The organism is Thermocrispum sp., assembly GCF_002919275.1.
GTDB lineage: Bacteria > Actinomycetota > Actinomycetes > Mycobacteriales > Pseudonocardiaceae > Thermocrispum > Thermocrispum agreste.
Window position 1 is genome coordinate 1 of record NZ_PKFA01000052.1, and the last position, 56,958, is coordinate 56,958.

The following is a 56,958-nucleotide window of genomic DNA, read 5'->3' on the forward strand; positions in this document are numbered from 1 at the left end:
ACGCCCGCGCCGAGCAGTGCGCACAGGACGCCGACGGCAACCGTGTCGGCGAACCCGCCAGCCCACTTGTTCAGTGAGTTGAACGTGAGCGGTGCCGAGTGCTGACGTGCTGCACGCCTACGGGCAGTATGTCGTCCGACTTGGCGCGGCAGTCGTCAGTTACGCCGAGGAGTGCATGGGCGCCCCAGCTGATCAACAGACGAGGACCTTTCCGGCTGCAGGGAACCTCGGTACGTGGCCGACATGATCTGCTGTGGGAACAACGCCACCCGTCGCGACGTCGATCGCGCTTCACACGAGTGTGTCTGTGGTCTTGCTCGTCGTGTGGTCACGCTGCACCCGGCGCTGGTGTGAGATCAGGCCCGGAACAAGGACTGTGGTGCTGGGCAGGCCCCCCAACCCTGCCCAGCACCACAGGCCGACACGCGGCCACTGCCGCTCGGTCGCGCTCCCCATACGACCGGTCGGCGGCCCCCGTCTCGGCCGCAGCACGCAGCCTCGCGCGCGGGCGGTTTCAGCTGAAGTGCACCAACCGCCCGAACGCGTAAAATGCCTGCTTGCAAGCTTGGAAACGTTTTCCGGTCCGGAACGGTAGGGGCAGGTGACAGGTTCGGAACTGGCCACCACGCCCCGCGCACGCTTCGCCGAGCGGTTCGCTCTGCTGTACGCCGAAGCCGGGAACCCGCCGTTGAAACGGGTGACCGAATCGGTGCACCGAGCACGGCGGCTGGACGAACGCGGGCGTCCGGTACGAGTGACCGCGCAGCGCATCAGCGATTGGCGTCGTGGCCGCAACGTGCCCGCGCGCTTCGCCGGCCTGGCGGCGGTGCTGCAGGTGCTCATCGGTGAAGCACGCAAGCGCCGCGCCAAGCCGGTCCTCGACGGTCTCTACGACCTCGCCGCCTGGCAGCAACTGTGGCGGGACGCGCTGGCCACCCCGACCGGCGCCGCTGCGGCGGCCGAGCGCAAGGACGACGGGACCGGGCAAGCGGTTGCGGACGAAGGAGTATGCCCCTATCGAGGCTTGGCGCCGTTCCGGCAGTCCGACAGCGAGTGGTTCTTCGGTCGCGAGCGCAGTACCAAGCAACTGATCGGCAGGCTCCGGCGAGCCGCGGACGACGGCGGGTTCGTCGTCGTGGTCGGTGCGTCCGGCGCGGGCAAGTCGTCGCTGCTGCGTGCCGGACTCGGTCTCGAGCTCGCGCCGGGCACCCTCTCCGACGGGCAAACCGTGGCGTGGCCGGTGGTGACCGTGACGCCGGGACGCGCCCCGCTGAAGGAACTGGCGAACGTCGTCGACGAGCTGGCCGATCCGCTGAAGAAGGCCGACTCGGCCCTGGCTGACGGCGACGACCCGGCCACCGAGCAGTTCGCCGCCGAGGTGCGCTGCGCGGTGCGGGCGTTCGCCGAGCGCAAGGGCGGCCAGGGCGCGGGCGTCGTGCTCGTGGTCGACCAGCTCGAAGAGCTGTTCACGCTGACCGACGACGAGGACGAGCGGGTGCTGTTCCTGCGGGTGCTGCAGGCGATGTGCACGCCGAGCCCGGGATTCCGCGCCGAGCCCGCGCCCGGCTTGGTGGTGCTCGGGGTGCGCGCCGACTTCTACGACCGCTGCCTGCGTTACCCGGCGATCGTCGAAGCCACCCACGACAGGCAGCTGGCGCTCGGCGCGATGACCGTGCAGGAGCTGCGGGACGCGGTGATACGGCCGGCCAAAGCGGTCGGCCTGCAGCTGGAACGGGGCCTGGTCGAGCTGCTGCTGGCCGATCTGGGCGCGCAGGTCGCCCCGGCCACCCCCGGGCGCCGCACCGCGGGCTACGACGCCGGGGCGCTGCCGCTGCTGTCCCACGCGCTGCTGGCGACCTGGCAGCGGCGCAGCGCGGGCAAGCTGACCATCGCGGGCTACCGGGCGGCGGGTGGCATCCACGGCGCGGTCGCCGCGACGGCGGAGCGGACCTGGGATTCCCTGGACGCCGCCGAGCAGGCCGCCGCGCGGCGCATCCTGTTGCGCCTGGTGCAGGTCGGGGAGACCACGCGTGACGTCCGCCGCCGGGCCACCCGCGCCGAGCTGCTGGCCGGAATCGACGACACCGGCACCGCCCGCGCGACCGAGCGTGCGCTGGAGTCGCTCGCGGCCGCCCGCCTGGTGACGCTGGACGCGAACGCGGTGGAGATCAGTCACGAGGCGTTGCTGGAGGCGTGGCCACGGCTGCGCACCTGGATCGACGACAACCGCGCCGAGAACGTGCTGCGGCAGCGGCTCGAGGCCGACGCGCAGGCCTGGGACGACCAGGGACGTGATTCGTCGCTGCTCTACCGCGGGGCCCGGCTGGAGTCGGCCATGCGGTTGTCCGAGGACGAGCATGCGGTCCAGCCCACTCCGGTCGCCAGGGCGTTCCTGGCCGCGTCGGCGCGCACCGCGCGGCGCAGCAGGTGGATCCGGCGCGGCGGTGTCGCCCTGGTCTGCGTGCTGGCGCTGATCGCGGCGACCGCCGCGGCGATCGCGATCGACCAGCGCAACGAAGCCGAGTACCAGCAGCTTGTGTCCGCGTCCGACAACCTGCTGACCACGGACCCGTCGCTGGCCGCTCAGCTGGCGCTGATCGCGCACCGCGAGCGGCCGGACGACCCCGTGGTTAACGGTCGCCTGCTGGCCATGCAGCATGCACCGCTGGCGACCCCGCTTCGTGGCCACAGCGCGGCGGTCTACCTCGGCAAGTTCCGGCCGGACGGGAAGGTGCTGGCCACCGCCAGCGAGGACCGGACGGTGCAACTGTGGCGGCTGCCCGACGACGGCGACCCGGTCCGCCTGGGCGAGCCGTTGACCGGCCATCGAGGCTGGGTGGGTGTCGCGCTGTTCACCCCGGACGGCCGCACGCTGGCCACCGCGGGCGAGGACGGCACGATCCGGCTGTGGGACGTCCGCGACCCGGAACACGCCAAGCAGCTCGGTGAGCCGCTCGACGGCCACCACGGCATCGTCTACATGATCCACTTCAGCCCGGACGGCAAGCTGATGGCGTCCGCGCACGGCGACGGCTCGGTGCGCATCTGGGACGTGTCCGACCCGGCGCACCCGCGCTGGCGGCAGGACCTCACCGGGCACACCAGGGCGGTGCGATCGGTGGCGTTCTCGGCCGACGGAAGCCTGCTGGCCAGCGGGAGCGACGACCACGACGCACGGTTGTGGCGGGTGCGCGACGGCAGGCTGTCGGCGCTGGGCGGGCCGTTGCGCGGCGCGTCGGACAAGGTGCACGCCACGGTGTTCAGCCCGGACGGCGAGACGCTTGCGGTGGGCGTCGAGGACGGCACGGTGCAGCTGTGGGACGTGCGCGACCCGAGCAAGCCCGAACCGATCGGCGGCCCGCTGTCCGGTCACGAAGGCCTGGTGTGGGAGCTGTCGTTCAGCCCGGACGGCCGTATCCTCGCCTCGGCCAGCTCGGACGGGACCGCGCGGTTGTGGAACGTCGCCCGCCCGGAGCGCGCCGGGCCGCTCGGGCGCCCGCTGGCGGCGGCCAGCGGCATCGTCTACGCCGTGGAGTTCAGTCCCGACGGCGAGCACCTGCTGACCGCCAGCGAGGACGGGATCACCAGGCTGTGGGCGCTGCCGCCACGGCTGCTTCCGGCGCATGCCGACGGGGTGGCCTCGGTCGCGGTCAGCCCGGACGGCGGGCTGCTGGCCACCGGGGGCGCGGATCAAGCGGCCCAGCTGTGGCGGGTGGGGCCGGACCGCCGCCCGCGGCCGGTGGGGCCGTCGTTGGCCGGACCGCGCGGCGTGGTCGGCCACCTCCAGTTCGACCCGAGCGGCACGTTGCTGGCGGTCGGCAGCGACGACGAGCAGTTGCAGCTGTGGCGGGTCGCCGACCCGGGCTCGCCGGAGCCGGTCGGCAGGCCGCTGGAGGGCAGCAGCGGATACTTCAGCCGCGACGGCAAGGTGCTCGTCGTGGTGCGGGGCAGCGTCCTGCGTTTCTACGACATCACCGACCCGGCGGACCCGCAGCCGGTGAGCATGCTCGACACGGGGCAGGCGACGTACGTGACGTCGGCGGCGTTCAGCCCGCGCAAGCCGATCCTGGCGACCGCCGCGTTCGACAAGACGGTGATGTTGTGGGACGTCAGCGATCCGGCGAACCCGCGCCGGATCGGCAAGCCGTTGCGGGCGCACAGCGGACCGGTGTGGGCGGTGGCGTTCCGTCCCGACGGTGCGGTGCTGGCGACGGCGAGCGGTGACCGCACCGTGCGGCTGTGGGACGTCCGGAACCCGGACAGTCCGACGGCGATGGGCGCGCCGCTGCGCGGTCATGCCGACGGGGTCACGGCGCTGGCGTTCGGGCCGGACGGGCAGCGGCTGGTCACCGGAAGCTACGACCGGACGGTGCGGATCTGGACGTTGCCGAACCGGGGCGCGATGTCGTTGCCCGGGCACAGCGGCATCATCGAGGACGTCGCGATGACCGGCAGCGGGGAAGCGGTTTCCGTGAGCAGCGACGGGACCGCGCGCCTGTGGGACCTGCGGGTTTCGCGCAGCGTCGCGCGCATTTGTGCGAAGACGGCCTCGGTGCTGACGGAAGCGGCCTGGGCACGGTACGTGCCGTACCAGGACTACGACCCGCCGTGCTGAGGTCGCCCGGGTGAGGGCACGGGACCGCCGGCGATGTCGTGATCACGTCGCCTCGCGACGGATGTGGCGTGGGCACAGCGGCACCAGGCAGGACTGTGCAGACCTCTCGTGAGATGGAGGTCGTTCGGGAGGGCTCGGTTCCCGTTCGGCCATGACTGATCGGTAACGCGCCTTCGACTCAGTACGTTGAGTAGCCGCAAAGCTACTTCATGTCAGTATTCGATGCTGCTGTGTGGATGGAGTGTGGGTGAAAAACTTCTTTCGGCGTTGTGGAGCGTTGGTGGCTGCGGCGGTGACGGCGGCTGTGGTGAATCCGGGTACGGCCGCCGCGATCGACCAAGTGCCGTGCAACAACAACGAGTTCGTGCGTATCGAGATACATCACAGTCTGGAGCCCCCCCGGGAAACCTACTGGTGTTTTGCCAATGGTGGCGAGGTGACGTGGTCATCGTCCCAATGGTGGGTGACGCAGATCTGGACCGGGAACAATCGTGTTCAATGGTTCGGCGACGGGCGGTGGCAGCCCGCGCAGCCGATCAACAAGTGGACGGTGTTCGGGTGGTCGAATCATCCCGGCGGAGTGCGCATCAACGGCATCAGAATCGTGTGACGATGTGACTTGCTGACGGCACCCAGGGGCGGCGATGCTGCGCCGGACTCGTGTCCGCGAGTGTGGCGAAGCGCGGGCTGCAGAGCTGGTGCAGCGCCGGCCCTGAGTGGACGCACCTTGCCGCCGGTCGTCGCTCCCGCGCCGGACTCGTCAGGGCACGCCGACGCTCCGCACCGGGTGGGACAGCCGGTGAACGGATGCGGTTGGCGTTCCGGGTCGATGGTTCGATCGTGGCCGGCTGGTTCTCGCCGGCAAGGCTGACCGGCGCGGGGACCTTTCTCAGTATTGCGTGAATTTGGCTGACGGATGGACCTGTTCGGTCCATGGTACTGTGTGATGGAGTTCGGGGTGAAAATTTTCCTTCGGCGTTGTGGTGCGTTGGTGGCTGCGGCGGTGACGGCTACGGTGGTGAATCCGGGGACGGCTGCCGCAATCGACCAAGTGCCGTGCAACAGCGATGAGTTCGTTCGTGTCAGGATGCACTATGAGAACCAAAAGGACAGGGACTACTGCTACGCGAATGGCGGCGAAGAAATTTGGAATGGCCGTTGGTGGGTGACGCGGATCTGGACCGGGAACAACCGCGTTCAGTGGTTCGGTGACAGTCGCTGGCAGCCCTCGCAACCGATCAACAAGTGGACCACGATGCGGTGGCCGAATCACCCCGGCGGAGTGCGCATCAACGGCATCAGGATCGTGTGACCCGCTGATAGGCGGCCGAGGCGGGCGGACCGGGTGAGCCCGCGGCATTGGCTGGGGACTTCACCCGGTTCCTTCCCCTTGGATCCGGTCGGTGATCCGGTGGGCTGACGGTGCTCGATGCGGGAGGCGAGATCCGGAGCCGGACGGCGCGGTGCCGGCCGACGGCCGGCGGTGGCCGCACGCCACCGTCAGGATGCGGAGTGCGATCCGGAGCACTTCTCCGTGCTGATCGTCGGCCGGGGCGCAGCGACGGCATGGTGCCCCGGTGTTCGGTCCGGGTCCGTCGACTGGACACCGGGACGACGACTCGGTGCGCACTCGTTTGCTGTCGACGCGGTGCGCGATGTTCTGCGCGTCATGCCGGGGCCATCCCAGGGCATGGCGGCTTCCCGCAGCCGGTGAGCAGCGACGGCACGGCCAGGCGGTGGGGTCCGGTGTCATGTCGCTTGACTGGCACGATGTCTGCTTTGGCTATTATGTTGTCGATCGAGTGGCATTTGTCGAATCGCGATTGCGGATAGCGAGAATTGACGACTGTTCGCGTTTGCTGTCGCCGGTCGATGGGATTCGACGTTCGTAGGATGCCGGGTCATTCAGTGGTCGTGCTACGCTTTGCCGTGTCGCTCACCATCCGATTCCTGTGTGGGTGGGCGTTACTTCTTTGGTCTGTGACACGGAGATTTCATGAACTTTCTTCGTAAATTGGCAGGTGTGGTTGCCGCCGTGGTGGCTGCCACGTTGCTGAATGCCGGCTCTGCTGCCGCCATCAACACGGTTCCGTGCCCGCCGGGACAGCAGGGAGAGTTCACTCGGGTGTGGATGCACCCGACGGGCCGTCCGGACAGCCAGTGGTGCTTCGCCAACGGCGGGACGTACTGGATCCCGCCCGACGAAGTCGCCGACAGGTATTGGGTGACCAAGATCTGGACGGGCAACAACCGCGTCCAGTGGTACGGCGACGGCAGGTGGCAGCCCGCGCAGCCGATCAACAAGTGGACCACGATGCGGTGGCCGAACCACCCGGGCGGCGTGCGCATCGAAGCGATCCGTATCGTGTGACGTCGGCCTTGTGGTCGTCCGCGGATGATGCCGCGGGTGAGCAGGCGGGGTACCCGGCGATGCCGGAATTGCCCCGCCTGCTCTTCGTTGCTGGTGCGTTCGTTGGTATGGTCTCCGGGCTTTCCTGAATACCGGCTGACGATCCGGAAACACCTGGTCCAAGTGCCGGGAAGTTCGGGCAAACATGGTGCCCTTTCGGACCTGACTCACCGGTAACCGAGCGACAGTGATATCGGGTGGCGGCTGAGTGCGCCGGTCGGCGTGATGAATTTTGTTTCCTGGGCCCGGTCTGCCCGCAGAATGACGATGTCGGAGTTCGAAGCCGGCGACGGTTTCCGGTAATGGATGTGATCGCCGCCTGATCGCTCACGGTGTGCAGGCGGTACCGCTGCCGCAATCAGCCGGGTGCCGTGCAACTACCGAGGCAGCAGTCAGTCGGGTGCCGTAGAACGACCCGATGGTTCGGGGGCGTCGAATCGTGCAGGTCCACCGGCCTTGCGCACCTGTGCTGCTGCCGTGCGAACGGGAGCGATCGCGTGGGGCGGCAATCGGTTGGGTCACCAAACCCAGGCTGCTACCGCGTCATGCGACTCGGTAACGCGGGTAGCGGCCCGGTCGGCCGAGCACCACGGGACGTCCATCTGGCCCGGTCATCCCGGCGCGCACGCAGTGAAACGGGATCGCGATGGCCTGACGTGGACCGGCCGTCGGCCATGCCGCAGACGGATGAGGCCGTCACGAGCCCGGATTCGCGGCTGCACCGGCCGGTCCGCGTTGCTGTCGGCTGCTGCCGCGGAGCGCCTGATCGGTGTGCCGGCTCAGGAGGTGAATGGCGAGGTGAGCGGCGGTCGCGTGCCGTCGACCGGACGTGCTGAGTTCGCCTGGTCGTCATGTGCTGTTGATAGCCTGAAACCCATGTCGGTGTCCGCGCTTTCGGCGAGCAGTCAGAACTACCTGAAAGCGGTGTGGAGCCTCGGGGAATGGTCTGACGAACCCGTCACCGCATCGACCCTGGCTGCGCGTGTCGGTGTCAAGCTGTCGACGGCCTCGGACGCCATTCGCAAGCTCACCGAGCAGGGCCTGCTCGAGCACGCCCGCTACGGCGCGGTGGCCCTGACCCCGGAGGGGCGGGCGCACGCGGTGGCCATGGTGCGCAGGCACCGGCTGATCGAAGCCTTCCTGGTCGAAGTGCTCGGCTACCGGTGGGACCAGGTGCACGACGAGGCCGAGACGCTGGAACACGCGGTGTCCGACTTCCTGATCGAGCGCATCGACGAGCACTTGGGGCACCCGGCCCGCGATCCGCACGGCGACCCGATCCCGCGTGCCGACGGGACGGTGGAGAAAGTGGACGCGGTGTCCCTGAGCGACTTCGGGCCCAACAAGCGGGCCCGGGTGGAACGCATCGCCGACGACGACCCCAAGCTGCTGCAGTACCTGGCCGACAACGGCATCGGCTATCGGACGATCCTGCGCACCCGGCCTGCCGCCCCGTTCTCCGACACCGTCGAGGTCGAGGTGGAAGCCAGCGGCGCCGTCCTGCCGCTGGGCCGCTCGGCCACCGACGCCGTGTGGGTTTCCCAGCTCAGCTGACCGGCGCCGGGGTGCGCCCGGCGCGGCGGCGATGCCGCAGGTGCCGCGCCAAGCGCGACGCGACGTGCACGGCGACGAAGATCAGCCCGAAGAAGACGGCCATCCCGGCGCTGGTTGCGGCGTCGAGCAAGTACGCCAGCCAGAATCCGGCCAGTGCTCCGGTCACGGCGATCACCGCGGTCGACATGATCATCGTCGGCAGCCGCCTGCTGAGCAGATACGCGGTGGCCGGCGGGACGATCATCAGCGCGATGACCAGGATCGCGCCCGCAGCGTGGAAGGCCGCGGTCACGGTCAGCGAGACGACGAACATGAAGGCCGTGTTCACCACCCCGGTGCGGACACCCACGCTGGCGGCGAACTGCGGGTCGAACGTGGTGACCTTCAGCCGCGAGTAGCTCACGGCCAGGAACGCGCAGTCGAACCCCAGCACGGCGAGCATCACGTAGAGGTACGTGGGCCCGATCGAGACTCCGCCGACGGTGAGCTGGTCCCACGCGGCCAGGTTGAGATCGCCGACCAGCACTGCGTGGGTGTCCAGGTGGATGTTGGCGAAGTTGGTCGTCACCAGGATGACGCCTGCGCTGAACAGGGCAGGGAAGACCAGGCCTTGCGGGGCGTCGCCGGTGAGCAGGCCGGTACGGCAGAGCCATTCGCTGCCGACGGCCACCAGCAGCCCGGCGAGTGCGGCACCGACGATCAGCAAGGGGGACTCCAGGTCACGGGTGAGGAAGTACCCGACCACGATGCCGGGGAGCACCGCGTGGCTGATCGCGTCGACGAGCATCGAGTCCTTGCGCAGCACGACGAACACGCCGGGCAGCGCACAGGCGAGCGCGGTGACCACGGCGAGCAGGGCGGTGCCTGCGACGAAGGTCATGTGTTCGCTCCTTCGCCGGTCAGCTCCCGCTTCAGTGCGGCCCGTGCCCGCCGCCTGGACAGCACGGTGACGACGATGCTGCGGCGCGGCGAGGCCAGCAGCGAGACAAGGAAGATCGCGAACAGGGTGAGCACGATCAACGGGCCGGTCGGCACGGTGCCGAGCAGGATGGACAGCCAGGCGCCGACCCCGCTGCCCACCGCGCCGAAGGCCGCCGACAACCACACCATGCCGCGCAGGGTGCGAGTCCACTGGCGAGCGGCGGCAGGCGGGGTGACCACGAAGGCGACCATCAGCACCAGCCCCACGGCCTTCACCCCGATCACGGTGGCGATCACGATCGTGGTGAACATCAGCGTGTCGATCACGCCTGCCCGGAATCCCAGCGCGGTGCTCTGGTCGGGGTCGAAGGTGCGAAGGGCGAACTCCTTCCAGAACAGCACCATCAGCCCGAGCGCGAGCATGCCGACCACGAGGCTGGTGACGAAGTCGGCGGTGGTGATGACCGAGGCGTTGCCGAACAGGTAGTCCTGAATGCCGCCCTTGCCGGGGAACTCGCCGTTGGCGATGATCCGCAACAGCAGCATGCCCGCCCCGAAGAAGACGGTCAGGGCCACGGCCATCGCAGTGTCGATGCCGACCTTGGACGTGCGCGCGACGTGGTTGGCGAACGCCACGGCGATCGTTCCGGCCAGCACCGCGCCCGTGATCAGCACGAGCATGCTGCGCCCTCCGGTGCCGGCCACGGCCACCGCGGCCAGGAAAGCCACGAGCGTGCCGGGCAGCGCGGCGTGTGCGATGACGTCGCTGATCAGCGATTGCTTGCGGAGATAGGCGAAGCTGCCGAGCGCACCGGCGACGAACCCGATGGTCACCGTTCCGGCCAGGACCATCCGGTAGGTGTGGTCGGCGAAGAACTCGAGCACGGTCATGACACGAACGCCAGGGAGTCCAGGAAGCCGTCGTCGTCGGTCACGTCGTAGGTGGTGCGGATGGCCTCCTTGGTGAAGGCGTCCGCAGCCGGCCCGGAGGCGACGACGCGCCGGTTGAGCAGCGTGACGTGGTCGCAGTAGTCGCGCACCGTCATAAGGTCGTGGTGCACGATGACGACCGTCTTGCCCTGTTCGCGGAGCGTGTGCAGGACGCCGACGATGGCTTGCTGGCTTTTGGCGTCGACGCCCTGGAACGGTTCGTCCATGAAGAACAAGTCGGGGGACTGCACCAGCGCGCGGGCGAGGCACACCCGCTGGCGCTGCCCGCCGGACAGCTCGCCGATCTGCCGGGACGCGAGGTCGGCGATGCCGGTCTGGGCCATGGCCGCCATGGCCCTGGCCCGTTCGGCCTTGCCCGGCCTGCGCAGCCAGCCGAGCGAGCCGTACGTGCCCATCAGCACCACGTCCTGGACCGTGGTGGGGAAGTCCCAGTCCACGGTGGCCGACTGCGGCATGTAGCCGACGCGCTGCCGGACCTTGGCCAACGGGCGGCCGAAGAATTCCGTGGTTCCGGTCAGCGGCTTCACCAGGCCCAGCATGGCCTTGATCAACGTCGACTTGCCCGCTCCGTTCGGGCCGACGACGCCCATCACCACGCCGCGCGGAACCCGGAGGTCGACGTTGCGCAGGATCAGCTCGTCTCGGTAGGCCACAGACAGGTTCCTGGTCACGCAGGCGTACTCCGCCTGGCCCTGCGCGAGCACGTCTTCGTGCGACGTCGACGCGATGGTCATGCCTCCCCCTTCGCCAGGGCGTCCGCGATCGCGCGGGCGTTGTGGCGGAACACGCCCAGGTAGGTGTCGACGCCGGGCTCGACGCCGAGCGAGTCGGCATAGAGCTCTTCGCCGGAGATGGTGGTGTGCCAGCCCAGTGCCCGGACGGCCTCCTGCAGGCTGGTGATGGCCTGCGGGTTGGCCTGGTTGTCCTGGAAGATCACCGGAACCCGGTGCGTGGCGATCAGTTCGGCCAGCTGCGACAAGTCCTCGGCGCTGAGCACGGCGGCGGTGGACACGAAGTCGGTGGCGTGGACGCGCAGGCGGTAGGTCCTGCCGAAATAGTTGAACGCGTCATGCGCGGTCACCAGTATCCGTGGTTCGGGCACGCCGGCGAGCAGCTTCTCGGCTTCGGCGGCCGCGTCGGCGATCTCGGCCTGGTATCCGGCGGCGTTCCGCCGGTACTCGCCCGCCCTCGCCGGGTCGATCTCGGCGAGCTTGTCCGCGATGTAGCCGACGACCAGCGACCATGCCTCCGGGCTGTTCCAGACGTGCGGATCGTGCAGCGGATTGCCGTGCGCGTCGGTTTCCGGCAGCCGCAGCAGCAGCCGCTCGGGCAGCAGCTCGGCCACGGCCAGCTGCTTGTCGCCGAGGCTGCGGAGCTGGTCGGCCATGTGTGCTTCCAGGCCGAGCCCGTTCCACAGCACCAGATCGGCGTCCTGGAGCTGCTGGATGTCCCTGGTGGACGGCTGGTAGGTGTGCGGATCGCCGCCCGGGCCGACCATGGTCACCACCTGCGCGCGGGGGGCGACGTTCGCCACCGCGTCGGCGAGGTAGCCCGTTGTCGCGTAGACCGTGAGCCCGCCGTGCCCGGTGCGCCCGTACGCACTCTCCGCGAAAGCCGCGCACCCGGTCAGCGTCAGCACGGCGCAGGCCACCGCGACAAGTGCCGCGATGACTCGGGAACGCCCTGACATGCGACGCCTCTCGGTCCGTAGAACTCGTTTGTTTGACGAGACGTAGTTTTAGAGTTTAGCAAGTGCAACTGAAGCTTCGTGTCGTCGAAATCTCGGTGTGAGCTACAGCGAATTTCCGCGTGCACGGGCGCTGGTCGCGAGCCTGCCGGGAACGAGCGGCATGTGGCCCGTGGCAGCAACCCGCTGGAGACCGTCACGGCAGCCAGGGCAACGCGATGTCCGGTTGCGGCAGCCAGGGCAACGCATGCCCGGTTGCTGTCTCCTCGGCCTCCGCGCGCGGTTGCCCGTCCGGCGAGCTGCACCGTGAGGCGGCCGGCTCACCCAACCCGGCCGCATCCACCAGCGCCGTGACCGGGCGGGCAAACCGCATGCCGCGAGCACGGAGCTGCCACGGCCGCGAACATCCGCGCGGATCGGCCACGATGTGCCGGGAAAGGGAAGGGGCCGGGACAGCGCGCCGGTTGCGGCGCACTCGCTGACCGAGTGCGGGAGGTGGGATTCGAACCCACACGTCCGAAGGACACGGCGACCTAAACGCCGCGCGGCTGCCAATTACGCCACTCCCGCGTACCCTCCTCATGCTAGATCACCGGTCGTGCGGTGGACGCGCCGCCGACACGTGCGTCCCTGCCGAGGCAATGGGGTGCCGGTGATCTAGCCTGTCGGTGACCGGCGACGGCCGGAGGCCGGCACGAGCTGAGGAGGTTACGTGGTCCGCGATCAGGAAGCGATCGAGCGAGACATCGAGAGGGCGCGGGAAGCGCTCGCGGAGACCCTGGACCAGCTCGGCACGAAGGCGAGCCCGAAGCGGCTCGCCGAGAACGCCAAGTCCTCCGTGCGGGCCACGCTGGACCGGCCCGCGGTGAAGTACTCGCTGATCGCGGCCGGCGCCCTGATGGTGCTGCTCGTCATGCGCAAGCTGTTCCGCCGCGGCTGACATCGGCGCGGTGAGCGGCGCCGTGCCGGCATGCTGCCCGCGCACGGTGTGACAGCCGGCCGACGCCGGGTGCTCGGCGGGCCTGGCTGTCGGGGGTCCTGTCGGACCCTGGTGCTCTGTCGTCGCCTCAGGCGTGGTTGACGGCGGCGGACACCGGCGCAGCGCCTTCCGGTTCGCCGGAGTCGGGCTTCGCCTGCGCCTCCTCCTCATGCGTCCGGGCGCCTGGCCGCCCCGCGGATGCCCGCTGGCCCGCCTGCGCGGCAGGCGGCTTGCGCTCGGTGGCCTTCGCAGGCTGCTGGGGGACCGATGCCTCGTCGCGCTCGTCGGCCGCCGGCGCCTGGCCCGGCGAGGCGCTCTGCTCGGTGGCGCCACTCGCCTGATCGTCGGCCTGCGCAGCGGTGCCGTTGGCCCGGCCCATGCGCGCCTCGAGATAGGCGGCGGTGAAATGCAGGGCGCTGCCGTTGAGCAAGTGCACGACGGTGCGCTTCTCGGCATCGGGGGCGAGCTGCTCGGCGAGTTGATCGGCCATGTCGCGGGCCGCGATGATGCCTGGTGCGTGTGCGGTGAGCGTCTTCCCCCGCCCGCTCACGGTGATCGTCCAGTCGGCGTCGTCCTGGACGTATGTCGCTGTGATGGCCTCCATGTCCCCACCCCCTTCTCGTGCAGTGTGGGTCACTGACGAGAGAGCTGCCGTCCGAACTCATGACGCGGAACGAGAAACAACCCGGATGGCCGATACCCGGTTACGCCAAGTAGCGGCCCCTGAGCGCTACGCACGGTCACCATCACTGTCCGTGTCCCCAGCGCCCAGGGCGGATAGTCCTCCCCAGATCACGTTCCATGCATATTGTGTCGCGCGTTCGGGTGAGACGCCATGGTGGCGATCACACCATGCAGCCAGGCGTTCGCATCCGCCCACGATGATCTCGGCCGCGACCTCGATCTCGTCCTCCGTTGTGTACGGAGCGTAGTGACGGAGGTAACGCATGTGCAGCTGAGTTTGCTGGCGGCGGATCGTTTCGACCTCCTCTGCCGCCGCCGGACCGAGGGCGCCAAGCTCCTGGCGGAGCAGCGACCAGGCCTGTCGTCGCTGCGCCATGAACGTGAAGTAGGCCAGCAGCCCCTGCCGCAGTGCATCCTCGGCCGAGGACGCGTCGGCCAGCGCCTGTTCGACGGTCCGGTGCAGCTCGGTCCTGGCGTGGCGCAACGCCGCCACCAGCAAGCCTTCTTTCGAGTCGAAGTACTCGTACAGCATCGGCTTGGAGACGCCGACCCGTGCGGCGATGTCGTCCATCGACGCGGCGAGGAAGCCGTGTTCGGCGAACACTTCCACGGCGACGGCGATCATCTGCTGCTCGCGCTCCGCGCGCGGCATGCGCTTGCGTTTGCCCTCCTGCGAGGACATGCCGTGCTGGGACGAGGAAACCATTCCCGCACTCTATCCGGTACAACTTACTTCCGGTAAGGTGAACCGTCGGTAACACCTTTGGCATGGGATCGAGGACGGAGGCCGGGAATGACCGCACCAGGCGCGATCGAGGAGGCAGGCGCGACCGAACGCGCCACCGTGGTGATCGTCGGCACCGGGTTCTCCGGCCTGGGAATGGCCATCCAGCTGCGCAAGGCGGGCCGGGACGACTTCGTCATCCTCGAGAAGGCAGACGACATCGGCGGCACGTGGCGCGACAACACTTACCCGGGGTGCGCGTGCGACGTGCAGTCGCACATGTACTCGTTCTCGTTCGAGCAGAACCCCGACTGGTCCCGGTGGTTCTCCGGCCAGCAGGAGATCTGGGCCTACCTGAAGCGCCTGGCCGACAAGTACGACCTGTGGCGGTTCATCCGCTTCGGCCGGGAGATGGTGAGCGCGCGCTGGGACGCCGACGAGGGTCTCTGGTCGGTCCAGGACACCGCGGGCCGCACCTACCGGGGTCGCTTCCTGGTCAGCGGGGTCGGGGCGCTGCACATCCCGAACATCCCGCGGCTGCCGGGGATCGAGCACTTCCAGGGCACGGCGTTCCACTCGGCGAACTGGGACCACGACTACGACCTCCGCGGCAAGCGCGTCGCGGTGATCGGCACCGGTGCCAGCGCGGTGCAGTTCGTCCCCGAGATCGCGCCACTGGTGGGCAAGTTGACGGTCTTCCAGCGCACGCCGCCATGGGTGCTGCCGAAGCCGGACCGCCCCGTCCCGCAGTGGATGCGGACGATGTTCCGCACCGTGCCGGGCGTGCAGCGGCTGGTGCGGGCCGGCCTGTACTGGATGCTGGAGGCCAGGGCGGTGGGGTTCAACGGGCACCCGTGGCTGCTCAAGCTCGCGTCCAAGATCGGCGAGCGGCACATCGCGAAGGCCGTCAAGGACCCGCAGCTGCGGGCGAAGCTCACACCGGACTACGTGATGGGCTGCAAGCGGGTGCTGATGTCCAACGACTACTACCCGGCGCTGGCACGGGACAACGTCGAGGTGGTCGACAGCGGCATCGCCGAGGTACGTGCGCACAGCATCGTCGACGGGGCGGGCGTCGAGCACGATGCCGACGCCATCGTCTACGGCACCGGCTTCCACGTGACCGACGCCTTCGACCACCTGTCCATCGTCGGCGAGGACGGCCGCGACCTGGCCAAGCAGTGGGCCACCCACGGCATGCAGACCCATCGCGGCATCTGTGTCGAGGGGTTCCCCAACCTGTTCTTCCTGCTCGGTCCGAACACCGGCCTCGGGCACAACTCCGTGGTGTTCATGATCGAGGCACAGATCCGCTACGTGCTGGACGCCATCCGGCTGGTCGAGTCGAACGGTGCGCTGGCGCTGCGGGTGCGCCCGGAGGCCCAGGAGGCGTTCCAGCGCGACATCCAGCGGAGACTGGCCAAGGGCGTGTGGAGCACCGGCGGCTGCACCAGCTATTACCTGGACGCGCAGGGGGTGAACCGCACCATCTGGCCGGGTTTCACCTGGCGCTACTACCTGCAGACCCGATCGGTCGACCCGAGCGAGTTCGAGCTCGTCCAGCCAGCGGCCGCGGCGGTCCGCTGAGTCGCAGGCGCTTGCGGGCCGCATGCGCCTGCGCCCGTGCCTACCGGCTGTCGCCTACCGTGAACAGCTTCAGGCGGTCCAGCAGTGCGTCCGGGGACAAGCCGCACAACGCGGCCATGTGCTCGATCGCCGCCCGGTTGAGGCGCACCTGGGCGTTCGCATGCGGCTGGGCCAGCCTGTCGGCCGCCCAGCGGCGCAACGGGAGCAGCTCCGGCTCGTCGGTGACGGCCACCTTGGCGAGGTCGACTTGCACGTCGCCGGGCGCGAACACCGCCCGGTCCACCCGCGCCAGCAGTTCGTGCGGCTGCTCGCCGAGCGCCACGCAGATCTCCGTCAAGCGGACGACCGAGCACTGCCTGGTGCCGAGTTCGTACGTCGCCAGCGTCTGGAGCGAGATGTCGCTCTGCAGGCGCTCGTTGAGCTGCTTGCGGGTCCAGCCACGGCGTTTCCGTAGCAGGCGCAGTTCCTTGCCCAACGTCTGCTGATAAAGCTCGCCATTGACGTGCACGGCAGTGAGATGCAGGCGCTGGAAAGGCATGACGCGAAAACGGCGGGGGATCGTGTGCGTTCCGCCATACCGGTGAGGTGTCCTGCGCAGCGCGGGCAGAACAAGGCCTGACGGTAGAGCCAGCCGATCGCGCCGATCCACTGACGCGCGGACTCCGGCCCCGTTCCCGGCGGCACCGGTTACCGCCGGTCATCAGACGCTACGGAGCCCGTCCCTGAGATGTCGGTGCCTGGCTGGCGACGCGCTGGTTGGCGTGGTGTGTCCGGCTGGGTCGGGGGTGGTCGGCTGGTGGGGTCTGCCTGGCTGGCGACGCGCTGGTTGGTGTGGTGTGTCCGGTTGGGTCGTGGGTGTCGGGGGTGGTCGGCTGGTGGGGGCTGGCTGGCCGGGGACGCGGCTGGTTGATGCACTGCGCCTTGTTCGGAGCCGGGTGGTGGCACCGTCCGGCTGGCGGGGCGCGGTGGGGGCGATCGATTGGTGCCGGATCCGACCGGTGGGCCGCGGTGCGTTCAGGCGCCGGGTGTTGGGCTGGACTGTTCGTGGCGCGGCGGTGCCCGAGGCATGGCTGGCGGTCGGATGCGGCATCTTTCGTCTTTCGGTTAATGGGCGCCGCAGACCGGCCGACTCGCCCAGTGCGCCGCCGCCGGAACATCGGAAGCGAGCGGGCAGGGGGTGCGCCAGTCCCGCTGCCACCAGGGGCCGCGAGGTCGGCTGGCTCGTCAGGATCGCCGAGGCCTCGCCGATCGACGGCGAGCGGTGCCGACAGGCGCGCGGTTTCTGGTGGCCAAGCAGGCGAGCCCGATCAGTACACGCAGCGGATGCCGTCGGCCGTGATCGGCTTGTCGTCATCGTCCTGCTGCTGTTGTGCCGGCCGCAGCTGGGCTTGTTGCACGGCGCCCTGCGTCTGGCTGCCGCCGCCCACCGTGTGGCCGCCGCCATCGGTGGGGTAGTCCGCCCCGATCAGAACGTGCACCTGGCCGGGACCGAGCGCCTTGTCCTCCTGCAGCCGAGCGGACACCGGCAGCGCGTCCACCACCATCTGCCCGAACTTCTGCTCGCCCGGCGCGTGCTTGACCACGGTGACGTCCTGCGGCGGGATGTCCCCGGTGGTGCCGGTCTTGAAGCCGAGGCTGCTCAGCTTCTCCAACACGCCGGCGGCCAGGCCGGTGACGCCGACGCCGTTCATGGCGCTGACGGTCACCTGGGCGTGCGCCGGATCCGGCTTGTCCTTGACCTTCTTCTTTCCGACCCCGGACAGGCTGGCGATGAAGTCCTGCACCTCCTGCGGGTCGACCTCGAGCGCCATGCCGTCTTCCGGCGTGGTGATGTCGCCGCGCACCGGGATGGTGGTGAACTGCACCTGGCCGCCGCTGAGGCCGCTCATCTGCTTGGCGAAGTCCAGGATGTCCCAGCCCTCGTTGAGCACCACCGACTTCTTCAGCGCCTCGGCCAGCTTGGACAGCTTCTCCGGGTTGCTGAGCGTGCCTGCCGAGATGACCTTGCGGGCCAGGCCTGCCATGAACACTTGCTGGCGCACCACCCGGTCCAGGTCGCCCCGCGGCAGGCCGTGCCGTTGCCGCACGAAGGCCAGCGCCTTGACGTCGGAGATGATCTGCCTGCCCGCCGGGAAGTCGGCGCCCGACTTGTCGTCCTGCGTGGCCTGCTTCAAGCACACCTCGACGCCGCCGACGGCCTTGGTGATCTCGTAGAAACCCAGCAGGTTCACCGACGCGTAGTTGTCGATCTTCCGGCCGGTGAGCTCCTCCACCGTCTTGATCAGCAGCTTCGCGCCTGCCTGGTTGGACTTGCGGTAGATCACCTTCTCGTCGGTCTCGCCCGCTTCGCGCAGCTCTCTGGCCTTCACCACCTTGGCGCGGCCGTAGGCGGAGTTCAGCTTGTGCATGCCGTAGCCGTCGGCGATCTCCACGTAGGAGTCCCTGGGCAGCGAGATCGCCACCGCCTTGCTGCCGTCGTTGGGAATGTGCAGCAAGATCATCGTGTCGGTGTTGTTCTCGCCTTCGTCCTTGCCCGCCTTGAACTTCTTGAGCAGCTTCTTCGGCAGCGAGTTGCCCTGCGCGTCGGTACGGCTGTCCATGCCGACCAGCAGGATGTCGCGCGAGCCGTCGGCGGGCAGCGGGCCGGGATCCTCGCCGGCGATGACGTCGTAGGACTCCATGTCGGAGAAGTCCTGCAGCCCTTCGTATGCGTAGCCGGTGACGGCGATCAGCAGCACCGACACCAGCCCGACGAGGATCTTCGTGGCCAGTGCGAGTACGTTGGGTCGGCGCTTCTTCGTCGGGCGGCGGGGCGCCGGCCGGCTGGGCGGGCGAAGTGGCGGCTGCCCGGCCGGGCGACCGCTCGTCGGCCTGCTCGACGGGCGCGGTCGTGGTGGCACGGCACGCGGGACAGGGCGCGTCGCGTCGCTGTCCCACGACGGTGACGGTCGGCGCCCGCCGTCCGAACGCGGCCGATACGCCACAACAGCTCCCTTCGCCTTCCCGTTGCCGGGTCCCGTGCGTTAGACGCGCCGGGCCGTACGTGGGTTGCCCGCTCTCGCAGCGTCGCATACGCCCATGCCCCCAGGGCGCAGGGACGCGCGGATGCGGTCACGGTAACGGGTGGGTGGTTGCTGACCGGTGACCCGGGGGTGTGTTTCGGGGTTCGTCCCGGTGGCAAACACAATGCGCCGCAGGCCCGCCGGAAATGTCGGTGATGTCGCTACCGTTCTTGATCGACTGATATGCCCGGACGGTGTGCGACGTCACTATCAGTGCCGGGCCCGAAATGGCGTTTCTCCCGCCAGCCGGACTTGATCGCGTCCTTGTTCCTTGGCCAGATAAACCGCGGCGTCGGCGGCGTGCAGCAACTCGTCGATACTCCGGCCGTGCTGAGGATAGACGGCGACACCTATCGACGTCGTACGGTCGGTGATGGTGACCGGTTCACCGCGTTTCCCGCGGGTGCTGATGGCCGCAGTGGAGACGCGGTGCCGAATCCGTTCCGCGGTGTGATAGGCCTGCAGTGCGTCGACGTCGCTGACCAGCACCAGGAACTCCTCGCCGCCGAACCGGCCGACCACGTCCCCGGGGCGCGTGACCTCGGTGAGCAGCTCGGCGACCCGGCGCAGCACGTCGTCGCCCGCCGGGTGGCCGTAGGTGTCGTTGATCTCCTTGAAGTGGTCGAAGTCGATCATCAGCACGGCCAGCCCGGCCTCCGAGCGCACCGCACGCCGGAACGTCCGCTGTGCCGACTCGGTCCACCCGCGCATGTTCAGCAGCCCGGTCTTGGGGTCGGTCCGGACGTCCGACTGGAGTTGGTCGAGCTCGGCCAGCCGGTTGAACACCACGGTGACCACGGCCATGATCGCCACGGTCGGCGGCATGATCACCAGCAGGATGGCGGTGACCGCGCCTAGCCCGATGGTGACTGCCTCCAGCACGTTGTCGGCCTTGGTGCCCAGCGAGCTCTGCATGGTGGGCCGCGCGCTGTTCAGCGCGATGATGCTGCCGACGTAGACGATCTGCACCGCCTCGTACACCAGTGCCGCGACCACGATGAGGCCGAACTCGACGACGAACTGCCAGCCGTCGAGCAACCCCCAGTCCCGCGGGCCCAGCGCCGTGTACGCCAGGTGAGCGGTGGACGCGGCCAGCGCGTGGGAAATCGAGGAAAACAGGAAGTTGTGCGCAGGGCGCCGGGCGGAAAACCATCTTTGCGCGCGCACCAAAGCGACCAGCGCGATGATCAACGGGATCGGCAGAACGAGTGCGGCGGGAAAGATCCACACCGCGGTCAGATCGATCAGCACGCCGCGCAGTCCGCGGTTTCTCCGGCGGGCTTCCTGGCGGCGGGTCAGCTGAATATGAATTGTTGCGCCCGCGGCCAGAATCAGAAAACGCACGACGTCGGTCAGGTCGGGCCGTGGAGAATACGCCGTGGCCGTGATCAGGACCGTGATCGCAATTGCTTCGCCGACCAGCAAGAACGCAATGAATCGTTTCGGTCGCTGCCACAGCAGCCACTCGCGGGGGCGGCGGGAGTGGCCGCTGCGCTGGGCGGGCACCACCGGCGCCGGCCCGGCCGATGGCGCCGGAGCACGCTCTCGAGCGCCGTTCGCCGGCACCGCGGCGGGCGGTCGCGGATACGGCCTACGCTTCGGTCCAGCCACGCGCATACCTCCAGCCCCCGCCGGCCGGCGAGCGGCGAGCAACCCGGTGGGTCCGTACGAGAAACTCCCGCCGGGCCGTTGTCAGTATGATCTCACTGTGGCCGCACCGGCAGTTCACAGGGCCGTGGCTTTCTGTCATGATGCTTGCCGCGACGCGTTGTTGTCGATCGGAGGTGACAACCTTGTCTGATCGCGACTTCTGATCACCGAGGATGATCAAGAAAAACCCCTTTGTGCGCTGTGGAGGATTTCATGTCCGACCGTGACTTCTGATTACCCGTAGCCCCCTGTAAGCGATACCACCCACTCGTGTGGAAAGGACCCCCCGTGAACGACCGTGACTTCTGATCCGGTGCCTGCTAACCGGCGTGTGCGGTGCGGTTGACCGCCCCCGGCCGGGTGCGCTGCCGGGCCCACAGCACGGCGACGTACGAGGCCGCGACGACCCCCAGTGCGCCGGCGAGCGCGACGGTACCGGTTGCCGAACCGATCGCGGTGGCCACCACGCCACCGAGCGCGACCCCGATGCCCTGCGTGACGCGGAGTGCCGTGCGGAACAGGCCCATCACGGACCCGCGGACGTTGTTGGCCACCGCGCTGTTGACCGTCGCCCCGACGGTCAGGATGTACGCGCCGCTGGCGCCCGACATCGCCAGCAGCACCAGTGCCAGCGGGAGTGGCGGCTGCACGGCGAAGCCGATCAGCGCTGCCGACGAGACCACCGCGAGCGGGCCCATCAGCCGCAACCGGGTGTCCGCCGTGGCGTAGTGCGAGAAGACGAACGCGCCGATGACGAAGCCGAGCGGGTCGGCGGCGAGCAGCCACCCGACGGCGACGTCCGGCGCATTCATTTGCGCGGCGATCGGCGCGGCCAGGCCTTCCGGCACGACCGTGAGGCCGACCAGCAGTGCCATGCCGAACAGCACCCGCAGGTGCGGGTCGGACGCGGTGATCCGGATCCCGGCGAACCAGCCGTCCTCCGGGCTGCCCGCGGCCGGCCGCCAGCGCACGGTGGCCGCGATGACGGCGGCTGCCAGCACGAACGTGGCGGCGTCGATGAGCAGCGCCCAGGCGACCCCGATTCCGGTGACCAGCAGCCCGCCGCCGGCCAGGCCGAGCAACATCATGGTGTTGGTGGTGATGCCGCGCAGGTCCTGGCTGCGCAAGTACTCGGCATCGTCGTCGAACGCTTCGCGCGCCGTGGCGTTTTGCGCCGCGTTGGTCGGCGCGGTCAGCATGGCGACCAGGAAGACCAGGCAGCACAGCACCGGAAGGGGAGTGCCGGGGATGGCCATGATCCCCACCAGCACGGCTTGCACCAGCAGGCAGCTGACCAGCAGCGTGCGCCGCGGGAGCCGGTCGGCGAGCTGGGACAGCCCGACCCCGCCGAACAGGGCGGGCAAGAACGTCATCGCGTAGACCACCGCCGACCACAGCGGCGACGAGGTGCGCTGGTAGACCAGGATGGCCAAGGCCACCTTGGCCAGCTGGTCGCCCGCGATCGACAACGCCTCGGCCAGCCACAGGCCGCGGAACTCGCGATTCGCCACGACGCGGCGGAACCGCGGGATGCTCCTCTCCTGGCGCTCAGTCCTGCGCACAGACGCCATGCTCCCCTCGGTGCTGGGTCGCGTTCGGTGTGCACATGAGAGAGGCCTTCTTGTCGCGAGGTATGACGAGCGGAGACGCCGAAGAAATGGTCTCGTTGTCGCGCGGTTTCACATAGTACAAGCCTGATGACAATGTGTCACAAAGTTCGCTGATCCTCATCGACTGTGGCTCCGCCGGGTGATCGGTTCGTGCGTGGTGCTGTCGGCCGTCCGGTCGCCGCGGATTCCGCCCACGGTGCCACCGAGGGTTGACGCGTGGTGCGCGTGAGCGTTCGGCGGCCTTGGTGTGTGCTGCTCGCCTGTGCGAGCTGGGTGGGCGACCGACGCGGTGGGATCCCTCGGATCCCCGCAGATTCGGTTCCGCGCTCAGTTCCGCGCGACAGGCACGTCACCGGTGGCGAGCAGCATATGCAGCACGCGCATGCGCCGGTTGAGCGGGTGTGCACGGGTATGGCGAACCGACACGCGGGATGTGCCCGGATTGTGATGTTGATGTCGTGATGTTCGATGTACCCGGCTCTGCGTGCCGGGGTTGACCGGGAGCAGCGTGCTGCTGCCGACAGTGTGTGGGCAACCGTGATCGTCGGCCGCGCGCGTGTGGTGCAGCGCCGCTCGGACACCTCGGTGGTGCCGTAGGCCTTGTCGTCGGCCGCGCGCGTGTGGTGAGCGGGTCGACGCCGAGACCGGTCTTCGAGCGGGGAGCGAGCCGTGCCGCGTCGTCACTCCGTTCGCCACACCGATGCCAGCGCGTCGGTGCTTGCCGCGTTGTGCGGTATCGCGCCGCGGGCGGTGTGCTCGTGCCCGACCGGGGCATTGGCGGGCCGGTGTGCGTAGGAACGCGGTTCGTAGTTTCGCCGGCGTCTCTGGTGAACTGTCGGCCCGGTGGGAGCCTGCCGCCGATGGATCCATCGTCCTGGCTGTGCGCCCCGCTGGCGACAGGGCAGAAGCCTTGCGTAAGGCGCTTCCGTGGCGCACGCGTGTCGAGCCGCCGTCCGTGCGGTTCGGGCGGCTCACGAGGTCGCGGTCGCGTCACACCCGGGGTCACCCCGGCGTCCGTGCGGTTCGGGCGGCTCAGCAGTGGCCAGTTGCACCGAGCACCGCCGTCGTGGCGACACGTTCGGGTGAGGTGCCGACGAGGAACCTCGTCCTGCTCAGGCGGCGGCGTGCGCCTGTTTGATCTTGTCGATCTCGATCTTCTGCATCGTCAGCATCGCTTCGGTCGCGGCCCGGGCCTTGGCCGGGTCGGGATCGGCCAGCAGGCCCGGCAGCTCGGCGGGGATGACCTGCCAGGACACCCCGTAGCGGTCGCGCAGCCAGCCGCACGCGGCCGGTTCCCCGCCGTCCAGCAGCGCATCCCACAACCGGTCGACGTCTTCCTGGGTCGGCCGCTCGACGTAGATCGACGCGAAGTCGTTGGGTGCGTAGTGCGGGTTGCCGTTGAGCAGGCCGAACCGCTGTCCGTCGAGGTCGATCCGCACCGCCACGACTTGCCCGTCGGGGCCGCGCTGCACGTCGACGATGCGGGAGTCGGGCACGAGTGAGACGTAGAACTCCGCCGCTTCCTCCGCGCCGCTGGCGAACCAGAGGAAGGTCTGCACGCTGCTCATGGCTGTCTCCGATCCGTTCGTGCGGGCCGTACCGGTCCGCCTGGTCGGCGGGGTCTGGTGCGGCGTGGACACTGGTTGGACCGGGCGCGGTCTCCGGATTCATCGGAGGTTTCGCAGCCGGATACGACACCGTCGCCTCGTTCGGGGCTGCTCCAAGCCTGCCGCCTCCCCGGCCCGTTCGGGCGTCGGCGTCGGATGTGTTGCGTGCCGCGCACCGCCGCACCGGCGCCTGTGTGTGGGGCGAGCGCAACCCGCTGCCCCTCGTGGGCTGGGCCGCACCGGCGCCTGTGGGGAGTTAGGCCATTCGCGTGTATTGCAGAACACGGCCGGACTTTGCGTGCGGCCGGGCGCGCACCGGCCGGGGATCGGCGCCGGCCGGGCTCGGCGGCGCAGGCCGCGGCAGCAAAAAAGAACCCCAGGCCCGCTGACCTGGGGTGTTGGTGCGCCATCAGGGACTCGAACCCCGAACCCGCTGGTTAAGAGCCAGCTGCTCTACCAATTGAGCTAATGGCGCTGGTGTCTTCCGGGCCGGTGACCCGGCCTCGCCGTCGACGACAGAAAAGGTAGCACGGCCGGATCACCTCCACGCACGGGGGGTCCGGCAAAGATATTCTCGATGTCGGCAATAGTTACGACTTACGAGTTCGCCCAGGCAGCAAGCAACCTCGGGTACCGGCGAGGCGTCTTCCGAGCGTCAGACCGAGCGTTGTCCTGCCGGGTAATGGCGGGGATACAGACAGGCGGTATTCGATGCTCATGAGGGGTGGTGCAGCCACAGGGCGCGGGCGCGCGATCGTCCGGCGGGCGACGGCGGTGCTGGTGACCGCGGGACTGGTGCTCGCCGGATGTACGTCGAGCCCGCAGGAGGGCGGGTCGTCCGGCGGGGGAAGCGCGCCGTCGGAGGCCAAACCGGAACCGCAACCGATCTCGCTGACGCTCAAGCCGCGGCACAAGGCCACCGACGTCGCGCCCGGCGAGCCGGTGACGGTCAAGGCCACCAACGGCACGCTCACCAGCGTCAGCCTGGTCAACCCGGACGGCAAGAAGGTCAAGGGCAAGCTGTCGGCGGACAAGACCACGTGGCGGTCTGCCGAGCCGCTCGGCTACGGCAAGCAGTACAAGCTCACCGCGCGCGGGGTGGGCGAGGACGGCGAGAAGACCGTCAAGCGGTCGACGTTCACCACGGTGCAGCCCAAGGGGCAGATCAGCGTCTCGATGTCGGTGCCGGAGGGGCAGACCGTCGGGGTCGGCATGCCCATCTCGTTCCAGTTCTCCGCGCCGGTGCCCAACCGCAAGGCGGCCGAACGGGCACTGAAGATCACCACCAGCAACGACACCGAGGGCGGCTTCTACTGGTTCAACGACAGCTGGGTGGTGTGGCGCCCGAAGGAGTACTGGGAGCCGGGCACCAAGGTCACCGTCAAGGCCAACATCTACGGCAAGCACCTGGGTGACGGCATGTACGGCATGGCCGACGTGTCGTCGTGGATGAAGATCGGCCGCAAGCTGGTGGCGGTGGCCGACGGCAAGACCCACCGGCTGGTCGTCTACATCGACGGCAAGCGGGTGAAGAACGTGCCGCAGTCGATGGGCAAGCCGGGGAACGAGACCCCGGAGGGCATCTACACCGTGATGAGCGAGCACACCAACTACACCATGGACTCCAGCACCTACGGTGTGCCCGTGGACTCCCCAGGGGGGTACCGGACCACGGTGGAGATCGCCGTCCGGCTGTCCAACAGCGGCATCTTCTACCACTCCGCCCCGTGGTCGGTGTGGGCGCAGGGCAGCCAGAACGTCAGCCACGGCTGCATCAACCTGTCCACCGAGAACGCGCGCTGGTTGATGAACCAGACCAAGCCGGGCGACATCTTCATCGTCCGGAACTCGGGTGGCCCGAAGCTGGAACCCACCGACGGGTGGAGCTTCTGGCAGATGCCGTGGAAGCAGTGGCAGAAGGGCAGCGCGGACTAGGGGGTCCGGTCGCCGGCGCTGAGACCGGTCGCGCTACGATGTTGCGGCCGGCGCGGACATGCAGCGCCGCACGGTGGGTATAGCTCAGCTGGTAGAGCGCCTGGTTGTGGTCCAGGAGGGCGCGGGTTCGAGTCCCGTTATCCACCCCAGGAATCCGCAGGTCAGCGGCCTGCGGCAGCAGCGACGGCCGCCCGTGAGCTCCGGAGAGCGCATCGCGACGAAAGGCGATGACCCGGCGCAGTCAGGGGCGGGTCCTGGCATCGGCCGGTCCGAGTGACCGGCCGTTTTTCGTGATCGGGCCGGGCCACGACTGGCGCGCGCCCCACCGTGACCGGTTTCATAGCGGCGTGCACACCCCCATCACCAGCTCCGTGGACGGTGCGCGGACCCGGTGGGTCGTGGATTTCTGGCTGGACCCGGCATGCCCGCTCACCCGGCACACCGCCCGGTGGCTCACGCTCGTCGCCGAGCACCGGCCGGTGGAGATCCGGTGGCGTGTGATGAGCCTGGCCGTGCTCAACGAACACCGCGACGACGACCCGGAAGGCGACACCGAGGGCTTCCTCTGGATCCCGGCGCGCGTCGCCGCCGCTGTGCAGACCGAACACGGGCATGCCGCCCTCGGTGCCTTCTACGACGCGTTGTGGACCGACGCCACAGGCGCCGAGCGGGAGTGGATCGACGACCTGTCCGAAGCCCTCGTCCGCGCGGGCTTGCCCGCCGAACTGGCAGACGCGGGCACTTCCACGGAGTACGACGCAGCGCTCCGCGCCTCGCATCGTGCCGGGGTCGACCGCATCGACGCCGAGGTCGGCACTCCGGTGCTGGCCATCACCACGCCGGACGGTCAGCGACACGCGCTGTTCGGGCCGGTGCTCACTGCGGTCCCCGGCCTGGAGGAGGCGCTTCGCATCTGGGACGGCACGCTCATGCTGGCCGGTGCGGCGACATTCCGCGAAATCAAGCGGTGAACGGCGGTGTCGCGCTCAGCCGTTGGCACTCTGCTGGGCTTGCGCGGCACCCCGCATGATGTCCGCGGCCACCGCCTTGGCCTCGTCCGAGCTCGGCCCGGGCTGGCCGACGAACACCGTGCGACGGTAGTAGGCGAGCTCGGCGATGGACTCCTTGATGTCGGCGAGCGCGCGGTGCGCCATGCCCTTCTCCGGCTTGGCGTAGTAGACCCGCGGGTACCAGCGCCGCACCAGTTCCTTCACCGACGAGACGTCGACCATCCGGTAGTGCAGATGCGCGTCGAGCGCTGGCATGTCCCGTGCGATGAACGCGCGGTCGGTGGCGATGGAGTTGCCCGCCAACGGGGTCGTGCGCGGCTCAGGGGCGTACTGACGCACGTAGTCCAGCACCATCCGCTCGGCGTCAGCCACCGAGACGGTGGAGGCCCGAACCTCCTCGGTCAGCCCGGAGGCGTCGTGCATCTCGCGCACCACGTCCGGCATGCCTGCCAGCTTGTCCTCATCGGCGTGAATCACCACGTCGACACCGTCCCCCAGCACGTTGAGGTCGGCATCGGTGACCAAGGCGGCGATCTCGATCAGGGCGTCCTTGGAGAGATCGAGCCCGGTCATCTCGCAATCGATCCACACCAGCCTGTCGTTCACCCGGAGGACATTAGCCGAAGTGGTCCGGCGGCGTGCCGGCACACCACGCGGCGCGATCAAATCGCGACCCGTCCGGGCAATCGCCGGGACCGCCGGACCCGTGCTGAGCTGGCGAAACTCGCGCCGCCGGGGCAACCGGTCAGGTGCCGCGCGGACGTCACCGGCCGAAGCCGCCCTCGCTGTGCATCACCTGCCCGGTGATCCAGCGGGCTTCGTCGGTCATCAGCCATGCCAGGAGCCGGGCCGCGCCGTCGGGCTGCCCGAATCGACCGAACGGGAACATCGGCTCGACCGCCCGCCACATGTCGTCGGTGAGGTAGCCGGTGTCGACCGGGCCGGGGGTGAGCTAGCCGGTGTCGACCGGGCCGGGACGGGTGTCTTGCGGGGTCCGGATGGACGGTGCCGACCCGGATTCCGCGATCGGCCAGCTGATCCGCGATGGTCGTGGCACCCGGCGATCGCCGCCTTCGTCGCCGCGTACTTCACTTGCCCGGGCACCGGGCCGAGCCCCGGCCCGGACGGTCAGGAAGACGACCGATGCGGAGCGGCCCTCCTCGTGCTGATCGGCGAACGCTTGCGCCAGCAAGATCGTCGCGCGGGCGTCGACCGCCCAGTGCCGGTCCAAATGCTCGACGATCAGTTCGGGGATGGCGCCGTCGGCGCCGGCCAGCGCCTGATTGCAGATCAAGCCGCCGAGGTAGCCGAACTCCCGCACGCCCGCTGCGGTGACCTGCTCCGGCACGCCGGGTTCGGTGAGGTCGGCGCGTGGACCAGCGACCCGTGCGCCGTCGGCGACCCGTTTGTCGTCGGCCAGGTGCGCGCCGTCGGCCAGGCGCGCGTGGACCCCGGCGAGCACCGCCTCGAAGTCGTAGGCGCCCTATTCCCGGCTGGCGTCATGCGGTGCGAAGCGATGGCAGAAGACGCCGGCACCGGAGGCGGCCGGCCCGCACGCAGTGGTGTAGCCGAGTCCCGCGCGACGGCTCACCCCGGTCACCACGACGTGCTTGCCCCGCAGGGGCAGTGGATCACGGGCGAGCAAATCCGCTTGTGCAGGGTTCATGTGGCCAGTGGATCAAGAAGCCCGTCCGCATGGCCGGTCCGTGCGGTCTCCGTTCCGCCACCTCGCAGCTACGATTCGGCCACTTCCGGGCAAGGCTCGTGGACAACTGCTGCGTCCTGGGCCCGGCGCGGATAGCGTGACGGCCATGGCAGAGCCACAGCGGATCGTCATCGTCGGGGCCGGCCTGGCTGGGGCCACCGCGGCTGCCGCGGCGCGAGCGGAAGGATACGACGGCGAGCTTCTCCTCCTGGGTGCCGAGCAGCACCGCCCGTACGAGCTGCCTGCGCTGTCCAAAGGCATCCTGCTGGCCGAGCGCGACGAGCCCGACTGGGTCCACGACGAGAACTTCTACGTGCGCAACGGCATCGACCTGCGCCGCGGTGTCGAGGCGGTACGGATCGAACTGGGTGCCCGCGTGGTCACCGACTCGCACGGCGGCGAGCACCGGTTCGACCGGCTGCTGCTGGCCACCGGTTCGCGCCCGCGCACGGTCTCCGTCCCCGGCGCCGACCTGGACGGTGTCCGGACGTTGCGGACGTTGGACGACGCGCTCGACCTTCGCGCGAGCATCGAAGCCGCGCGCCACGTGGTGATCATCGGCGCGGGCTGGATCGGGTGCGAAGCGGCCGCGGCCGCACGAAGCCTGGGGGCCGAGGTCGCCGTCGTGGACGTACGGCCCTTGCCGCTGCTGGACGCTCTCGGCGAAGAGATCGCCAGGGTCTTCCACCAGCTGCACGTCGAGCACGGCGTCCAGTGGCGGCTGGGTTCCCCAATCGCGGCGATCACCGGTGAGGAGAGCGTCACCGGGGTGCGGCTGACCGACGGCACCGAGCTGCCTGCGGATCTCGTGCTGGTCGCCGTGGGCGCCGCACCGCGGGTCGAGCTCGCCCGCGCCGCCGGGCTGGAGATGGCCGACGACGGCGGCGTCACCGTCGATGCGGGGCTGCGTACCGCCGCGCCCGGAGTCTTCGCCGCCGGTGACATCGCCTCCCATTTCCACCCGCGCTACGGCCGCCGCATCCGCATCGAGCACTGGGCCAACGCCAAGGGGCAGGGTGAGCAGGCCGGGAAGAACCTGGTCGGCGAACCTCAGCCGTACGAGGCGACGCCGTACTTCTTCACCGACCAGTACGACCTGGGCTGCGAGTACCGCGGCCTGGCCGATCCGCACAGCGACGAGCTGGTGGTGCGGGGTGATCTCGGCGCCAGGGACTTCACCGCGTTCTGGTTGCGCAACGGCCGGGTCGAGGCGGCGATGAACGTCAACCAGTGGGACGACGGCGACGCGCTGCAGGCCATGGTGGACAAACGGGTGGCCGTCACCGCCGACGAGCTGCGTACCGCGGACCTCGCCGAGCTGGCGCAACGGTGAGCTGCCACGGCCGGGGCCGGGCAGGGGTGCTCACCGGGAAGCCGCCGCCTTCTCGGCCCGCGCCCGCCTGTGGCGCAGCACGGCGAAGCCGATCCACGAGACCAGGACGACCCCGGCCACCAGCGCCCGGACCAAGCCGAGGTACGCCTCGGGATAGATGACGCCGGTCAGGTAGGTGTCGATGAAACCAGTCGCACCCAGGCCTTCCTGCCCTGCCTTGCGCCGGAAGTAGTCCTCCGGGCCGGTCAGTGGGCACTCCAGCGAGAAGACGGTGATGATCACGCCCCAGGCGACCATGAGGGCGTGCGCGTAGATCACGCGGGGCCAGCGCCATGCCAGGAAGCCGCCGATCACCAGGAACACCAGGAAACCGAAGTGCACCACCATGATCGCGTCGGCCAGCACCGCGTACATGGGTCGATTCTAGGCTCGCCGACCGGTCCGGCCCGGCGCTTCGCCGAGCCTCGGTGCGCACGTCGGACGGTTTCGGTGCGCCCCCAGGCGGTTACCGAGCCGGGCCGGGGCAGCGCTTCGACGCGGTGCACCGCGCGCTGAGAAACGTGCTGGCGCGGCACGCCACCGAGCACCGGCGGAGCACCGTCGATCCCGGTTCGCCGGAGCCGTTGCGAACGGCCCGCGCCGCGGAGCGGAGCTTGCTCATCGCGGCAGGCGGAGCCGACCTGAGCTTGCCCACGGCTGCGCCGCCGCGGGTCGCGGACAGCGCGGTGGACTCAGCGGCGCCCGGCCTGTCCTCGAGGTTCACCAGCACGCGCACGACGATCAGTGCGATCAGCACGAACAGCGGCACCCAGTGCAACCACATGATGACCTCCATCAGTGCCGGGTACGCGGCGCTGAGTACACGGCGAAACGCCAGCGGAGGGTTCACTTCGGGGCTCGGCCGGTGCCGAGCCCGCCGAGTCGTTCAACCTCGTCAGTTCACCTCGCACCATGATGCTGGCGGGTGATGCGCGGTGTCGCGGGTGGGCAGCAGGAATTGCCCGAAAGGCTGATTCCTCGTGACGTTCGTCTCGACATCGAGCGCGCCATCGCGCAGCTAGGGGCGGGCTCGGGAGCTGCCGGGGTGGTGGTGTCTCGGTGGTCGCGCGGCTGGGTGGGGCGGTTCCGTAGTCGGCTGGAGCGCCAGGACGGTCGAGGCCGGTGGGCGGTCAGGGCTGGGCGGTGTGGTGGGTTGGATCGTCAGGACAGCCGGGTGTGGGCGGGCTCGGGATCTGCCGGGGTGGTGGTATCTCGGTGGCTGGCGTAGCCGGGGCGGGGTGGTCCGTAGTCGGCGGAGCGCCGGGACAACTGAACGTGGGCGGGGCCGTGGCATGCTGCGGCATCCGCGCACCCCGGGGACGAACCGGCCGGGAGCGGCGGTCGGTAGCCGGCGGGAGCGTCCCGGCAGCCATCACCCGCAACCGCCGTGCAGCCGGGTGTCACCGACCACGCGGCCGCGGGCGCAGCAGCTTCAGGCTCGCGGGAAGCACGTCGACCTCGACGGGCAGCTCCGCGACGAAGTCCCCGTCGGCGTAGGCGGTGATTCCGGGACAGGTCACCCGGATGCTCCGGGCGCGCAGGCACTCGACCTCTTCCCGCTCGACGTGCTTGCCGCTGAACACGGTGGGGAAGAACCGCACCAGCTGTCCTCGCGGCATCGCCTCGACCAGCGTCAGGTCGAGTAGGCCGTCGGCGGGGTCGGCGCCGGGGCAGATACGCATGCCGCCGCCGTAGCTGCGGGTGTTGCCGACCGCGGCCAGGATCAGCTCGCGCTCCACCGTGGTGCCGTCGGCCAGTTCGATCCGGAACGGCAGCGGCCGCAGCGCGGCCAGCTCGGCCAGCATCGCCACGGTGTACCGGGATCTTCCGCGCGGCCAGCGCATCCGGTTCGCCCGGTCGTTGACCAGGGAGTCGAAGCCGCAGGCCATCACGGTGGCGAAGTAGGTGTGCCCGCCGTCGGGCCGCGTGATGCGGGCGAGGTCGATCGGCTGGTGGTGGCCGTCGGCCACCACGTCCGCGGCCGCCTCCGGTGCGCCGCGCGGCAAGCCGAATTCCCTGGCCACGTCGTTGCCGGTGCCCGCGGGGATGACGCCGAGCGGGATGTCCCGGCCGGCCATCATCTGGACGGCCAGGTGGATCATGCCGTCCCCGCCGACCACGACCAGGGCGTCCGGGCCCTGGTCGAGCACCGCCTTGGCGATCCGTCGTGCGTCCTGCGGATCGTTGCCCGCCACGTCCACCACGTCGACGCCGCGTTCTCGCAGCCGGCCGACCGCGCGGCGGGCGGACTTGTCCGCCTGACCCACTCCGGCAGCCGGGTTGGTCAGCACCACGACAGACCGGACGTCGCTCATGGGACGAGCTTCCCGGGATTGAGGATGCCGTGCGGGTCGAGCTCGGCCTTCACCGCGCGCAGGATCCGCACGCCGACGTCCCCGATCTCGTCGGGCAGCCACGGCCGGTGATCGACCCCGACGGCATGGTGGTGGGTAATGGTGCCGCCGTTGGCCATGATCGCGTCGGACGCCGCCCGCTTGGCGCGCTTCCATTGCTCGATGACGTCCTCGACGGTGTCGCCGCGCTGGGCCGCCACCACGGTGAAGTACAGCGAGCACCCGGTCGGATAGATGTGCGAGATATGGCACATGACCAGCGACTGCGTGCCGGTCTCGGCCAATGCCGACTGCAGCGCCGAGGTCACCGCGGCCTTCAACGCGGGCGCGTTGGACCAGCTCGTGGCGGTCTCCAACGTCTCGCACAGGGCGCCGTTGGCCAGGAGGGCGTCACGGAGATACGGCGCGTCGAAGCGCCCGTGTGCCCAGGATTCGGCCGGTTCCGGCCCCAGCGACGTGCCTCCCGCGGCCCGGAGCACCGCGCTGGTCAGCTGATGCCGCATGGCCACCTGCTGTTCGGTGCCCTCGAACACGGTGACCGCCAGGCACCCACCGGTGACCTGCTCGCCGCCGATACGGTCGGTCATGGCCAGGTTGACGCCGGTTTCCGCTTCGTCGGACAGCCGGATGACGGTCGGCTGGGTGCCGTGCTGGGCGACCGCCCGCAAGGCCGCGGCCCCAGCGGCGAAGTCGTCGAACCGCCACGCTTCGTACCGCTTGACCTCGGGGAGCCGGTGCACCCGGAGCCGGACGGCGGTGATGATCCCGAGGGTGCCCTCCGAGCCGAGGAACAGCTCGCGCAGGTCTGGGCCGGCCGCCGACGCGGGCGCCCGGCCCAGCTCGAGCTTCCCGGCTGGGGTGACCACGCGCAGTCCGCACACCATGTCGTCGAAGCGCCCGTAGCCGGACGAGTCCTGTCCGGACGAGCGCGTGGCGGCGAACCCGCCGATGGTCGCGTACTGGAAGCTCTGCGGGTAATGGCCGAGCTCGAACCCGTGCTCGGCCAGCAGCTGCTCCGCCCGTGGCCCCGGCAGGCCCGCGCCGAGCACCGCTTCGCCGGAGGTGGTGTCGAGCGATTCCAGGCGGTCGAACCGCCGGAGGTCCAGGCTGATGACCGCGGAGAAGCCTGCCCGCACCGGGTCGAGTCCGCCGACCACGCTCGTCCCGCCGCCGAACGGAACGACGGCGATCCGCCGTCGGCCGCAGACGTCGAGCACCGCGGCCACTTCGTCGTCGCTGCCCGGAAGCACGACCGCGTCGGGTGCAGCTTGCGGCCGCCGGCTCTTCCGGCGCAGCAGATCCAGGGTGGACTTGCCGCCGGCTCGGGGAAGCCGGTCGGCGTCGGCTCGTGACACGTGCTCCGCGCCGACCACGTCGGTCAGCGCTGCCAGGTCTTCGTCAGCCAGCGTCGAGGGTCGCAGGACGACCTCCGACTTGTCCGGCGCGCGGACGTCGTCGGTCGAGACCCCGAGCGCTTGGCGCAGCAGCGCGCGGATGTTCTCGGACAGGGGCTTGGCCTTGGCTTCGTCGCCCCACGCGTCCCACTTCATGGGCGGGACGGGCACTTGCGGGTCCGCCGTCATGCGTGTCAGTCTTACACATCATGTCAAGATGTAACGCCGTCCGGCGGAGCACCGAGGACGTCATCCTCGACGCGGCCGCGGAGCTCATCCAGCACACCGGTGGGGCGCGCGTCAACATCGCCGAGATCGCCCGGCGTGCCGGTGTCTCCCGGCCGACCATCTACCGGCGCTGGCCGGACGTGCGGGCCATCGTCGCGGCTCTGCTGACCCGTGAGGTACAGGCGATCGCGCGCGCCGTCGTCCCGGCGGGGCAGGATCGGGAAGCGCTGGTGGCAGGCGTCGTGGAGATCGCCGAGCGGGTGCGCGACCACCCGGTGCTCGGGTTGCTGCTGCGCACCGACCCGGAGGTCTACCGCCGGTACTTCGTCGAACGGCTCGGCACCAGCCAGCGAGGGTTGCTCCGGGAGCTGCAGAGCCGGCTCGCTGCGGCCCAGGCCGACGGCACGGTGCGCGACGGCGACCCCGAGCAGATGGCCGCGATGGTGTTGTTGATCGCGGAGACCACCGTGCAGTCCTATCGCACGGTGACCGCGTTGGTGCCGGAGGACGCCTGGCGCCGCGAACTGACCCACGTACTGAACCGGTATCTCGCGCCATGACCGATTCGTCGCTCAACGCGGCCCGCCGCCGGGCCGACCTGATCGCCCTCGGAGATCGTCCGGACGTGGACGTGCTGGTCATCGGGGGAGGTGTCACGGGAACCGGCGTCGCACTCGACGCAGCCACGCGCGGGCTGCGGACGGTGCTGGTGGAGGCTCGGGATCTGGCCTTCGGCACCAGCCGGTGGAGTTCCAAGCTCGCGCACGGTGGCCTGCGCTACCTGGCCTCCGGGCGGGTCGGCGTCGCCCGGGAAAGCGCGGTGGAGCGCGGCATCTTGATGACGCGCACCGCGCCGCACTTGATCCGCCCGTTGCCGCAGGTCGTGCCGCTGCTGCCGGAGATCAGCCGCAAGCAGGAGTGGCTGGTCCACCTGGGCTTCCGCGCGGGCGACGCGCTGCGCACGGTCGCCGGGACACCGTCGTCGGTGCTGCCCCGCCCGCGCCGGATCGACGCCGCCGAGACGGTACGGCTGGTGCCCGCGGTACGGCGCACCGGGTTGCGGGGCGGCCTGCTCGCCTACGACGGGCAGCTGGTGGACGACGCGCGCCTGGTGGTGGCCATCGCCAGGACGGCGGCCGAACACGGGGCCGCCATCCTGACCCGGGTGCGGGCGTCCGGGGTGACCGGTGAGTCGGCAGAGCTGACCGACGTGCTGACCGGCGAGACCCTGACCGTGCGCGCCAAGGCGGTGATCAACGCGACGGGGGTGTGGGCGGGCACGGTGGACCCGAGCGTCCGGTTGCGCCCCAGCCGGGGTACGCACCTGGTGGTGCCTGCCGAGGCGCTCGGTCATCCGCGAGGAGCGTTGACCGTGCCGGTGCCGGGTTCGGTGAGCCGTTACGTCTTCGCGCTGCCGCAGCAGCACAGCAGGGTGCTGATCGGGCTGACCGACGTCGAAGCGCCCGGTGAGATCCCCGACGTTCCCCGGCCGACGGCCGAGGAGGTGTCGTTCCTGCTGGACACCGTCAATGCGGCGTTGGGGAGCCGGCTCGGCGCCGACGACGTGGTGGGGAGCTTCGCCGGGCTGCGTCCGCTGATCGAAACCGACGGCGCGGCCGACGGCTCGACGGCCGACCTCAGCCGCAAGCACGCCGTGCTGCGTGCCCCGTCCGGGGTGATCACCGTGGTGGGCGGGAAGCTCACGACTTACCGGCGCATGGCGGAAGATGCGGTGGATGCCGCTGTCGCGCGGCTTCGGCCCGGATCGGCAGGCCGTTGCCGGACTCCCTACGTGCCGCTGATCGGAGCGCCGGGGCACCCGATGTCGCAGCGGGCACCCGCCGGTGTCCGCGAGGAGCTGATCCGCAGGCACGGCGGCGCCGCGGCGTCGGTCGTGGATTCGGCCACCGTGGCGGATCCGCTCGCGCCGATCGCCGAGGGGCTTGACGTGACGCGGGCCGAAGTGGAGTACGCGGTTCGGCACGAAGGAGCGCTCGACGTGGACGACGTCATGGATCGCCGCACGCGCATCGGGCTGGTCCAGGCCGACGCCGAACGGGCCCGGCCCGCCGTGCAGGAAATCGTCGACGCGGCCGGCTGACGCCCGCTTGCGCCTGACAGGAATCAGGCCACCGAGCGTGCGGCCCTGACAAGACCCGGCAAGAAGAAGGCTCCGCCGATCGCAGCGGCCGACGGAGCCCTTCCCGAGACGACGTGCCGTCCGGCACTACCAGCGGCTGATCCACCACTCCTCGGCGTAGCCGGCCATGTAGCTGGTCGAGGACGGTGAGTAGGCGCGGTAGTAGTACTTCTTGCCCTTCGGCGGGGACGCCAGGACGAACTTCCAGGTGCCGTTGCTGTTGGCGCGGGTGTACTTGGCGTACTTCCAGCCGCAGCTGGCGCACTGCTTGTACTGCAGCTTGATCTGCGTGCCCTGGCCGCCGGGGCGCACCTTGCCGTAGTACTTGAACTTGGTGCTGGAGGTGCGCACCAGCTTGCTGCCGCTCAAGTTGCGGCGCACCCCGACCTTGGCGTAGGCGGCGGACGGCTCGTAGTTGCCGGTCCCCGCGAACGCCACGCCGAAGTAGTAGTTGCGCGGCGGCTTCCGGTAGAAGCGGAACAGCCCGGTCTTCGTGCTGGTCTTCATCTTGTCGACCTGGACCCACGGCTTCGACGTGCTGTTCCTGGCGAACAGCACCACTTCGACGCCGGGCAGCGCACCGCCGTCGACCACCACCTGGCCCTCCAGCGTGGCCTTCCCGCCGTAGGTGATCCAGGTGCTGCGGTGCGTCCAGATGATCTTCGTCTTGATCTTCGCCGCGCCGGCCTTGTCCCCCTTGGCAGCCGTCAGGTCGACGACCTCGGCCTGCTCGGTCTGCGCCTTCGCCGGGGCGACGGCGCGCACGGTGGTGTCGGACTTGGTCTCGGCCGCGGGCTCGGCCCACGCCGAGCCGGCGATCGTGCCGCTCAGCGCGGTGACCAGCACCGCGGACGCGGCGACCAGCCTACGAGTTCGACGCACAGGTACCCCTCCGTCATGGTTGCGGACCCGCCGGATGCGAACCCACAGTGATCATTGCGCGGAAATCCTAAAGTGCGGCCGGGGAGTTCGTGACGGTTTTGCCGAAATCTCCCCTTCTCTGTGGCAGATGTCGTCCGCGTGGAGCTAGCGGCGTGGCCGGCGCCTGGCTACGATCGGCCGCCGCAATCCGGTGCACGGCCTGATGCACGGCAGAGAGGGGAGCCACGATGGGGAAACGTGTGTGGATGTCCGGCTTGGCCATGGTGGCGTCCGCGATCCTGGCGGGCACGCTCGCGGCCGTGCCCGCGTCCGCGGGCAGCGCCGACGCGGCAGGCTGGCGTCCGCCGTTCCGCGCCAAGATCGAACGGATCAGCCCGGAGCTGGCCGAGGAGATGATCGGGGTGTCGTGGCATCCCGGTTGCCCGGTGCCGATCGAGGACCTGCGGCTGATCACCATGAACCACCACGGCTTCGACGGCCGCTCGCACGACGGCGAGCTGGTGGTGCACAAGGACGTCGCCAAGAACGTGGTGAAGGTCTTCCGCAAGCTCTACTACCACAAGTTCCCGATCCGCCGGATGGAGCGCATCGAGCACTACGGCGGGAGCGACGACGCGTCGATGGAAGCCGACAACACCTCGGCGTTCAACTGCCGGGAGATCACCGGCGGTGGCGGCTTCTCGGTGCACTCCTACGGCAAGGCGATCGACATCAACACCATCGAGAACCCGTACGTCAAGGGTGACCTGGTGCTGCCGGAAGCCGGTCGGGAGTACCTGGACCGGGAGGACGTGCACCCGGGAATGATCGTCGACGGCGACATCGTGGTGCGCTCGTTCGCCAAGGCCGGGTTCATCTGGGGCGGCCACTGGACCAGCCCGATCGACTACCAGCACTTCGAGGTGCCCGTCGACGACTGAGCCGCTGGTGGCCTCCGGTGTCCGGGCGGGTGACGGTGCCGGGGCCGGGTGAGGCGGCGTTGCCGTCGGCTGGGTCGAGCGGTTCACTCATGTCGGTGCCACGGGCCGGGCGACGCCACCGTGCCGCGTCACTTCTCGGTGTCCGCTTCCTGAGGTGGGCCGTACCCGCCACCGCCCGGCGTCTCGATCACCAGCACGTCGCCCGGTGCCAGGTCGGCGGAGCCGCAGCCGGGCAGCTCGTCCACGGATCCGTCGGTCCGGACGACGTAGTTGCGGCCCAAGGCGCCGGGGCGGCCGCCTGCCATCCCGTACGGCGGCACCCGGCGATGCCCGGTCAGGGTGCTGACCGTGACCGGCTCGGTGAACCGCAGCCTGCGGATCACGCCGTTGCCGCCACGCCACTTGCCCGCACCACCGGAGCCACGGCGGATCGCGAAGCCGTCGACCAGGACCGGCAGCCGGTGCTCCAGCACCTCCGGGTCGGTCAGCCGGGAGTTGGTCATGTGGGTCTGCACCGCGTCGGCCCCGTGGTAGCCGGGTCCTGCCCCTGAGCCGGAAGCCAGCGTCTCGTAGTACTGGTGGCGGTCGTTGCCGAACGTCACGTTGTTCATGGTTCCGGATCCCTCGGCCTGCACGCCCAGCGCCGCGTAGAGCGCACCGGTGATGGCCTGGGACGTCTCCACGTTGCCCGCCACCACGGCTGCCGGATACTCCGGGGCCAGCATGCTGCCGGGCGGGACGATCACCCGCAGCGGCCGCAGGCATCCGTCGTTGAGCGGGATGTCGTCGGCCACCAGCGTGCGGAACACGTACAGCACCGCCGCCTTCACCACGGCCGTCGGCGCGTTGAAGTTGCTCGTCAGCTGCGGGCTGGTGCCGGTGAAGTCGATCTCGGCCGATCGGTTGGCCCGGTCGACGGTGACGCGCACGGCGATGACCGCGCCCGAGTCCATCTCGTAGCGGTACTCGCCGTCGTGCAGCCGGTCGATCACCCGGCGGACGGCTTCCTCGGCGTTGTCCTGCACGTGCCGCATGTAGGCCTGGACCACGTCCAGCCCGAAGTGGTCGATCATGGCCCGGACTTCGGCCACGCCCTTGGCGTTGGCCGCGATCTGCGCGCGCAGGTCGGCCAGGTTGGTGTCCGGGTCGCGGCTCGGATAGCGGGCGGACGTCAGCAGCTTGCGGGTCTCTTCCTCACGGAACCGGCCGTCACGGGCCAGCAGCCAGTTGTCGAACAGCACACCTTCGTGGTCGATGTGCGTGCTGCTGGCGGGCATCGACCCGGGGGTCAGTCCGCCGATCTCGGCGTGATGCCCGCGGGAGGCGACGTAGAAGAGGATCTCCCCGGGATCGTGCGGATCGTCGGAGGCGAACACCGGGGTGATGACCGTGACGTCCGGCAGATGCGTCCCGCCGTGGTACGGGTCGTTGACCGCATAGACGTCACCAGGCCGCATGTCGCCCGCGCGGCGCCGGATGACCTCCTGCACGCTGGTGCCCATCGAGCCGAGATGGACCGGGATGTGCGGGGCGTTGGCGATCAAGTGCCCGTCCGGGTCGAACAGCGCGCACGAGAAGTCCAGCCGCTCCTTGATGTTCACCGACTGCGCGGTCGACTCCAGCGCGACGCCCATTTGCTCGGCGATCGACATGAACAGGTTGTTGAAGATCTCCAGCAGCACCGGGTCGGCCTCGGTGCCGACTTCGGCGGATTCCTGCGTGCGGACCCGCTCGACGACGAGGTGGCCCTGCTCGATGCAGCGCGCACGCCAGCCCGGATCGACCACCGTGGTGCTGTTGGCCTCGGTGATGATCGCCGGGCCTTCGACGACCTGATCCACCGCCAGTGATTCCCGCTGGTACAGCCGTGCGTCGTGCCAACCGTCGGCATACAGCCGCACGGTCCCGATCGGCGCCGCAGGTTCGGTGCGCTGCACCGTGGGAAGCGTGGCCTCGGCCGACCGTGCGGTGGCCTCGACCGACACCGCCTCGATGATCAGCGGGCGGTCCATCAGGAAGGAGAACTGGGCCTTGTGCAGGCGTTCGAACTCCGCCGTCATGCCGTCCGCCGAGCCCAGCTGGACAGCCACCGTCGTGTCGGTGCCGTCGTAACGCAGGTGCGCGCGGCGGGTCACGTCGACGTCGCCCTGGTGCTTGCCGAGTTCGGCGATGGCCTTCTCGGCCAGCTCCTCGGCCACTTCGGCCGCCCTGGCCACGCCTTCGCCGGTCACCGCCACCTCGACGGAGCGCTGGCGTATGGCGGTCAGATCCGCCAGGCCGATGCCCAGCGCCGACAACACGCCGGCCATCGGCGGCACCAGGACGGTGCGGATGCCCAGGGCGTCCGCCACGGCACAGGCGTGCTGGCCTCCCGCGCCGCCGAAGGTGGTCAGCGCGTAGCGGGTCACGTCGTGGCCCTTCTGCACGGAGATCTTCTTGACCGCGTTGGCCATGTTGGCGACCGCGATCTGCCGGAAACCTTCGGCGACCTCCTCGGGAGTGCGATCGTCCCCGGTGGCGGCGCGGATCTCGGCCGCCAGCTCGGCGAACCGCTTCCGCACTCCGTCCGCGTCGAGCGGCTCGGTGCCGTCGGCGCCGAACACGTGCGGGAAGTGGTCCGGCTGGATCCGGCCGAGCATCACGTTGGCGTCGGTGACCGTCAACGGCCCGCCGCGCCGGTAGCAGGCCGGGCCGGGGGCGGCACCCGCCGAGTCGGGGCCGACCCGGTACCTGCTGCCGTCGAAGTGCAGGATCGACCCACCGCCTGCCGCGACGGTGTGGATGTCCAGCATCGGGGCGCGCAGCCGCACCCCGCCCACCACGGTGGTGAACACCCGCTCGAACTCGCCCGCGTAGTGCGAGACGTCGGTGGACGTGCCGCCCATGTCGAAACCGATCACCCGGTCGAACCCGGCGGCCTGCGACATCCGCACCATGCCGACGATGCCTCCGGCCGGCCCGGACAGCACGGCGTCCTTGCCGCGGAAGTGCCCGGCCTCGGCCAGGCCGCCGTTGGACTGCATGAACTGCAGGTCGGTGTCCGGCAGCTGGGCGGCCACCTGGTCGACGTAGCGGCGCAGCACGGGGGAGAGGTAGGCGTCGGCCACCGCGGTGTCGCCGCGCGGCACGAGCTTGAGCAGCGGACTGGCCTCGGCGGACAGCGAGACCTGGGTGAACCCGATCTCGCGCGCCAGGTCGCCGATCATGCGCTCGTGCTCCGGGAACTGGTAGCTGTGCAGGCACGCCACGGCCACTGCGCGGAAGCCCGCCTGGTACGCGTCGCGGAGTTCGGGTTCCAGCGCGGTCAGGTCCGGCTCGCGCAGCACCTCTCCACCGGCGGTGACGCGCTCGTCGACCTCGATCACCCTCGAGTACAGCGCGCTGGGCAGGGTGATCTGCCGGTCGAAGATGCGCGGGCGGTTCTGGTACGCGATGCGCAAGGCGTCGGCGAAGCCCTTGGTGATCACCAGCACCGTCGGCGCACCGGTGCGCTCCAGCAGCGCGTTGGTGGCCACCGTGGTGCCCATGCGCACCGCGTCGATGTCCGCCGTGCTGCCGGTACCCGCCGAGCTGGTGGCGCCCGCCTCGCTCAGCAGCTGCCGGATGCCCTCGACCGCGGCATCCGGGTACCGGGGATCCTGCGACAGCAACTTGTGGGTGCGGATGTCGCCGCCGGGAGTGCGCGCGACGATGTCGGTGAACGTTCCGCCTCGATCGACCCAGAACTGCCAGCCCATTCCTCACTCGAATCTGGTCGGATCACCCGCCCCGTAGCGGACGATCTCCGGCTCACCGGTGGAGAAGTCGACCACCGTGGTCGGCTCGGTGCCGCACTCGCCGGAATCGATCACCACGTCGACCAGGTGATCGAGCCGTTCCTTGATCTCCCATCCCTGCGTCATCGGCTCCGGCGTGTCCGGCAGCAGCAGCGTGCTCGACAGGATCGGCTCGCCCAGCTCCGCCAGCAGCGCCTGTACCACGGTGTGCTGCGGGATGCGCACGCCCACGGTGCGTTTCTTGGCGTTCATCAGCTGGCGCGGCACTTCCTTGGTGGCGGGCAGGATGAACGTGTACTGGCCGGGCGTGGCCGCCTTGATGGCCCGGAACACCCGGTTGTCCAGCACCACGAACTGCCCGAGCTGGGCGAAATCGGCGCAGACCAGCGTGTAGTGGTGCCGATGGTCGAGCTTGCGGATGTCCTTGATGCGCTCCAGTCCCTGCCGGTTGCCGATCGCGCACCCCAGCGCGTAGCACGAGTCGGTGGGATAGGCGATCAGGCCGCCGTCCCGCAACGTGGCGACCGCCTGGGCGATGGCCCTCGGCTGCGGGTTGACCGGGTGCACGTCGTAGTACCTCGCCATTCCGGCGAGCGTAGTCAACCGCACGCTCGCTGACACGCAGGCACGACGATCACAGCCGTTCGGTCAACGCATCCGCCGCGGCCAGCAGATCCGCGGCCCACCGCACGCCGGGTTTGCGCCCGATCCGCTCGATCGGCCCGGAGACCGACACCGCGGCGACCACGTTGCCGGTGGAGTCCTTGACCGGAGCGGACACGCTGGCGACGCCGGGCTCGCGCTCGGCGACGCTCTGCGCCCAACCGCGGCGGCGCACCTCCAGCAGCGTGCGCTCCCCGAACACGGCGTCCGCCAGGATGGCGCGCTGCGTCTGCGGATCCGCCCACGCCGCCAGCACCTTGGCGCCGGACCCGGCCGTCATGGGCAGCCGGGAGCCGACCGGGACGGTGTCCCGCAGCCCGCTCGGCGGTTCGGCGGTGGCGATGCAGACCCGCTGCATGCCGTCGCGCCGGTAGAGCTGAACGCTTTCCCCGGTGATGTCGCGCAGCTTGGGCAGCACCGAGCTCGCCGCGTCCAGCAGCGGATCGGTCGACCCGCCCGCCAGCTCGGCCAGCGCGGTGCCCGGGCGCCACCGGCCGTCCGGGCCGCGGCGCAGCAGGCGATGGGTTTCCAGCCCGACGGCCAGCCGGTGCGCGGTCGCCCGCGGCAGGCCGGTGCGGGCACACAGATCGGCCAGGCCGCACGGCTCGGTCGCCACGGCCTGGAGCACGGCGACCGCCTTGTCGAGGACGCCGATGCCGGACGACGGTGCAGTCGAGGTATCCTGTCCCACAGCGCGATACTAGCGTCTCGAATATTGGGAAGTCCAGATACTGGGAAATGGGTCCGGCCATGGGTAAAACACTTGCGGAGAAGGTCTGGGACGCGCACGTGGTGCGTCGCGGCAAAGGCGCCGAACCGGACCTGCTCTACATCGATTTGCACCTGGTGCACGAGGTGACCAGCCCCCAGGCGTTCGACGGGCTGCGGCTGGCCGGCCGCAAGGTTCGGCGGCCCGACCTCACCATCGCCACCGAGGACCACAACGTGCCCACGATCGGCATCGAGCTGCCGATCGCCGACCCCGTCTCCCGTACCCAGGTGGAGACGTTGCGCAAGAACTGCGCGGAGTTCGGCATCCGGCTGCACCCGATGGGTGACGACGAGCAGGGCATCGTGCACGTCATGGGCCCGCAGCTCGGCCTCACCCAGCCCGGCATGACCGTGGTGTGCGGCGACTCGCACACCTCGACGCACGGCGCGTTCGGCGCGATGGCGTTCGGTATCGGGACTTCCGAAGTGGAGCACGTGCTGGCCACCCAGACGCTGCCGCTGCGCCGGTTCAAGACGATGGCCATCAACGTCAGCGGCAAGCTGCGCCCCGGCGTGACGGCCAAGGACATCATCCTGGCCATCATCGCCAAGATCGGCACCGGCGGCGGCCAGGGCTACGTGCTGGAGTACCGCGGCGAGGCCATCGAGGCGCTGTCCATGGAAGCCCGCATGACCATCTGCAACATGTCGATCGAGGCGGGCGCGCGGGCAGGCATGATCGCCCCGGACGAGACGACGTTCGCCTACCTCAAGGGCCGTCCGCACGCCCCGCAGGGCGCCGAGTGGGACAAGGCGGTGGCGGCCTGGCGCCAGCTGCGCAGCGACGACGACGCGGTGTTCGACGCCGAGGTCGATCTGAACGCCGACGAGCTGACCCCGTACGTCACCTGGGGCACCAACCCCGGCCAGGGCCTGCCGCTGAGCGAGCGGGTGCCGGACCCGGCGGACTTCGCCGACGAGACCGAGCGGCTGGCCGCCGAGAAGGCACTGGCCTACATGGACCTCAAGCCGGGAACGCCGCTGCGCGACATCAAGGTGGACACGGTGTTCCTCGGCTCGTGCACCAACGGGCGGCTGGAGGACCTGCGCGCGGCCGCCGAGGTGCTGGCCGGCCGCAAGGTGGCCGACGGGGTACGGATGCTGGTCGTCCCCGGCTCCATGCGGGTGCGCAAGGCGGCCGAGGAAGAAGGCCTGGACAAGGTCTTCAAGGAGGCGGGTGCGGAGTGGCGCGCCGCGGGCTGCTCGATGTGCCTCGGCATGAACCCCGACCAGCTCAAGCCGGGGGAGCGCAGCGCGTCGACGTCGAACCGCAACTTCGAAGGCAGGCAGGGCAAGGGCGGCCGCACCCACCTGGTGTCGCCGCTGGTCGCCGCGGCGACCGCGGTGCGCGGCACGCTGTCGTCGCCGGAAGACCTGTGACGCGCGGGTCCACCACGAGCAGGAGAGGCAGGCAGAGTCAGACATGGAGCCGTTCAGCAAGCACACCGGGGTCGGGGTTCCCCTGCGCCGGTCCAACGTGGACACCGACCAGATCATCCCGGCCGTCTACCTGAAGCGGGTCACCCGCACCGGCTTCGAGGACGGGCTGTTCGCCGCATGGCGCAGCGACGAGACGTTCGTGCTCAACCAGGAGCCGTTCCGCAACGGGTCGGTGCTGGTCGCCGGTCCGGACTTCGGCACAGGATCGTCGCGCGAGCACGCGGTGTGGGCCCTGATGGACTACGGCTTCCGGGTGGTGATCTCGTCCCGGTTCGCCGACATCTTCCGCGGCAACGCGGGCAAGCAGGGCCTGCTCACCGCGCAGTGCGAGCAGGCGGACGTCGAGCAGCTGTGGAAGCTGCTGGAGAACGAGCCGGGCACCGACGTGACGGTCGACCTGAACGAGAAGACCGTCCAGTGCAAGGACTTTTTGACCACGTTCGACATCGACGACTACACCCGCTGGCGGCTGCTGGAGGGCCTGGACGACATCGCGCTCACCCTCCGGCACTCCGACACCATCGCCGAGTTCGAGGCGTCTCGGCCGTCGTACATGCCGGTCACCACGCCGCGCTGACCTGGCGTCCGGGTCCCGGGTAGCGCGGCTCGGGCTTCGGCTGGCGCGGCTCGTGGCTCGGCTGGCGCGGACAGTGGCTCGGGTGGCGCGGACAGTGGCTCGGGTACTGCGCCGGGAGCACGGTGGAGGGCCTGCGAGCGTGGATGGCGCAGCCGAAGGCTCGGGCAGTGCACTGCTCGGCCGGCAGCAGCCGCCGCCGACGCGGGCAGGATGTGGCTCATCCCGGCCTAGCCGTCGATCGGCGGCGGTGGGACGTAGTGCGCCGCCACCAGCCGCGGCGCCGTCCCGTCCTGCGATGTCGCGCGCCGGAAGGTCATCACCCATGTCGAGCCCTTCTTGGTCGGGACGTCGGTGAATGCCACGCCGTCCTGTCCGGCGAGCTCGGCCAGCAGGCCGGGGATCACGCCGCCCTGGCTGCACACCACGGGGGTGCGGCTGGCGGCGGCGATCTGCCGCAGCCGGGCAAGGGCTTCTCGCGGGGACTCCCGGTAGGCGTCCTCGGACAGCGCCGGCTCGTAGCCGACCTCGACGTCGGCTTCGGCGGCCACCGCGCGCACGGTCTGCACGCAGCGCAGCCGTGGAGCCGCATACACCCGGTCCGGCCGGAACAGCGACAGCTGCCTGGTCAGCGCCTTCGCCTGGCGTTCACCGTCGGCGGTCAGCGGGCGCAGGTCGTCGTCGCCGTTCCAGTTCTCCCGGCTGCCCGCCTTCGCGTGCCGGACCAGCAGCAGCGTGGTCGCGTCGGGGCCGAGGCTGCCGAACGCGTTTAGCACCGCGCGGTCGGCGTCGTAGGACACCAGTTCGCGGGCCTGCTCCAGCGTGCACCAGCGCAGCCGGTCGACCTCCTCGTTGGGGGTGAACTCGCCCGCTGTCGCTCGCGCGGCGTAGTAGGCGACCACCTTGTGCCCGCCGGCCACCGGATAGCCGACCTGGGTCACGAACGGCCCGAGCGTGCACACGTTGCCGGTCTCCTCGGTGACTTCGCGCGCTGCGGCCACCGGAGCGGTCTCGCCGTCGTCCAGCTTGCCCTTGGGGAGCGACCAGTCGTCGTAGCGCGGCCGGTGCACCAGCGCCACCTCGCGATCCGTGCCGCGCGGCCGCCACAGCACCGCCCCGGCAGCCTGGACCGCCCGCTCCGGGTAGGCCACCACCAGTGCGCCCATCGGGTCAGCCGCCTCGGTGCTGGGCGAGCAGTTCGAACTGGTGGTCGCGCACTTCGGCGTCCGGCGCCGGCGACGGGGTCCATTCCCCGTCCGGTCCGAGCACCCAGCACCGGGTGGCCGGGTGCAGCGCGGACTCGAGCACGTCGTCCAGCTGCGCGGTCAGCCGGGCGTCCTGCACCCTGACCAGCACCTCCACCCGGCGGTCGAGGTTGCGGTGCATCATGTCCGCGCTGCCGATCCAGTACTCGTCCGCGCCGACGAAGTTGATGATGCGCGAGTGCTCCAGGAACCGGCCGAGGATCGAGCGCACCCGGATGTTGTCGCTCAACCCCGGCACGCCGGGCTTGAGCGCGCAGATCCCGCGCACCACGATGTCCACCGGCACCCCGGCCTGCGACGCCCGGTACAGCGCGTCGATGATCTGCTCGTCGACCAGCGCGTTGAGCTTGAGCCGGATACCTGCCTGCTTGCCCTGCCCGGCCAGGTCGATCTCCCGCCGGATCCGCTCCAGGATGCCGCGCCGGATGCCGTGCGGCGCGGTGAGGATGGTGCGGTAGCTGACCTGCCGGGAGTAGCCGGTGAGCACGTTGAACAGGTCGGTCAGATCGGACCCGACGTCGTCGTCGGCGGTCAGCAGCCCGATGTCCTCGTAGAACCGCGCGGTCTTGGGGTTGTAGTTGCCGGTGCCGATGTGGCAGTAGCGACGGATCCGGTTGCCCTCCTGCCGGACCACCATGGCGATCTTGCAGTGCGTCTTCAGCCCGACCAGACCGTAGACCACGTGCACCCCGGCGCGCTCCAGCGTGCGGGCCCACGCGATGTTGGCCTGCTCGTCGAACCGGGCTTTGATCTCCACCAGCGCGACCACCTGCTTGCCTTCCTCGGCCGCGTCGATCAGCGCGTTGACGATCGGCGAGTCACCCGACGTGCGATACAGCGTCTGCTTGATCGCCAGCACCTTCGGGTCGGTGGCCGCCTGCTCGATGAATCGCTGCACGCTGGTGGAGAACGAGTCGTACGGGTGGTGCACCAGCACGTCGCCCTCCCGCAGCGTGGAGAACACGCTGCGCGGCGTCTCCCGCTCGGCGAACGCCGGGTGGGTGGCGGGCACGAACGGCGGGTACTTCAGGTCCGGCCGGTCCAGATCCGCCAGCTGGAACAGGCACGACATGTCGATCAGCCCGGGCACCGAGACCACGTCGTGCGGATCCACCTCCAGCTCGCGCAGCAGCAGCTCGAGCATGTGATCGCTCATGTCCTGCTCGATCTCCAGCCGCACCGGCGGGCCGAACCGGCGCTGGGCCAGCTCGCGCTCCAGCGCCTGCAGCAGGTCCTCGTCGCGGTCCTCCTCCACCTCGAAGTCGGCGTTGCGGGTGACCCGGAAGACGTGGTGCTCGATCACCTTCATGCCGGTGAACAGGTCGTCCAGGTGCGCCGCGATGAGCTCTTCCAGCGGCAGGAACGTGGCGTTCGGCCGGTTGTCGGGGTCCAGCCGGATCAGCCGCGGCACGTTGTTGGGCACCTTGACGCGAGCGAACCGTTCGATGCCGCTTTCCGGGTCGGCGACCGTGACGGCCAGGTTGAGCGACAACCCGGAGATGTACGGGAACGGGTGCGCCGGGTCCACCGCCAGCGGCGTCAGCAGCGGGAAGATGTTGTCGCTGAAGTACCGGGACAGCCGGGCGCGGTCGTCGGCGGTGAGATCGACCCAGCGCACGAACCGGATGCCCGCGCTCTCCAGTGCAGGACGCACTTGCTCCCTGAACACCGCGGTCTGGCGCGCCACCAACTCCTGGTTGCGCTTGGAGATGTAGGTGAGCTGTTCCCTCGGCGACAGCCCGTCCGCGCTGCGCACGTTCAGCCCGGTCTCGTCGCGCCGCTTCAACCCGGCGACGCGCACCATGTAGAACTCGTCCAGGTTGGTGGCGAAGATGGCCAGGAATTTCGCCCGTTCCAGCAGCGGCTGCGACTCGTCCTCGGCGAACGCCAGCACCCGGGCGTTGAAGTCCAGCCAGGACATCTCCCGGTTCAGGTACCGGTCGTCCGGCAGCTCGGTCGCTCGCTGCGCCGGGGTGACCGCCGGGGGAGCCGCGAGGCCGTGCGAGGGCGCGCGGTCCTGCTCGTCGGCCGGAGCTCGCGTCACTTCACTCACACCGTCATTGTTCCGCAACGCGGGCGGCCCTGGGGCGAACAGCAGGTGAACGAGCTGTTCCGCGCACCACGGGGTCGCTTCGGCTGCCAGTGCCGGGCGAGGCCGCGTCGCGGCCGGGAATCCGCTGAATGCCGGGGGTCAGCACGCCCGGGCGCGGGTCTGCAGAGCCGCCCGCGTGTGCTCGCCGACACCCAGCAGCTGGACGTGAGCAAGATCATCCGGAGTGTCCACGTCCGCCCGCAATGTCGGCACCGTCAGTTCGACCGGCGCCGCGCCGGACTCGGTGTGCGCCCTGGCCGAGCCCGGCCCGAAGTGCGGATCGAGCTCGCCGGCGGGGGCGGACAGCAACAACGTCGTCCCGGTGCCTGCCCGGTCGGCGCAGAACGCACGGCGGGCACCGGAGGCGGCGATGGCGGCGGCCAGGTCGTCGGGACGCAGCGCGGGGAGATCGGCCTGCAGGGCGCCGACGACGCAGTCCGGGTCCTCCGCACGCACCTGGCGTGCGACATGACGCAAGCCGGCGTTGAGGCCCGACTCGCCCCCGTCGAACACCACCTCCGCGCCGAGTTCGCGCAGCGCGCCGAGCTCGGTGGGGTCGGCCGCGGCAACCAGCACCCGGCGGACCGCGGGGGTGGCCAGCGCGGCCGCGACGGTGTCCATCGCCATGGCCAGGGCGAGAGCGGACCGCAGCTCGCCGCTCCCGGCCCGCTCGGCGAGCCGGGATTTCGCCGCGGTCAGCCGCTTCAGCGGGACCACCAGGTTCACAGCCACTGCCACGCAGTTATCTTCGCTGATAGCGTCGGCAACCGAGTCGCGAGGAGGGGCTGCGGTGGTAGAGCGGGAGAAGGGCGGCCCGTGGGTGGCCGCGTTGGCGTCGGTGTTCTATCCCCTGACTTACCTGGCCCGGACCGAGGCGCAGCACGCGGAGCGGATACCGCGCACCGGCGGGGCGGTGATCGCGATGAACCACATCTCGCACGCCGACCCGGTCTTCGACGCGGTGTTCATCCACAAGCAGGGCCGGGTGCCGCGCTTTCTGGCCAAGGCCAGCGTGATGACCGCGCCGGTCTTCGGCCGCATGGCGCGTGGCGCCGGCTCCATTCCCGTCTACCGCGGCACGTCCCAGGCCAAGGACGCGCTGCGGGAAGCCCACCAGGCCCTGCGCGACGGCAAGGTGATCGTGATCTACCCGGAAGGGACCATCACCAAGGACCCGCTCGGGTGGCCGAAGAACTCCTACCCGGGCGTGGCCAAGCTCGCCCTGGCCAACGACGTGCCGGTCGTCCCGATCGCCAGGTGGGGCACCCGGGACCTGCTCGACCTGTACCACAAGAAGATCCGGCCGTTCCCGCGCAAGACGGTGAAGTACCTGGTCGGCGAGCCGGTCGACCTGTCGGCGTTCAAGGGCCAGGAACCCACGCCGGAGCTGCACCAGAAGGCGACCGAGTTCATCATGGCCGAGGTCACCCGGCTGCTCGGTCAGCTGCGCGGGGAGCAGCCGCCCCCGCACGCGGGCAAGGACACCCACGGCGAGGACACCCAGGCCGACGGCAAGGGCGCCCATGGCTGAGCCCGTTCCGCAGCGCATCGCCGTGCTCGGTGCAGGCTCGTGGGGCACGACGTTCGCCAAAGTGCTCGCCGACGCGGGCCGGGACGTGGTGCTGTGGGCGCGGCGCAAGGAAGTGGCCGACGAGATCACCGAGCAGCACACCAACGCGGCGTACTTGCCGAACATCACGCTGCCCGAGCGGCTGACCGCCACCTCGGACGCGGCCGAGGCGCTGGCCGGGGCCGAGGCGGTGGTGCTCGCGGTGCCCAGCCAGTCGCTACGGGAGAACCTGACCCGTTGGCGGACGCTGCTGCCCGACGGGGTGCCGCTGGTCAGCCTGGCCAAGGGTGTGGAGCTCGGCACGCTCAAGCGGATGAGCGAAGTGATCGTGGACGTCACCGGCGTGCCGCAGGACCACGTCGTGGTGGTGTCCGGGCCGAATTTGGCGCTGCCCATCGCCCAGGGCGAGCCCGCGGCGACCGTGGTGGCCTGCGCCGACCACGACCGGGCCGTGGCGATCCAGAAGGCCTGCATGGGCGGCACGTTCCGGGTCTACACCAACACCGACGTGGTGGGCTGCGAACTGGGCGGTGCGGGCAAGAACGTCATCGCGCTCAGCTGCGGGATGGCGGCCGGGCTCGGCTACGGCGCGAACACCATGGCCACGCTGATCACTCGTGGCCTGGCCGAGATCGTGCGGCTGGGCGTGAAGCTCGGCGCGGATCCGCTGACGTTCGCCGGCCTGGCCGGCCTCGGCGACCTGGTGGCGACCTGCACGTCTCCGCTGTCGCGCAACCGGACCTTCGGTGAACGCCTGGCCAGGGGCGAGACGCTGGAGGAAGCGCAGCGGCACGCCGGTGGCCAGGTGGCCGAGGGCGTGAAGTCCTGCTCGTCGATCCTCGCCCTGGCGCGCAGGCACGGCGTGGAGATGCCGCTGACCGAGGGCGTGCACCAGGTGTGCCACGACGGCAAGGACCCGGCGGAACTGGCCGCCGAGCTGCTGGGCAGGGCGCGCAAGTCGGAGTGGGACTGAATCCTCAGCGCGACGGTGCACCGCGACGTCGGGACTGGGCATGGACGACGGCCGGCAGTCGCCGCGGCATCATCGCGCCCGGTGGCAGCCGAACCGCTCGTAACCGAACCCCATCGCAACCCCCACCCTCCCTGGGGGGCGACCCCGGCTCGAGTCTAGTGCCTGTGCAGCCGACGGATAACGGCTCGTCAGCACACCTGTGGACGACTCGGAGCTGTGGATCAGGCGCCGCACGCGTGGATCGGCTTTCGGCATCGATGCCGGCGGTCGATGACGTGCGGATCAGGCGCCGCACGCGTGGATCGGCTGCCGGTACCACAGACCCGGCTCGGGGCCGCCAGATGCGCGTCCCGAGCACTCACCTCGGCTCAGGCGCCGCCAGGCAGAGCCGCACGTTGCGCCGTTGCGGCGTGCTGCACAACGCACTGCTCCTGCTGTCGTAGGGACAGCGGGGACCGAAGTCAACACTTCCGGGGGCTTCCGGCCTCGCATCGTGAGATCCGGTTGACCGGCTCTTCGGCGGCTTGATTGGGTGTGCGGCATGAACCAGCGCAGGACCTGGCCGCGTATGTCGATGTGCGTGTGCGCCGCGCTGTGTTGTTGCTGCCGGTAGACCGCAACGTTCCGGTTCACCAGGCAGCCCGAGTGAGGAAGCTGATGTTCGCCGTCCCTGTCAATACCGTTGCCGCTCAGGAAAAGTCCGCCCTCCGCCACCCCGCCCGGGTAGCCGTGGCCTACGCCGCGTCCCGCGACCGGTGGCGCCACCTGCTCCGCTACGACGCCGACGAACGGTACGCGGTGCTGATCGACCGCACCGACACCGACGAGATCTGGCTGATGAGCTGGCTGCCGGGGCAAGGCGCACCACGCCACGACCACGGCGACACCAGCGGCGCCTTCACCGTGGTGCACGGCGAGCTGACCGAGGTCGTGCTCCGGCGCAACGCCGTGCAGGACGCCCCGCCGGAGATCAACGTGCTCCGCTCGGGCCAGACCCGCGCGTTCGGCCCCGGATACGCCCACCAGGTCAGTAACAAAGGCGTCGACCCCGCGGTGAGCATCCACGTCTACCGCTACGGCGGGCGGACGATCCGCCCTTACCCCGCGGATGCGGCCGCGGCCCGGGCCGACGGAGCGGCAGGCTGAGCGGGCCCGTTGCGTCACCCGGCAGGCACGGCCGCGGCGTAGGCCCGTGGATTCTCCAGGTGACGTCGCTCGGTGACGTGCGGCGGCACCGGTAGCTGCGAGGTCATGTCCGGCGACGGTATCGGCGCGCCGAAGGCGACCTCCAGCGGCAGGACACCCGCCCACACGGCGTTGGCCTCGACGTCCTCCGGGTCGTCCCCCGGGTACGTGGCCCGGATCTTCACCGACGCCTCGGCCAGCGGCAGGGCCAGGACACTGACCGCGGCCAGCTCCTTGTTGGTCGCGTCGCGGGCATAGCCCCACGAGCCGGGAGCCAGGTGGTCGGTGATCACCCGCAGCGCGTGCAGCTTGGCGGAACGCTCGGTGATCGGCGTGGCCGTGCCGTGGATGACGGCCGAGCGGTAGTTGATCGAGTGGTGCATCAGGCTGCGGGCGTAGACGATGCCGTCGACATGGGTGACCGCGACGCAGACGTCGGCGCCCTTGGCCGCGGCACGCAGGCTGCGCGCGCCGGTGGAGCCGTGCAGGTACAGCGTGTCGCCCTCCCGGCCGTAGGTGGTGGGCAGGACGACCGGGGAGGAATCCAACACGATGCCGAGATGGCAGACCAGGCCCGCGTCGAGGACTTCGTACAGTGCGGCACGGTCGGTCACGGTGCGATGCTTCGTGCGATTCGGGGTGCTCCGTGGGGTCGGCGACAACGGTGCAGCGCTCATACCGGAAAGCCTTGCCGAGGCAGTGGCATGGTGAAATGTCCAATCTGCAAGAATTTCTGATGTCCACTTAGGGAGGGGTGATGGCGGAGACCGCACTGGGCAGCCGGGGCGAGACCACACTTCCGGTGACGCTGGACCGAAAGTCGCGCACCCCGCTTGCCGTACAGCTCGCGGACGCGCTGCGCACCGCCGCCTCCTCGGGGCACTTGCGCGGCGGTGACCGGCTGCCGTCGACCAGGGCGCTCGCCAAGCGCCTCGGGGTCAGCAGAACGGTGACCGCGGCCGCCTACGAGCAGCTGCACGCCGAGGGATGGATCGTCGGCAGGCACGGCTCGGGCACCTACGTCACCACCACGCCGCCGTCCGGGCGGCCGCAGCACGCCGAGAACGCGCCGGACGCCGCGGTCGACTCCGGCCTGCTGGAGCTGGTGCCGGGCATGCCGTGGGCGGAGGGGATCGAGCGCTCGGCATGGCGGCGCGCATGGCGGGCGGCCTCCGACGAGCCGCCGTCGCAGCGCACCGATCGGGCCGGGCTGACCGGTTACCGCGCGGCGATCAGCGAGCTGCTGCTGCGCCATCGCGGCCTCAACGCCGCACCGTCCGCCGTGCTGGCCACGGCGGGCACCACCGCGGCGGTGGCCGAGCTGGCCTTCGGGGTGCTGCGGCCGGGGGACACCGTCGCCGTCGAGGAACCCGGCTATCAGCGCGCGGTGCAGGCGTTGCGATCGGCCGGGGTGCGGGTGGTGCCGCTCGGCGTGGATTCCGACGGTGTGCGGGTGGACGAAATCGGCGACGTCGCCGCGGTGTACTGCTCCCCGGCCCACCAGTACCCGCTGGGCACGCGGATGAGCGCGGCCCGGCGAGTGGCGCTGGTGGAGAGGGCGCGCGCCGACGGATTCCTGATCATCGAGGACGACTACGACGGCGAGCTGCGGTTCGACGTGGCTCCGCTGCCGGTGCTGGCCGCGCTGGCGCCGGACGTCGTGGTGCATCTGGGCACCACGAGCAAGATCCTCACCCCGACGCTCGGGGTCGGCTGGATGGTGGCGCCGCCTCCGGTCGCCGAGGCGGTGCTGGCCTACCGTGAACGCACCGGCACCCGTCCCTCCCCGGCCGGGCAGCGTGTCTTCACGGCCTTCGCCCGCAACGGCGACCTGGGCAGACATCTCCGCCGGGTGCGGCGGGAACTGTCCGAGCGGCGGCAGTGGCTGGTGGCGGCGCTGACCGAAGCCGGTGTCCCGGTGCTCGGCGACGACGCGGGCGCGCACCTGGTGGTGCCCATGGCCACCCCGGAGGAGGAGCAGAAGAAGCTGGCCGCGGCGGCCGAGCGCGGGATCCTGCTGGACGGCCTGGCCAGGCACTTCGCCGCCGAGCCGACGGTGTTCGGGGTGGCGATCGGGTACGCGGGCTGCTCCCGCGCCGAGCTGTACGAGGCGATCCCGGCCGTGATCGACGTGTTGCGAAGCCCCGGTGGTCCACCGGCGTCCGGTTGATGCGCGGTAGGGTCAGCGACTATGGCACAACCACCCAGCCGGCCGCTTGACGCCACGGGAGGGCGCAAGATCCGCGTCGCCGTGATCTTCGGTGGCCGCAGCACCGAGCACACCATCTCCTGCGTGTCCGCGGGCAGCATCCTGAGCAATCTGGATCGCGATCGGTTCGACGTCGTGCCGATCGGCATCACACCGGACGGTGGCTGGGTGCTGACCACGTCGGACGCCGAGGCGCTGCGGATCAAGGGGCGCGAGCTGCCCGAGGTGACCAGCGGCGCGGAGATCATCCTGGCCGGCGACGCGCGGCGGCGCGAGCTCGTCCTGCTGCACGGCAAGCAGACCGAGGCGCTGGCCGGCGTGGACGTGGTGTTCCCGGTCCTGCACGGTGCGTTCGGTGAGGACGGCACCATCCAGGGGCTGCTGGAGATGGCCGACCTGCCCTACGTCGGCTCCGGGGTGCTGGCCAGCGCCGCGTCCATGGACAAGGTGTTCGCCAAGAAGCTGCTGGCCGCGGAGGGGCTGCCGATCGGCGAGTACGCCGTGGTGCCCAGGGACGCGGACAAGCTCCCGCAGGCCGAGCGCGACCGGCTCGGGCTGCCGGTGTTCGTCAAGCCCGCGCGCGCCGGGTCGTCGGTGGGCATCACCAAGGTGACCGACTGGGACCAGCTCGGCGACGCGATCGCGCTGGCCCGCCGGACCGACCCGAAGGTGCTGGTCGAGGCGGCGATCGTGGGACGAGAGGTGGAGTGCGGCGTTCTGGAGTTCCCGGACGGCCGCATCGAGGCGTCGCTGCCCGCCGAGATCAGGGTGGTGTCCGACGACAAGGACGCCTGGTACGACTTCGAGACCAAGTACCTGACGGACACCGCCGAGCTGGACATCCCGGCGAAGCTGGACGACCAGGTGATCGAGCGCGTGCGGGCAATGGCCGTGCGTGCGTTCCGGGCGCTGGACTGCGCGGGCCTGGCCCGGGTGGACTTCTTCGTCGGGCCGGACGGCGACGTGAAGGTCAACGAGCTGAACACCATGCCCGGGTTCACCGCGACCTCGGCTTACCCGAAGATGTGGGAAGTCACCGGCGTGGACTACCCGACCCTGCTGACCACGCTGATCGAAACCGCGTTGGCGCGCGGCACCGGCCTGCGCTGAGGCCGGCCGGGGTCAGCGCGGCATGGCCGCGGCGACCGCTTTGCTGAGGTCCTGCACGACTCCGGTGCCTGCCCCCTCCGGCACCGTGACGGCGACCGTCACCGGCTTGCCTGCCACGTACCAGGTGGTGGCGCCGGTGTTGTCCACCGGGAACCACTGCACGTCGTCGACCACCACCAGCTTCGAGGTCGGCTTCAGCTCGCGCGGCTTGCCGACGCCGCAGCGCAGCACGACCGGCTCCGACGTGCCCCAGGCGGCGGTCGCCGGGGGAGCAGGGTCGGCGAGTTCTCGCCGCGGCAACTGACGCCCAGCCGACTTCACCGTCGGCGGCAGCTCGGCCATCAGCCTGGCGCACTCCGGCCTGCCGGCGTCGGGTGCGCTCACCGCGGGCACGGGCAGCGGGCCGGCCTGCCGTGCGGGTGTCTGCCTGCCGCCGAAAACCAGGCCGACGACCGCGACCCCGGCGACCAGCACGATCGCCAGGCCCGCGGCGACAAGGAGGACCGGCCGCGGCGGTAGTGCCGATTCCGTCGCCGATGCCGGAGGGGACGGTTGCTCGTCGGAGGATGCTCGGCTACTCACCGCGGCCTTTCCGGTCCAGGGTCAGCTCTCCAGATGCACCACGGGGCAGGTCAGCGTCCGCGTGATGCCGTTGACGTTCTGCACCTTAGCGACCACCAGCCTGCCCAGTTCGTCGACGTTCTCCGCTTCGGCCCGCACGATGACGTCGTAGGGGCCGGTGACGTCCTCCGAGCTTGCCACGCCGGGAATCTTGGCGATCTCGGCGGCCACCGACGCTGCCTTGCCGACTTCGGTCTGGATCAGGATGTATGCGTTGACCACGGCGCGCCCCTTCGTCACCTGCGTTGTGATTCAGGTCCAATAAGGGCCGGCGACGTCAGCGACGACGTCCGGCCCAGCAAAGTTACCGCAGCCGGCACTCGGATGTCCGACTGTTTGTCATACAAGGAGGTTACGGTGCAGCAGCGCAGCCCGGGCGGACGAACGGTCGCCGACATGGGCGAATTCACGCTGATCGGCGCCGTGGTCGCGGGCCGTCGGCAACCGGCGACGACGCAGCTCGGGCCCGGCGACGACGCGGCGGTGGTGACGGCAGCGGACGGCCGCGTGGTCGCCACGACGGACGTGTTGGTGCAGGGCGTGCACTTCCGGCTGGACTGGTCGACGGCGGAACAGGTGGGCCGCAAGGCGGTGGCGGTGAACCTGGCGGACGTGGCCGCGATGGGGGCGAGGCCGACGTCGGTCCTGGTCGGCCTCGCCTGCCCGGCGTCGACACCCGCGCAGTTCGCCATGGACCTGGCCAAGGGGATGGGCGAAGAGGCCGAGCG

General features: G+C 70.1%; 49 protein-coding genes and 3 tRNA genes (1 of these 52 only partly in view). 22 read left to right on the forward strand and 30 right to left on the reverse strand.

All coding sequences use genetic code 11. From position 1 onward, the window contains the following. Positions 1–601 precede the first annotated feature (601 nt). The 5 genes from CXP56_RS12580 (at position 602) to CXP56_RS12600 (ending at position 8,579) form a co-directional block, all read left to right on the forward strand. On the forward strand, positions 602–4,615 hold the full coding sequence (locus CXP56_RS12580; RefSeq protein WP_286901239.1) for an NACHT and WD repeat domain-containing protein: 4,014 nt from the start codon (positions 602–604) through the stop codon (positions 4,613–4,615). A 247-nt stretch (positions 4,616–4,862) separates the two neighbouring features. Next, positions 4,863–5,225: a hypothetical protein gene (locus tag CXP56_RS12585; RefSeq protein WP_286901240.1), complete on the forward strand. Its 363-nt coding sequence runs from the start codon at positions 4,863–4,865 to the stop codon at positions 5,223–5,225. 336 nt (positions 5,226–5,561) lie between these two features. Next, a complete protein-coding gene (locus tag CXP56_RS12590; RefSeq protein WP_051310274.1) occupies positions 5,562–5,927 on the forward strand; it encodes a beta/gamma crystallin domain-containing protein in 366 nt (121 codons plus the stop codon). 684 nt (positions 5,928–6,611) lie between these two features. Next, positions 6,612–6,986 (forward strand): beta/gamma crystallin domain-containing protein, encoded by a 375-nt coding sequence (locus CXP56_RS12595; RefSeq protein WP_028847940.1) that lies wholly within the window; start codon positions 6,612–6,614, stop codon positions 6,984–6,986. A 915-nt stretch (positions 6,987–7,901) separates the two neighbouring features. Further along, positions 7,902–8,579 (forward strand): metal-dependent transcriptional regulator, encoded by a 678-nt coding sequence (locus CXP56_RS12600; protein WP_028847941.1) that lies wholly within the window; start codon positions 7,902–7,904, stop codon positions 8,577–8,579. Here CXP56_RS12600 and CXP56_RS12605 read toward each other — a convergent pair. From CXP56_RS12605 to CXP56_RS12625, 5 genes are all read right to left on the reverse strand, one after another. Beyond that, positions 8,572–9,459 carry a metal ABC transporter permease gene (locus CXP56_RS12605; RefSeq protein WP_028847942.1) on the reverse strand — a complete coding sequence of 296 codons (888 nt, stop codon included), beginning with the start codon at positions 9,457–9,459 and terminating at the stop codon, positions 8,572–8,574. The genes CXP56_RS12600 and CXP56_RS12605 overlap by 8 nt on opposite strands. Beyond that, positions 9,456–10,391: a metal ABC transporter permease gene (locus tag CXP56_RS12610; protein WP_028847943.1), complete on the reverse strand. Its 936-nt coding sequence runs from the start codon at positions 10,389–10,391 to the stop codon at positions 9,456–9,458. Before CXP56_RS12610 ends, CXP56_RS12605 begins: the two co-directional genes overlap by 4 nt. Then, entirely contained in the window at positions 10,388–11,185 is a 798-nt protein-coding gene (locus tag CXP56_RS12615; RefSeq protein WP_286901242.1) for a metal ABC transporter ATP-binding protein, read from the reverse strand. Before CXP56_RS12615 ends, CXP56_RS12610 begins: the two co-directional genes overlap by 4 nt. Then, complete coding sequence (locus CXP56_RS12620) at positions 11,182–12,141, reverse strand: metal ABC transporter substrate-binding protein (RefSeq protein WP_028847945.1); 960 nt, start codon at positions 12,139–12,141, stop codon at positions 11,182–11,184. Before CXP56_RS12620 ends, CXP56_RS12615 begins: the two co-directional genes overlap by 4 nt. Before the next feature lie 484 nt (positions 12,142–12,625). Continuing rightward, positions 12,626–12,708, reverse strand: a tRNA-Leu gene (locus CXP56_RS12625). 142 nt (positions 12,709–12,850) lie between these two features. Between CXP56_RS12625 and CXP56_RS12630 the strand changes: the two genes are divergently transcribed. After that, positions 12,851–13,078, forward strand: a complete 228-nt coding sequence (locus CXP56_RS12630) for a DUF3618 domain-containing protein (protein WP_028847946.1) — start codon at positions 12,851–12,853, stop codon at positions 13,076–13,078. A gap of 127 nt (positions 13,079–13,205) precedes the next feature. Here CXP56_RS12630 and CXP56_RS12635 read toward each other — a convergent pair whose 3' ends face one another. Both CXP56_RS12635 and CXP56_RS12640 read right to left on the reverse strand, forming a co-directional pair. Continuing rightward, on the reverse strand, positions 13,206–13,721 hold the full coding sequence (locus CXP56_RS12635) for a hypothetical protein (RefSeq protein ID WP_286901243.1): 516 nt from the start codon (positions 13,719–13,721) through the stop codon (positions 13,206–13,208). Between the two features lie 126 nt (positions 13,722–13,847). After that, entirely contained in the window at positions 13,848–14,453 is a 606-nt protein-coding gene (locus CXP56_RS12640; protein WP_286901244.1) for a TetR/AcrR family transcriptional regulator, read from the reverse strand. Positions 14,454–14,594: 141 nt separating this feature from the next. Between CXP56_RS12640 and CXP56_RS12645 the strand changes: the two genes are divergently transcribed. Continuing rightward, positions 14,595–16,112, forward strand: coding sequence for a flavin-containing monooxygenase (locus tag CXP56_RS12645; RefSeq protein WP_286901245.1), 1,518 nt, complete (start codon positions 14,595–14,597; stop codon positions 16,110–16,112). 40 nt (positions 16,113–16,152) lie between these two features. On the opposite strand, the gene CXP56_RS12650 is transcribed toward CXP56_RS12645, so the two are convergent. The 6 genes from CXP56_RS12650 to CXP56_RS12675 form a co-directional block, all read right to left on the reverse strand. After that, positions 16,153–16,650, reverse strand: a complete 498-nt coding sequence (locus tag CXP56_RS12650; protein ID WP_479267899.1) for a helix-turn-helix domain-containing protein — start codon at positions 16,648–16,650, stop codon at positions 16,153–16,155. A 769-nt stretch (positions 16,651–17,419) separates the two neighbouring features. Beyond that, positions 17,420–18,856: an LCP family protein gene (locus tag CXP56_RS12655; RefSeq protein WP_028847949.1), complete on the reverse strand. Its 1,437-nt coding sequence runs from the start codon at positions 18,854–18,856 to the stop codon at positions 17,420–17,422. Between the two features lie 528 nt (positions 18,857–19,384). Next, positions 19,385–20,791 carry a GGDEF domain-containing protein gene (locus CXP56_RS12660; RefSeq protein ID WP_084609234.1) on the reverse strand — a complete coding sequence of 469 codons (1,407 nt, stop codon included), beginning with the start codon at positions 20,789–20,791 and terminating at the stop codon, positions 19,385–19,387. Positions 20,792–21,144: 353 nt separating this feature from the next. Then, a complete protein-coding gene (locus tag CXP56_RS12665) occupies positions 21,145–22,386 on the reverse strand; it encodes an MFS transporter (RefSeq protein ID WP_286901246.1) in 1,242 nt (413 codons plus the stop codon). A 1,160-nt stretch (positions 22,387–23,546) separates the two neighbouring features. Then, a complete protein-coding gene (locus CXP56_RS12670) occupies positions 23,547–24,002 on the reverse strand; it encodes a VOC family protein (RefSeq protein ID WP_286901247.1) in 456 nt (151 codons plus the stop codon). Positions 24,003–24,440: 438 nt separating this feature from the next. After that, a tRNA-Lys gene (locus CXP56_RS12675) sits at positions 24,441–24,516 on the reverse strand. A 242-nt stretch (positions 24,517–24,758) separates the two neighbouring features. Here CXP56_RS12675 and CXP56_RS12680 point away from each other — a divergent pair. The 3 genes from CXP56_RS12680 to CXP56_RS12690 all read left to right on the forward strand — a co-directional run bounded on the left by CXP56_RS12680 (position 24,759) and on the right by CXP56_RS12690 (position 26,947). Further along, on the forward strand, positions 24,759–25,976 hold the full coding sequence (locus CXP56_RS12680; RefSeq protein WP_028847951.1) for a L,D-transpeptidase: 1,218 nt from the start codon (positions 24,759–24,761) through the stop codon (positions 25,974–25,976). A gap of 73 nt (positions 25,977–26,049) precedes the next feature. Beyond that, positions 26,050–26,125 (forward strand) — tRNA-His (locus tag CXP56_RS12685). Between the two features lie 198 nt (positions 26,126–26,323). After that, complete coding sequence (locus CXP56_RS12690; RefSeq protein WP_211227529.1) at positions 26,324–26,947, forward strand: mycothiol-dependent nitroreductase Rv2466c family protein; 624 nt, start codon at positions 26,324–26,326, stop codon at positions 26,945–26,947. Between the two features lie 15 nt (positions 26,948–26,962). On the opposite strand, the gene orn is transcribed toward CXP56_RS12690, so the two are convergent. From orn to CXP56_RS12705, 3 genes are all read right to left on the reverse strand, one after another. Continuing rightward, positions 26,963–27,592: an oligoribonuclease gene (gene orn / locus CXP56_RS12695; protein WP_028847953.1), complete on the reverse strand. Its 630-nt coding sequence runs from the start codon at positions 27,590–27,592 to the stop codon at positions 26,963–26,965. Between the two features lie 157 nt (positions 27,593–27,749). Then, positions 27,750–27,875 carry an SDR family oxidoreductase gene (locus CXP56_RS12700; RefSeq protein WP_286901249.1) on the reverse strand — a complete coding sequence of 42 codons (126 nt, stop codon included), beginning with the start codon at positions 27,873–27,875 and terminating at the stop codon, positions 27,750–27,752. A gap of 63 nt (positions 27,876–27,938) precedes the next feature. Then, positions 27,939–28,448 (reverse strand): hypothetical protein, encoded by a 510-nt coding sequence (locus CXP56_RS12705; protein WP_245566668.1) that lies wholly within the window; start codon positions 28,446–28,448, stop codon positions 27,939–27,941. Positions 28,449–28,797: 349 nt separating this feature from the next. Between CXP56_RS12705 and CXP56_RS12710 the strand changes: the two genes are divergently transcribed. Then, positions 28,798–30,024, forward strand: coding sequence for an NAD(P)/FAD-dependent oxidoreductase (locus tag CXP56_RS12710; RefSeq protein ID WP_286901251.1), 1,227 nt, complete (start codon positions 28,798–28,800; stop codon positions 30,022–30,024). Positions 30,025–30,054: 30 nt separating this feature from the next. Here the strand turns inward: CXP56_RS12710 and CXP56_RS12715 are convergent, their stop codons facing one another. The 4 genes from CXP56_RS12715 to CXP56_RS12730 form a co-directional block, all read right to left on the reverse strand. Next, positions 30,055–30,438 (reverse strand): DUF2784 domain-containing protein, encoded by a 384-nt coding sequence (locus CXP56_RS12715; protein ID WP_028847955.1) that lies wholly within the window; start codon positions 30,436–30,438, stop codon positions 30,055–30,057. Positions 30,439–30,529: 91 nt separating this feature from the next. Beyond that, entirely contained in the window at positions 30,530–30,859 is a 330-nt protein-coding gene (locus CXP56_RS12720; RefSeq protein WP_286901253.1) for a hypothetical protein, read from the reverse strand. A 604-nt stretch (positions 30,860–31,463) separates the two neighbouring features. After that, a complete protein-coding gene (locus CXP56_RS12725) occupies positions 31,464–32,378 on the reverse strand; it encodes a diacylglycerol kinase (protein ID WP_286901254.1) in 915 nt (304 codons plus the stop codon). After that, complete coding sequence (locus tag CXP56_RS12730; RefSeq protein WP_245566669.1) at positions 32,375–34,000, reverse strand: FAD-binding oxidoreductase; 1,626 nt, start codon at positions 33,998–34,000, stop codon at positions 32,375–32,377. Before CXP56_RS12730 ends, CXP56_RS12725 begins: the two co-directional genes overlap by 4 nt. Positions 34,001–34,020: 20 nt before the next feature. Here CXP56_RS12730 and CXP56_RS12735 point away from each other — a divergent pair, with 20 nt between their 5' ends. Together CXP56_RS12735 and CXP56_RS12740 are read left to right on the forward strand one after the other, a co-directional pair. Continuing rightward, positions 34,021–34,599 (forward strand): TetR/AcrR family transcriptional regulator, encoded by a 579-nt coding sequence (locus tag CXP56_RS12735; protein ID WP_286901257.1) that lies wholly within the window; start codon positions 34,021–34,023, stop codon positions 34,597–34,599. Further along, positions 34,596–36,140, forward strand: a complete 1,545-nt coding sequence (locus CXP56_RS12740) for a glycerol-3-phosphate dehydrogenase/oxidase (RefSeq protein WP_286901258.1) — start codon at positions 34,596–34,598, stop codon at positions 36,138–36,140. Before CXP56_RS12735 ends, CXP56_RS12740 begins: the two co-directional genes overlap by 4 nt. A gap of 126 nt (positions 36,141–36,266) precedes the next feature. Here CXP56_RS12740 and CXP56_RS12745 read toward each other — a convergent pair whose 3' ends face one another. Next, the gene (locus CXP56_RS12745; RefSeq protein WP_156899232.1) at positions 36,267–37,061 is read right to left on the reverse strand and encodes a hypothetical protein; all 795 of its coding nucleotides are present in this window, start codon (positions 37,059–37,061) and stop codon (positions 36,267–36,269) included. Between the two features lie 227 nt (positions 37,062–37,288). On the opposite strand from CXP56_RS12745, the gene CXP56_RS12750 reads away from it, so the two are divergent. Next, complete coding sequence (locus tag CXP56_RS12750; protein WP_245566670.1) at positions 37,289–37,981, forward strand: M15 family metallopeptidase; 693 nt, start codon at positions 37,289–37,291, stop codon at positions 37,979–37,981. A 128-nt stretch (positions 37,982–38,109) separates the two neighbouring features. Here CXP56_RS12750 and CXP56_RS12755 read toward each other — a convergent pair whose 3' ends face one another. Genes CXP56_RS12755 through CXP56_RS12765 form a run of 3 tightly spaced genes read right to left on the reverse strand, consistent with a single transcriptional unit; the run spans position 38,110 to position 43,111 of the window. Continuing rightward, positions 38,110–41,718 carry a hydantoinase B/oxoprolinase family protein gene (locus tag CXP56_RS12755; RefSeq protein ID WP_286901259.1) on the reverse strand — a complete coding sequence of 1,203 codons (3,609 nt, stop codon included), beginning with the start codon at positions 41,716–41,718 and terminating at the stop codon, positions 38,110–38,112. A gap of 3 nt (positions 41,719–41,721) precedes the next feature. After that, positions 41,722–42,342 (reverse strand): L-threonylcarbamoyladenylate synthase, encoded by a 621-nt coding sequence (locus CXP56_RS12760; protein ID WP_028847964.1) that lies wholly within the window; start codon positions 42,340–42,342, stop codon positions 41,722–41,724. Positions 42,343–42,391: 49 nt separating this feature from the next. Further along, positions 42,392–43,111, reverse strand: a complete 720-nt coding sequence (locus CXP56_RS12765; RefSeq protein WP_051310205.1) for an IclR family transcriptional regulator — start codon at positions 43,109–43,111, stop codon at positions 42,392–42,394. Positions 43,112–43,170: 59 nt separating this feature from the next. Between CXP56_RS12765 and leuC the strand changes: the two genes are divergently transcribed. Together leuC and leuD are read left to right on the forward strand one after the other, a co-directional pair. Beyond that, on the forward strand, positions 43,171–44,571 hold the full coding sequence (leuC, locus tag CXP56_RS12770) for a 3-isopropylmalate dehydratase large subunit (RefSeq protein WP_156899233.1): 1,401 nt from the start codon (positions 43,171–43,173) through the stop codon (positions 44,569–44,571). A gap of 43 nt (positions 44,572–44,614) precedes the next feature. Further along, positions 44,615–45,208, forward strand: coding sequence for a 3-isopropylmalate dehydratase small subunit (gene leuD, locus CXP56_RS12775; protein ID WP_028847967.1), 594 nt, complete (start codon positions 44,615–44,617; stop codon positions 45,206–45,208). Between the two features lie 227 nt (positions 45,209–45,435). On the opposite strand, the gene CXP56_RS12780 is transcribed toward leuD, so the two are convergent. The 3 genes from CXP56_RS12780 to cofC form a co-directional block, all read right to left on the reverse strand. Further along, complete coding sequence (locus tag CXP56_RS12780; RefSeq protein ID WP_038045059.1) at positions 45,436–46,371, reverse strand: NUDIX hydrolase; 936 nt, start codon at positions 46,369–46,371, stop codon at positions 45,436–45,438. A 4-nt stretch (positions 46,372–46,375) separates the two neighbouring features. Continuing rightward, positions 46,376–48,514 (reverse strand): RNA degradosome polyphosphate kinase, encoded by a 2,139-nt coding sequence (locus CXP56_RS12785; RefSeq protein WP_245566688.1) that lies wholly within the window; start codon positions 48,512–48,514, stop codon positions 46,376–46,378. Between the two features lie 147 nt (positions 48,515–48,661). After that, a complete protein-coding gene (cofC, locus tag CXP56_RS12790) occupies positions 48,662–49,300 on the reverse strand; it encodes a 2-phospho-L-lactate guanylyltransferase (protein ID WP_353744557.1) in 639 nt (212 codons plus the stop codon). Positions 49,301–49,352: 52 nt separating this feature from the next. Here cofC and CXP56_RS12795 point away from each other — a divergent pair, with 52 nt between their 5' ends. From CXP56_RS12795 to CXP56_RS12805, 3 genes are all read left to right on the forward strand, one after another. After that, on the forward strand, positions 49,353–50,093 hold the full coding sequence (locus tag CXP56_RS12795) for a lysophospholipid acyltransferase family protein (protein ID WP_038045060.1): 741 nt from the start codon (positions 49,353–49,355) through the stop codon (positions 50,091–50,093). Then, complete coding sequence (locus tag CXP56_RS12800; RefSeq protein WP_028847971.1) at positions 50,086–51,105, forward strand: NAD(P)H-dependent glycerol-3-phosphate dehydrogenase; 1,020 nt, start codon at positions 50,086–50,088, stop codon at positions 51,103–51,105. Before CXP56_RS12795 ends, CXP56_RS12800 begins: the two co-directional genes overlap by 8 nt. A gap of 657 nt (positions 51,106–51,762) precedes the next feature. Continuing rightward, complete coding sequence (locus CXP56_RS12805; protein ID WP_028847972.1) at positions 51,763–52,251, forward strand: cysteine dioxygenase; 489 nt, start codon at positions 51,763–51,765, stop codon at positions 52,249–52,251. A gap of 14 nt (positions 52,252–52,265) precedes the next feature. Here CXP56_RS12805 and CXP56_RS12810 read toward each other — a convergent pair whose 3' ends face one another. After that, complete coding sequence (locus CXP56_RS12810) at positions 52,266–52,967, reverse strand: pyridoxamine 5'-phosphate oxidase family protein (protein WP_051310207.1); 702 nt, start codon at positions 52,965–52,967, stop codon at positions 52,266–52,268. Between the two features lie 80 nt (positions 52,968–53,047). On the opposite strand from CXP56_RS12810, the gene pdxR reads away from it, so the two are divergent. Then, the gene (gene pdxR / locus CXP56_RS12815; RefSeq protein WP_038045061.1) at positions 53,048–54,460 is read left to right on the forward strand and encodes a MocR-like pyridoxine biosynthesis transcription factor PdxR; all 1,413 of its coding nucleotides are present in this window, start codon (positions 53,048–53,050) and stop codon (positions 54,458–54,460) included. 21 nt (positions 54,461–54,481) lie between these two features. Continuing rightward, the gene (locus tag CXP56_RS12820; protein WP_051310208.1) at positions 54,482–55,609 is read left to right on the forward strand and encodes a D-alanine--D-alanine ligase family protein; all 1,128 of its coding nucleotides are present in this window, start codon (positions 54,482–54,484) and stop codon (positions 55,607–55,609) included. A gap of 12 nt (positions 55,610–55,621) precedes the next feature. Here the strand turns inward: CXP56_RS12820 and CXP56_RS12825 are convergent, their stop codons facing one another. Both CXP56_RS12825 and CXP56_RS12830 read right to left on the reverse strand, forming a co-directional pair. Then, positions 55,622–56,191 carry a DUF3515 domain-containing protein gene (locus tag CXP56_RS12825; RefSeq protein WP_084609235.1) on the reverse strand — a complete coding sequence of 190 codons (570 nt, stop codon included), beginning with the start codon at positions 56,189–56,191 and terminating at the stop codon, positions 55,622–55,624. A 21-nt stretch (positions 56,192–56,212) separates the two neighbouring features. Then, positions 56,213–56,452, reverse strand: a complete 240-nt coding sequence (locus CXP56_RS12830) for an Lrp/AsnC family transcriptional regulator (RefSeq protein WP_028847975.1) — start codon at positions 56,450–56,452, stop codon at positions 56,213–56,215. A gap of 135 nt (positions 56,453–56,587) precedes the next feature. Between CXP56_RS12830 and CXP56_RS12835 the strand changes: the two genes are divergently transcribed. Continuing rightward, positions 56,588–56,958: the start of a thiamine-phosphate kinase gene (locus CXP56_RS12835; protein WP_281168989.1), read on the forward strand. The gene runs 607 nt beyond the window's last position; the window shows 371 of its 978 coding nt (coding positions 1–371); the start codon lies at positions 56,588–56,590; its stop codon lies off the right edge, out of view.

Bases quoted from the DNA above. Each gene is read 5' to 3' on its own strand.
- CXP56_RS12760 (WP_028847964.1), bottom strand. From the start codon at position 42,342: ATGGCGAGGTACTACGACGTGCACCCGGTCAACCCGCAGCCGAGGGCC.
- CXP56_RS12750 (WP_245566670.1), top strand. From the start codon at position 37,289: ATGGGGAAACGTGTGTGGATGTCCGGCTTGGCCATGGTGGCGTCCGCG.
- CXP56_RS12725 (WP_286901254.1), bottom strand. From the start codon at position 32,378: ATGAGCGACGTCCGGTCTGTCGTGGTGCTGACCAACCCGGCTGCCGGA.
- CXP56_RS12680 (WP_028847951.1), top strand. From the start codon at position 24,759: ATGAGGGGTGGTGCAGCCACAGGGCGCGGGCGCGCGATCGTCCGGCGG.
- CXP56_RS12780 (WP_038045059.1), bottom strand. From the start codon at position 46,371: ATGGGCGCACTGGTGGTGGCCTACCCGGAGCGGGCGGTCCAGGCTGCC.
- CXP56_RS12645 (WP_286901245.1), top strand. From the start codon at position 14,595: ATGACCGCACCAGGCGCGATCGAGGAGGCAGGCGCGACCGAACGCGCC.
- pdxR (WP_038045061.1), top strand. From the start codon at position 53,048: ATGGCGGAGACCGCACTGGGCAGCCGGGGCGAGACCACACTTCCGGTG.
- leuC (WP_156899233.1), top strand. From the start codon at position 43,171: ATGGGTAAAACACTTGCGGAGAAGGTCTGGGACGCGCACGTGGTGCGT.
- CXP56_RS12755 (WP_286901259.1), bottom strand. From the start codon at position 41,718: ATGGGCTGGCAGTTCTGGGTCGATCGAGGCGGAACGTTCACCGACATC.
- CXP56_RS12730 (WP_245566669.1), bottom strand. From the start codon at position 34,000: ATGACGGCGGACCCGCAAGTGCCCGTCCCGCCCATGAAGTGGGACGCG.
- CXP56_RS12805 (WP_028847972.1), top strand. From the start codon at position 51,763: ATGTTCGCCGTCCCTGTCAATACCGTTGCCGCTCAGGAAAAGTCCGCC.
- CXP56_RS12605 (WP_028847942.1), bottom strand. From the start codon at position 9,459: ATGACCTTCGTCGCAGGCACCGCCCTGCTCGCCGTGGTCACCGCGCTC.
- CXP56_RS12595 (WP_028847940.1), top strand. From the start codon at position 6,612: ATGAACTTTCTTCGTAAATTGGCAGGTGTGGTTGCCGCCGTGGTGGCT.
- CXP56_RS12600 (WP_028847941.1), top strand. From the start codon at position 7,902: ATGTCGGTGTCCGCGCTTTCGGCGAGCAGTCAGAACTACCTGAAAGCG.
- CXP56_RS12800 (WP_028847971.1), top strand. From the start codon at position 50,086: ATGGCTGAGCCCGTTCCGCAGCGCATCGCCGTGCTCGGTGCAGGCTCG.
- CXP56_RS12610 (WP_028847943.1), bottom strand. From the start codon at position 10,391: ATGACCGTGCTCGAGTTCTTCGCCGACCACACCTACCGGATGGTCCTG.
- CXP56_RS12715 (WP_028847955.1), bottom strand. From the start codon at position 30,438: ATGTACGCGGTGCTGGCCGACGCGATCATGGTGGTGCACTTCGGTTTC.
- CXP56_RS12670 (WP_286901247.1), bottom strand. From the start codon at position 24,002: ATGAGCAGCGTGCAGACCTTCCTCTGGTTCGCCAGCGGCGCGGAGGAA.
- CXP56_RS12620 (WP_028847945.1), bottom strand. From the start codon at position 12,141: ATGTCAGGGCGTTCCCGAGTCATCGCGGCACTTGTCGCGGTGGCCTGC.
- CXP56_RS12590 (WP_051310274.1), top strand. From the start codon at position 5,562: ATGGAGTTCGGGGTGAAAATTTTCCTTCGGCGTTGTGGTGCGTTGGTG.
- leuD (WP_028847967.1), top strand. From the start codon at position 44,615: ATGGAGCCGTTCAGCAAGCACACCGGGGTCGGGGTTCCCCTGCGCCGG.
- CXP56_RS12740 (WP_286901258.1), top strand. From the start codon at position 34,596: ATGACCGATTCGTCGCTCAACGCGGCCCGCCGCCGGGCCGACCTGATC.
- CXP56_RS12710 (WP_286901251.1), top strand. From the start codon at position 28,798: ATGGCAGAGCCACAGCGGATCGTCATCGTCGGGGCCGGCCTGGCTGGG.
- CXP56_RS12640 (WP_286901244.1), bottom strand. From the start codon at position 14,453: ATGCCGCGCGCGGAGCGCGAGCAGCAGATGATCGCCGTCGCCGTGGAA.
- CXP56_RS12660 (WP_084609234.1), bottom strand. From the start codon at position 20,791: ATGCGCGTGGCTGGACCGAAGCGTAGGCCGTATCCGCGACCGCCCGCC.
- CXP56_RS12720 (WP_286901253.1), bottom strand. From the start codon at position 30,859: ATGGAGGTCATCATGTGGTTGCACTGGGTGCCGCTGTTCGTGCTGATC.
- CXP56_RS12820 (WP_051310208.1), top strand. From the start codon at position 54,482: ATGGCACAACCACCCAGCCGGCCGCTTGACGCCACGGGAGGGCGCAAG.
- CXP56_RS12650 (WP_479267899.1), bottom strand. From the start codon at position 16,650: ATGCCTTTCCAGCGCCTGCATCTCACTGCCGTGCACGTCAATGGCGAG.
- CXP56_RS12700 (WP_286901249.1), bottom strand. From the start codon at position 27,875: ATGTTCCCGTTCGGTCGATTCGGGCAGCCCGACGGCGCGGCCCGGCTC.
- CXP56_RS12615 (WP_286901242.1), bottom strand. From the start codon at position 11,185: ATGACCATCGCGTCGACGTCGCACGAAGACGTGCTCGCGCAGGGCCAG.
- CXP56_RS12735 (WP_286901257.1), top strand. From the start codon at position 34,021: ATGTCAAGATGTAACGCCGTCCGGCGGAGCACCGAGGACGTCATCCTC.
- CXP56_RS12810 (WP_051310207.1), bottom strand. From the start codon at position 52,967: ATGAGCGCTGCACCGTTGTCGCCGACCCCACGGAGCACCCCGAATCGC.
- CXP56_RS12635 (WP_286901243.1), bottom strand. From the start codon at position 13,721: ATGGAGGCCATCACAGCGACATACGTCCAGGACGACGCCGACTGGACG.